General features: G+C 62.1%; 54 protein-coding genes and 1 pseudogene (1 of these 55 running past the window's edge). 29 read left to right on the plus strand and 26 right to left on the minus strand.

All coding sequences use genetic code 11. The features are described 5' to 3' along the window. Positions 1 to 663 precede the first annotated feature (663 nt). On the plus strand, positions 664 to 1,338 hold the full coding sequence (locus QRN36_RS13775) for an HAD family phosphatase (RefSeq protein WP_285424531.1): 675 nt from the start codon (positions 664 to 666) through the stop codon (positions 1,336 to 1,338). Positions 1,339 to 1,384: 46 nt separating this feature from the next. Here the strand turns inward: QRN36_RS13775 and QRN36_RS13780 are convergent, their stop codons facing one another. The 4 genes and pseudogenes from QRN36_RS13780 to QRN36_RS13790 all read right to left on the minus strand — a co-directional run bounded on the left by QRN36_RS13780 (position 1,385) and on the right by QRN36_RS13790 (position 4,067). Next, the gene (locus QRN36_RS13780; RefSeq protein ID WP_285424532.1) at positions 1,385 to 1,543 is read right to left on the minus strand and encodes a DUF2986 domain-containing protein; all 159 of its coding nucleotides are present in this window, start codon (positions 1,541 to 1,543) and stop codon (positions 1,385 to 1,387) included. A gap of 61 nt (positions 1,544 to 1,604) precedes the next feature. Next, positions 1,605 to 2,468 (minus strand): methyl-accepting chemotaxis protein, encoded by an 864-nt coding sequence (locus tag QRN36_RS27590; RefSeq protein ID WP_373568752.1) that lies wholly within the window; start codon positions 2,466 to 2,468, stop codon positions 1,605 to 1,607. After that, positions 2,463 to 3,248: pseudogene (locus QRN36_RS27595) on the minus strand (MCP four helix bundle domain-containing protein); the annotation flags it as partial. The gene QRN36_RS27590 and the pseudogene QRN36_RS27595, both read right to left, overlap by 6 nt. A gap of 288 nt (positions 3,249 to 3,536) precedes the next feature. Next, on the minus strand, positions 3,537 to 4,067 hold the full coding sequence (locus tag QRN36_RS13790) for a glyoxalase superfamily protein (RefSeq protein WP_285424534.1): 531 nt from the start codon (positions 4,065 to 4,067) through the stop codon (positions 3,537 to 3,539). 517 nt (positions 4,068 to 4,584) lie between these two features. On the opposite strand from QRN36_RS13790, the gene QRN36_RS13795 reads away from it, so the two are divergent. Genes QRN36_RS13795 through QRN36_RS13810 form a run of 4 tightly spaced genes read left to right on the plus strand, consistent with a single transcriptional unit; the run spans position 4,585 to position 9,717 of the window. After that, positions 4,585 to 5,049, plus strand: coding sequence for a (2Fe-2S)-binding protein (locus QRN36_RS13795; protein WP_093458033.1), 465 nt, complete (start codon positions 4,585 to 4,587; stop codon positions 5,047 to 5,049). After that, positions 5,049 to 7,298 (plus strand): xanthine dehydrogenase family protein molybdopterin-binding subunit, encoded by a 2,250-nt coding sequence (locus QRN36_RS13800; RefSeq protein ID WP_285424535.1) that lies wholly within the window; start codon positions 5,049 to 5,051, stop codon positions 7,296 to 7,298. Before QRN36_RS13795 ends, QRN36_RS13800 begins: the two co-directional genes overlap by 1 nt. 17 nt (positions 7,299 to 7,315) lie before the next feature. Beyond that, positions 7,316 to 8,668: a cytochrome c gene (locus QRN36_RS13805; protein ID WP_285424536.1), complete on the plus strand. Its 1,353-nt coding sequence runs from the start codon at positions 7,316 to 7,318 to the stop codon at positions 8,666 to 8,668. 11 nt (positions 8,669 to 8,679) lie between these two features. Next, positions 8,680 to 9,717 (plus strand): XdhC family protein, encoded by a 1,038-nt coding sequence (locus QRN36_RS13810; protein WP_285424537.1) that lies wholly within the window; start codon positions 8,680 to 8,682, stop codon positions 9,715 to 9,717. On the opposite strand, the gene QRN36_RS13815 is transcribed toward QRN36_RS13810, so the two are convergent. The 10 genes from QRN36_RS13815 to QRN36_RS13860 all read right to left on the minus strand — a co-directional run bounded on the left by QRN36_RS13815 (position 9,696) and on the right by QRN36_RS13860 (position 20,666). Continuing rightward, positions 9,696 to 11,435: an ABC transporter ATP-binding protein gene (locus QRN36_RS13815; protein WP_285424538.1), complete on the minus strand. Its 1,740-nt coding sequence runs from the start codon at positions 11,433 to 11,435 to the stop codon at positions 9,696 to 9,698. The genes QRN36_RS13810 and QRN36_RS13815 overlap by 22 nt on opposite strands. After that, positions 11,435 to 12,382 carry an acetamidase/formamidase family protein gene (locus QRN36_RS13820; protein ID WP_285424539.1) on the minus strand — a complete coding sequence of 316 codons (948 nt, stop codon included), beginning with the start codon at positions 12,380 to 12,382 and terminating at the stop codon, positions 11,435 to 11,437. Before QRN36_RS13820 ends, QRN36_RS13815 begins: the two co-directional genes overlap by 1 nt. Positions 12,383 to 12,451: 69 nt before the next feature. Next, positions 12,452 to 14,059, minus strand: coding sequence for an ABC transporter substrate-binding protein (locus QRN36_RS13825; RefSeq protein ID WP_285424540.1), 1,608 nt, complete (start codon positions 14,057 to 14,059; stop codon positions 12,452 to 12,454). A gap of 26 nt (positions 14,060 to 14,085) precedes the next feature. Beyond that, complete coding sequence (locus tag QRN36_RS13830) at positions 14,086 to 15,012, minus strand: ABC transporter permease (RefSeq protein WP_093458040.1); 927 nt, start codon at positions 15,010 to 15,012, stop codon at positions 14,086 to 14,088. Next, a complete protein-coding gene (locus QRN36_RS13835; protein WP_285424541.1) occupies positions 15,012 to 15,860 on the minus strand; it encodes an ABC transporter permease in 849 nt (282 codons plus the stop codon). The genes QRN36_RS13830 and QRN36_RS13835 overlap by 1 nt, the downstream gene beginning before the upstream one ends. Continuing rightward, positions 15,857 to 16,441 (minus strand): ANTAR domain-containing response regulator, encoded by a 585-nt coding sequence (locus QRN36_RS13840; RefSeq protein ID WP_285424542.1) that lies wholly within the window; start codon positions 16,439 to 16,441, stop codon positions 15,857 to 15,859. Before QRN36_RS13840 ends, QRN36_RS13835 begins: the two co-directional genes overlap by 4 nt. Beyond that, positions 16,438 to 17,583 (minus strand): transporter substrate-binding protein, encoded by a 1,146-nt coding sequence (locus QRN36_RS13845; protein WP_285424543.1) that lies wholly within the window; start codon positions 17,581 to 17,583, stop codon positions 16,438 to 16,440. Before QRN36_RS13845 ends, QRN36_RS13840 begins: the two co-directional genes overlap by 4 nt. A gap of 302 nt (positions 17,584 to 17,885) precedes the next feature. Further along, positions 17,886 to 18,887 carry an NAD(P)H-quinone oxidoreductase gene (locus QRN36_RS13850; protein WP_285424544.1) on the minus strand — a complete coding sequence of 334 codons (1,002 nt, stop codon included), beginning with the start codon at positions 18,885 to 18,887 and terminating at the stop codon, positions 17,886 to 17,888. Next, the gene (locus QRN36_RS13855) at positions 18,884 to 19,219 is read right to left on the minus strand and encodes a carboxymuconolactone decarboxylase family protein (protein ID WP_285424545.1); all 336 of its coding nucleotides are present in this window, start codon (positions 19,217 to 19,219) and stop codon (positions 18,884 to 18,886) included. Before QRN36_RS13855 ends, QRN36_RS13850 begins: the two co-directional genes overlap by 4 nt. Before the next feature lie 10 nt (positions 19,220 to 19,229). Continuing rightward, entirely contained in the window at positions 19,230 to 20,666 is a 1,437-nt protein-coding gene (locus tag QRN36_RS13860; protein ID WP_285424546.1) for an NAD-dependent succinate-semialdehyde dehydrogenase, read from the minus strand. Positions 20,667 to 20,982: 316 nt separating this feature from the next. Here QRN36_RS13860 and QRN36_RS13865 point away from each other — a divergent pair, with 316 nt between their 5' ends. The 3 genes from QRN36_RS13865 to QRN36_RS13875 all read left to right on the plus strand — a co-directional run bounded on the left by QRN36_RS13865 (position 20,983) and on the right by QRN36_RS13875 (position 24,099). Next, the gene (locus QRN36_RS13865; protein WP_285424547.1) at positions 20,983 to 21,912 is read left to right on the plus strand and encodes a LysR family transcriptional regulator; all 930 of its coding nucleotides are present in this window, start codon (positions 20,983 to 20,985) and stop codon (positions 21,910 to 21,912) included. 119 nt (positions 21,913 to 22,031) lie between these two features. Next, positions 22,032 to 23,381, plus strand: coding sequence for an MATE family efflux transporter (locus tag QRN36_RS13870; protein WP_285424548.1), 1,350 nt, complete (start codon positions 22,032 to 22,034; stop codon positions 23,379 to 23,381). A gap of 55 nt (positions 23,382 to 23,436) precedes the next feature. After that, positions 23,437 to 24,099, plus strand: coding sequence for a TetR/AcrR family transcriptional regulator (locus QRN36_RS13875; protein WP_373568748.1), 663 nt, complete (start codon positions 23,437 to 23,439; stop codon positions 24,097 to 24,099). Positions 24,100 to 24,111: 12 nt separating this feature from the next. On the opposite strand, the gene QRN36_RS13880 is transcribed toward QRN36_RS13875, so the two are convergent. Further along, positions 24,112 to 26,820 carry a glycoside hydrolase family 3 protein gene (locus QRN36_RS13880; protein ID WP_285424549.1) on the minus strand — a complete coding sequence of 903 codons (2,709 nt, stop codon included), beginning with the start codon at positions 26,818 to 26,820 and terminating at the stop codon, positions 24,112 to 24,114. Next, positions 26,817 to 27,071, minus strand: a complete 255-nt coding sequence (locus QRN36_RS13885) for a hypothetical protein (RefSeq protein WP_285424550.1) — start codon at positions 27,069 to 27,071, stop codon at positions 26,817 to 26,819. Before QRN36_RS13885 ends, QRN36_RS13880 begins: the two co-directional genes overlap by 4 nt. A 522-nt stretch (positions 27,072 to 27,593) precedes the next feature. Here QRN36_RS13885 and QRN36_RS13890 point away from each other — a divergent pair. Genes QRN36_RS13890 through gspD form a run of 11 tightly spaced genes read left to right on the plus strand, consistent with a single transcriptional unit; the run spans position 27,594 to position 37,457 of the window. Further along, a complete protein-coding gene (locus tag QRN36_RS13890; RefSeq protein ID WP_285424551.1) occupies positions 27,594 to 29,300 on the plus strand; it encodes a GspE/PulE family protein in 1,707 nt (568 codons plus the stop codon). A gap of 1 nt (position 29,301) precedes the next feature. Further along, positions 29,302 to 30,495, plus strand: coding sequence for a type II secretion system inner membrane protein GspF (gene gspF, locus QRN36_RS13895; RefSeq protein ID WP_285424804.1), 1,194 nt, complete (start codon positions 29,302 to 29,304; stop codon positions 30,493 to 30,495). A 20-nt stretch (positions 30,496 to 30,515) separates the two neighbouring features. Further along, positions 30,516 to 30,926: a type II secretion system major pseudopilin GspG gene (gene gspG, locus QRN36_RS13900; protein WP_285424805.1), complete on the plus strand. Its 411-nt coding sequence runs from the start codon at positions 30,516 to 30,518 to the stop codon at positions 30,924 to 30,926. An 8-nt stretch (positions 30,927 to 30,934) separates the two neighbouring features. Beyond that, positions 30,935 to 31,372: a GspH/FimT family pseudopilin gene (locus QRN36_RS13905; RefSeq protein ID WP_285424552.1), complete on the plus strand. Its 438-nt coding sequence runs from the start codon at positions 30,935 to 30,937 to the stop codon at positions 31,370 to 31,372. Continuing rightward, entirely contained in the window at positions 31,369 to 31,734 is a 366-nt protein-coding gene (locus QRN36_RS13910) for a prepilin-type N-terminal cleavage/methylation domain-containing protein (RefSeq protein WP_285424553.1), read from the plus strand. Before QRN36_RS13905 ends, QRN36_RS13910 begins: the two co-directional genes overlap by 4 nt. Next, positions 31,731 to 32,342 (plus strand): prepilin-type N-terminal cleavage/methylation domain-containing protein, encoded by a 612-nt coding sequence (locus QRN36_RS13915; RefSeq protein ID WP_285424554.1) that lies wholly within the window; start codon positions 31,731 to 31,733, stop codon positions 32,340 to 32,342. The genes QRN36_RS13910 and QRN36_RS13915 overlap by 4 nt, the downstream gene beginning before the upstream one ends. Beyond that, a complete protein-coding gene (locus QRN36_RS13920; RefSeq protein WP_285424555.1) occupies positions 32,339 to 33,058 on the plus strand; it encodes a general secretion pathway protein GspK in 720 nt (239 codons plus the stop codon). Before QRN36_RS13915 ends, QRN36_RS13920 begins: the two co-directional genes overlap by 4 nt. An 8-nt stretch (positions 33,059 to 33,066) precedes the next feature. Further along, positions 33,067 to 34,092 carry a type II secretion system protein GspL gene (locus tag QRN36_RS13925; protein WP_285424556.1) on the plus strand — a complete coding sequence of 342 codons (1,026 nt, stop codon included), beginning with the start codon at positions 33,067 to 33,069 and terminating at the stop codon, positions 34,090 to 34,092. Continuing rightward, on the plus strand, positions 34,076 to 34,684 hold the full coding sequence (gene gspM, locus QRN36_RS13930; protein ID WP_285424557.1) for a type II secretion system protein GspM: 609 nt from the start codon (positions 34,076 to 34,078) through the stop codon (positions 34,682 to 34,684). The genes QRN36_RS13925 and gspM overlap by 17 nt, the downstream gene beginning before the upstream one ends. Then, a complete protein-coding gene (locus QRN36_RS13935; RefSeq protein WP_285424558.1) occupies positions 34,681 to 35,199 on the plus strand; it encodes a hypothetical protein in 519 nt (172 codons plus the stop codon). Before gspM ends, QRN36_RS13935 begins: the two co-directional genes overlap by 4 nt. Further along, a complete protein-coding gene (gene gspD, locus QRN36_RS13940) occupies positions 35,196 to 37,457 on the plus strand; it encodes a type II secretion system secretin GspD (protein WP_373568749.1) in 2,262 nt (753 codons plus the stop codon). Before QRN36_RS13935 ends, gspD begins: the two co-directional genes overlap by 4 nt. 60 nt (positions 37,458 to 37,517) lie before the next feature. On the opposite strand, the gene QRN36_RS13945 is transcribed toward gspD, so the two are convergent. After that, positions 37,518 to 38,108, minus strand: a complete 591-nt coding sequence (locus QRN36_RS13945) for a TetR/AcrR family transcriptional regulator (protein ID WP_285424559.1) — start codon at positions 38,106 to 38,108, stop codon at positions 37,518 to 37,520. Positions 38,109 to 38,285: 177 nt separating this feature from the next. Between QRN36_RS13945 and QRN36_RS13950 the strand changes: the two genes are divergently transcribed. The 4 genes from QRN36_RS13950 (at position 38,286) to QRN36_RS13965 (ending at position 41,047) form a co-directional block, all read left to right on the plus strand. Then, positions 38,286 to 39,026 (plus strand): SDR family NAD(P)-dependent oxidoreductase, encoded by a 741-nt coding sequence (locus QRN36_RS13950; RefSeq protein WP_285424560.1) that lies wholly within the window; start codon positions 38,286 to 38,288, stop codon positions 39,024 to 39,026. Between the two features lie 137 nt (positions 39,027 to 39,163). Next, positions 39,164 to 39,658 (plus strand): nuclear transport factor 2 family protein, encoded by a 495-nt coding sequence (locus QRN36_RS13955; protein WP_285424561.1) that lies wholly within the window; start codon positions 39,164 to 39,166, stop codon positions 39,656 to 39,658. A gap of 123 nt (positions 39,659 to 39,781) precedes the next feature. Further along, positions 39,782 to 40,510 (plus strand): SDR family oxidoreductase, encoded by a 729-nt coding sequence (locus QRN36_RS13960; protein ID WP_285424562.1) that lies wholly within the window; start codon positions 39,782 to 39,784, stop codon positions 40,508 to 40,510. Between the two features lie 126 nt (positions 40,511 to 40,636). Beyond that, complete coding sequence (locus tag QRN36_RS13965) at positions 40,637 to 41,047, plus strand: ester cyclase (RefSeq protein WP_285424563.1); 411 nt, start codon at positions 40,637 to 40,639, stop codon at positions 41,045 to 41,047. Here the strand turns inward: QRN36_RS13965 and QRN36_RS13970 are convergent. The 4 genes from QRN36_RS13970 to QRN36_RS13985 form a co-directional block, all read right to left on the minus strand. Continuing rightward, the gene (locus QRN36_RS13970) at positions 41,039 to 41,524 is read right to left on the minus strand and encodes a MarR family winged helix-turn-helix transcriptional regulator (RefSeq protein WP_285424564.1); all 486 of its coding nucleotides are present in this window, start codon (positions 41,522 to 41,524) and stop codon (positions 41,039 to 41,041) included. The two genes, QRN36_RS13965 and QRN36_RS13970, sit on opposite strands and share 9 nt — an antisense overlap. Before the next feature lie 149 nt (positions 41,525 to 41,673). Continuing rightward, entirely contained in the window at positions 41,674 to 42,726 is a 1,053-nt protein-coding gene (locus tag QRN36_RS13975; protein WP_285424565.1) for an alpha/beta fold hydrolase, read from the minus strand. Between the two features lie 117 nt (positions 42,727 to 42,843). Continuing rightward, positions 42,844 to 43,275 (minus strand): nuclear transport factor 2 family protein, encoded by a 432-nt coding sequence (locus QRN36_RS13980; RefSeq protein ID WP_285424567.1) that lies wholly within the window; start codon positions 43,273 to 43,275, stop codon positions 42,844 to 42,846. An 88-nt stretch (positions 43,276 to 43,363) separates the two neighbouring features. After that, a complete protein-coding gene (locus tag QRN36_RS13985) occupies positions 43,364 to 44,773 on the minus strand; it encodes an MFS transporter (RefSeq protein ID WP_285424568.1) in 1,410 nt (469 codons plus the stop codon). Positions 44,774 to 45,204: 431 nt separating this feature from the next. Here QRN36_RS13985 and QRN36_RS13990 point away from each other — a divergent pair, with 431 nt between their 5' ends. Beyond that, the gene (locus QRN36_RS13990) at positions 45,205 to 45,642 is read left to right on the plus strand and encodes a MarR family winged helix-turn-helix transcriptional regulator (RefSeq protein WP_285424569.1); all 438 of its coding nucleotides are present in this window, start codon (positions 45,205 to 45,207) and stop codon (positions 45,640 to 45,642) included. A gap of 127 nt (positions 45,643 to 45,769) precedes the next feature. Here the strand turns inward: QRN36_RS13990 and QRN36_RS13995 are convergent, their stop codons facing one another. Beyond that, a complete protein-coding gene (locus QRN36_RS13995) occupies positions 45,770 to 46,405 on the minus strand; it encodes a TetR/AcrR family transcriptional regulator (RefSeq protein ID WP_285424570.1) in 636 nt (211 codons plus the stop codon). A gap of 108 nt (positions 46,406 to 46,513) precedes the next feature. Here QRN36_RS13995 and QRN36_RS14000 point away from each other — a divergent pair, with 108 nt between their 5' ends. After that, a complete protein-coding gene (locus tag QRN36_RS14000; protein WP_285424571.1) occupies positions 46,514 to 47,719 on the plus strand; it encodes an MFS transporter in 1,206 nt (401 codons plus the stop codon). A 34-nt stretch (positions 47,720 to 47,753) separates the two neighbouring features. Here the strand turns inward: QRN36_RS14000 and QRN36_RS14005 are convergent, their stop codons facing one another. Both QRN36_RS14005 and QRN36_RS14010 read right to left on the minus strand, forming a co-directional pair. Continuing rightward, positions 47,754 to 48,290, minus strand: coding sequence for a DinB family protein (locus QRN36_RS14005; RefSeq protein ID WP_285424572.1), 537 nt, complete (start codon positions 48,288 to 48,290; stop codon positions 47,754 to 47,756). 27 nt (positions 48,291 to 48,317) lie between these two features. Then, positions 48,318 to 48,635, minus strand: a complete 318-nt coding sequence (locus QRN36_RS14010) for a hypothetical protein (RefSeq protein ID WP_285424574.1) — start codon at positions 48,633 to 48,635, stop codon at positions 48,318 to 48,320. A gap of 273 nt (positions 48,636 to 48,908) precedes the next feature. On the opposite strand from QRN36_RS14010, the gene QRN36_RS14015 reads away from it, so the two are divergent. From QRN36_RS14015 to QRN36_RS14025, 3 genes are all read left to right on the plus strand, one after another. Next, on the plus strand, positions 48,909 to 49,049 hold the full coding sequence (locus tag QRN36_RS14015) for a DUF2256 domain-containing protein (protein WP_285424575.1): 141 nt from the start codon (positions 48,909 to 48,911) through the stop codon (positions 49,047 to 49,049). A 506-nt stretch (positions 49,050 to 49,555) separates the two neighbouring features. Continuing rightward, positions 49,556 to 51,115 carry a hypothetical protein gene (locus QRN36_RS14020; protein ID WP_285424576.1) on the plus strand — a complete coding sequence of 520 codons (1,560 nt, stop codon included), beginning with the start codon at positions 49,556 to 49,558 and terminating at the stop codon, positions 51,113 to 51,115. A gap of 206 nt (positions 51,116 to 51,321) precedes the next feature. Beyond that, a complete protein-coding gene (locus QRN36_RS14025; RefSeq protein WP_285424577.1) occupies positions 51,322 to 51,777 on the plus strand; it encodes a GNAT family N-acetyltransferase in 456 nt (151 codons plus the stop codon). 825 nt (positions 51,778 to 52,602) lie between these two features. Here QRN36_RS14025 and QRN36_RS14030 read toward each other — a convergent pair. Continuing rightward, on the minus strand, positions 52,603 to 53,223 hold the full coding sequence (locus QRN36_RS14030) for a DUF3885 domain-containing protein (RefSeq protein WP_285424578.1): 621 nt from the start codon (positions 53,221 to 53,223) through the stop codon (positions 52,603 to 52,605). A gap of 713 nt (positions 53,224 to 53,936) precedes the next feature. After that, complete coding sequence (locus tag QRN36_RS14035; protein WP_285424579.1) at positions 53,937 to 54,911, minus strand: hypothetical protein; 975 nt, start codon at positions 54,909 to 54,911, stop codon at positions 53,937 to 53,939. Positions 54,912 to 55,289: 378 nt separating this feature from the next. On the opposite strand from QRN36_RS14035, the gene QRN36_RS14040 reads away from it, so the two are divergent. Next, a protein-coding gene (locus QRN36_RS14040) for a hypothetical protein (protein ID WP_285424580.1) crosses the window boundary here: on the plus strand, positions 55,290 to 55,850 show its 5' end (the start). The gene runs 717 nt beyond the window's last position; only the first 561 of its 1,278 coding nucleotides appear in the window; it begins with the start codon at positions 55,290 to 55,292; its stop codon lies beyond the right edge, outside the window.

Raw genomic sequence — 55,850 nt, forward strand, 5'->3', positions numbered from 1 at the left:
TGCGGGACTTTCGGCGCCATCGGCCCGACTGCAGATCTCTCTGACTTTTGCGGCAGGTGTGGGAGCGTGGCTTGTCCCGCGATCGGCGGCGCAGTCGTCGTGATTTCGGTGGGTGCGGTGCATCTGAAAAACCGCGTTCGCCGGGTTTGCTGCCGCTTCGCGCCAGTTCGCGGGACAAGCCACGCTCCTACAGTTGCGGCCGAGGCGGATCAGCCAATTGATGGCGGATGTTTTCTTTTGGCGTTGCGGCAGGTGTGGGAGTGTGGCTTGTCCCGCGATCGGCGACGCAGTCGTCGTGATTCCGGTGGCTGCGGTGGTTCTGAAAAACCGCGTTCGCCACTTCGCGCCGCTTGCTCGGCAGCGCCTGCTGGCGGGTCTGGGCGAGCGCCGAGAAAGATCGAACGCCTGATGCCGTGCGCACTCGAATCAGGGCAGATGGTTTGATTGTCGCCCGACTGTTCTGGCTTGCCGGCCCCGATGCGGGTCGAGATGCAGCCTGACCAGGCCCCGAACGCATTTTCAAGCGCGTCGCCCGCAGGTCACTTGGCTGCGAACGTCGAGCGACAAAACCCGGACCTGCACATTCCTGACAGCCATGCCTGGCCAGGAACCCCTCATTTTTTGGCCTGTGTCCGACGGTCGATCGAAGCAGAAGAGAATCCCATGCGCCCACAGACCTCGTTCATTTTTGACCTGGACGGCACGCTGACTGACAGCGTTTACCAGAACGTAGCAGCCTGGAAAGAGGCGCTCGACGCCGAAGACATTCCGCTGGCGATGTGGCGCATCCACAGGAAAATCGGCATGAGCGGCGGGTTGATGCTCAAGTCGCTCTCCCGCGAGACGGGCCTGGACATCAGTGAAGATCAGGCCCAGCGCCTCAGTGACAGGCACGCTGAAGCCTACGAGCGGCTGCAGGGCCAGATTATCGCGCTGCCGGGCGCCAAAGCGTTGTTGCAGTCACTGGGCAACGACAATCTGAAGTGGTGCATCGCCACCAGCGGCGGCATGGACACCGCGAAAATCAACCTCAAGGCGCTCGGTCTGGAGATCGGCGACGTCGACCTGATCACCCGCGACGATGTGAACTACGGCAAGCCCGATCCGGACCTGTTCCTGGCGGCGGCGAAGCGCATGAACGTGGACATCGAAGAGTGCCTGGTCATCGGCGATGCGATCTGGGACATGCTTGCCGCCAGACGTTGCAAGGCGACCGGCATCGGCTTGCTCTCCGGTGGGTATGACATCGGCGAGCTTGAGCGGGCAGGGGCGTTGCGCGTGTATGAAGATCCGCAGGACTTGCTGGACCATCTGGACGAGATCGCGTCTCGCCCCTGACGGCCACGTGCCGGATAAGTGGCAGCGTACAAGCCCGTTGACAGTGTCAGCCTTCGGTTGAGTCGGCCGGGCTTTGACCGGCCTCTTCGGCGAGCTTGGCCCGGTCGGCCTTGCTGATGTATCTGGGCTTGCGCGGCGCCAATTTGGCGTTGGCCTTTTTGGCGTGCGCTTCCAGCAGTTGCTTGATCTTCTTGCGGCGATTCATGGCGTGTTCCCGGCTTGGCAGGAGGCGATGATATCAGCTGGCGCGCAGCCTCGAAAAACACCTACAACGTGAATCGGCTGGTCATGGTCTTGAGTTGCGATGCCAGCGTGGACAGATCATGGCTCGCCACGCTGGTTTGCTCGGCGCCCTTGGACGTCTGCTGCGACAGGTCGCGGATGCGCACCAGATTGCGATCGACCTCGCGAGCCACTTGCGCTTGCTGCTCGGCGGCGGTGGCGATGACGATATTGCGCTCATTGATGATGCCCACGGCGACGGTGATCTGATTCAGCGCTTCATCGGTACGGCCTGCGCGCTGCAGGGTGTCGGTGGTCTGCTCGGCGCTGGATTGCATGGCATCGACGGTCTCGCGGGTCGATTGCTCGACCTTGCCGATCAGTGCTTCGATTTCACGGGTTGACTGTCCTGTGCGATGGGCCAGGGCGCGAACCTCGTCGGCGACCACGGCGAATCCTCGGCCAGCGTCGCCCGCCCTCGCGGCTTCGATGGCAGCGTTGAGCGCCAGCAGGTTGGTCTGCTCCGCCACCGAGCGAATCACGTCCAGCACCTTGCTGATTTCAACCGTCTGCTGGGCCAGGCTCTGGACGCGTTCGGAGGTGGTGTTGACACGGGTCACCACCGTGTTCAGGGATTCGATGGTCTCGCTCAGTTCATTCTGGCCTTGCTGTGCGGTCTGCGAGGAGGCCTTCGATTCGTTCGATGTCGAGACCGCATTGCGCGCCACTTCGTCGATTGCCGCGCTCATCTGGTTGAACGCCGCTGCCGCCTGATCGATTTCCTGATTCTGCTGGCGCAGGCCTTCGCTGCTTTGCGCCATCACCTGACTCATTTCCTCGGCGGCGCTGGACAGCTGCTCGGTGGACTGGGTGATTTCGCCGATCGTGTTGCGCAGGTTGTTGCGCATCACGCTCAGAGACTGCAGCAGTTGCGCCGGCTCGTCAGAGCCGCTGTTGTCTATTTCGCCGCTCAAATCATTCGCCGCGATGCGCCGTGACGTCGCCAGTGCGACACTCAGTGGCCTGTTGATGCTCAGGCTGAAGCGCCAGCTCAGCACGAGCGAGGCAGCCACCGCCAGCCCGATCGCGATCAGCGCCACCAGCCGCGCCTGACTGTAGGCGTGCGCCGCCTCCAGTGCGGCGTCGTGGGCGTGCTCGCGTTCAAGCCGGTTCAGCAGTTCCGTCTGTTCATTGAAGGTGGTCCCGAACGCTGCCATCGAACGAAGCTGGGCCGCTGCGTCATCCGGGCGACCGGCCCCCATCATGCTCAGCTCTTGCGCCACGCCGCTTTTGTATCCTTCATAGGCTTGGGACAGCTTGCCCAGCGCCTCTTGCTTGGCGGGGGTATCGGCGCTGTTCCGGTAGGCGGCGAGATTCTGGTCGATCAGCTTCTCAAGACCCGCGATGGTGTTGGCCGCGGCAAGATGATCGGCCTTGGAGGTGAAGGTGTGTGACTGATAGGCCGTGATGCGCAAGCGCGAAACGTTGACCCCCAGCTCATTGCTCAGGTTGATGGCCGGAATGGAACGGGTTTCCATCTCTGTCACGGCCTGACGGATCGTGCTCATCTGGGCCACGCAGAACAGGCCAAGGGCGACGAGCATCAAAATGATTGCGATGAAGCACAGGAGGGTCCGGGCCTGGATTTTCAGTTTTCTCAGCATTGGGGCATTCTCGCCAGCAGGCATTACGGTGACACGCCCGAGAGGGCCCGCGGGTGGCGACCATCCATTGCATCTCGGAAGCGGAGTTGTACGGGAAATATTTTCTGTACAAGATTTGTAGAGCTTCGAGGCAAAGATGGCAGGTTGGTTCAGGGCTGTTGAGCGAAAAGCGGCGAATGGCCATCATTTGTCGCAAACGCGCATATGGACGTCGCATCTGGATTATTTTTTTGCGTTGAGTGCTTCAGTTCGGCGGGTTTGCCTCAAGAAATTGCCTTGAGGCAAAGCCGTGGAAGTGCTGTTGGAAGTCAATCAGCTCTGGCAGAACCGGATCCGGTTACCAAAAGGATCGTAGACCTCAAGCACCTGTCCCCAGTCTTGCTCAACGATGTCCGGACGCCCGTATCCGTAGCGCCGGGCCTGCAGCTCGTCGCGCAGGCCCTCGATATTGCGCATCGGTACGAAGATCGTCGCACCAGGGCTCGCGTCGCCATGATGCTCGGAAAGATGCAGGTGCAGAGCGCCCCGGCTTATCCCCAGATAAAGCGGCATGCCGGCTTCGAAACGATGCTCGAATTCGACGCTGAAACCGAGAAAATCCAGGTAGAACTCCCGTGCCTTGGCTTCATCGAACATGCGCAGTATCGGAATGGTTTTGTCGAACGTGATGGCCCCGGTTGAATCGTTGCCGGGTAGCATCGCCGATGCAGTGTTCCAGTCCTTGTAGCCCAGTTGATGCGCCACCGTTTCCAGCGCAGCCGCGTGAGTGAGCGTTTGCTCGCGCGCCGCCAGCGAGGCGCGCAGCCCTTTGGCCATTTGTTTGGCCTGTTCGATCGATACCATCGTAGCTCCCTGGGTCAAGGCATATGGGTGCTCGCGTTGCCAGACCTCGACGCTTGAGAGATGCGACAGGAATGGGAAGAACAACAATGCTTTCACCTTTGCGTACGCAGCGAGCGGCGGGCAGCATCGGCCCGTTGTGATCATACACAAAGCTACCCGGGAGGTGGGTTTGCGGGCTCTCTTGACGATCCTGCATAGCGTAATCCTCCTGAATCCTTGCCCAATCCTCTGACCTTGCAGGGGCGTGGATAGGAAACGCTTCGCGCGCGAGCTAGAGTTCGTTGATCAGGCGCCCATCACCACGAGCGCTGCCAGTCCTGACCAGCCGTCGCTTAATGCGTCGGGCATCGGCCGGCTCTTCGGCGCAGCGCCCAGGCGTGACATCGAACAACTGCGTAATGGGACTGTCGAGGCGATCGCGCCAGGATAAACGCACCTTGAGCCACCGGCGGTACGTCGCATGGCCGCCAGGAAAAAATTAAAAAAAGCACATCAACCGATGATCAGCGGGTGAGCCATGGAACTACGAATCAACCAGAAAACTTACCAGGTCGACGCCGACGCCGACACGCCCTTGCTGTGGGTGATCCGCGATGACCTGGGCATGACCGGCACCAAGTACGGTTGCGGGCTGGCGCAGTGCGGTGCGTGTTCCGTACTGGTGGATGGCAATGTCGTGCGCTCGTGTGTCACGCCGGTGGCCGGTGTCGTCGGACGCGAAGTCACCACCATCGAAGCCATCGAGTCCGACGAGGTCGGCAAACGCGTGGTGGCCACCTGGGTCGAGCATCAGGTCGCTCAATGCGGCTACTGCCAGTCCGGGCAGGTGATGGCGGCGACCGCCTTGCTCAAGCACACGCCGCAGCCCAGCGCCGCCGAGATCGATGCGGCGATGATCAATCTGTGCCGCTGCGGCACGTACAACGCCATTCACGCCGCTGTGCATGACCTTGCCGGTCACAGTGCGAAGGGGGATGCGTGATGAACGCGCCACTGGACGCCATCGAGCAGCTTATCGGCCAGAATCTCAACGATCCGGTCAACCTGTCCCGTCGTCGTTTCCTCAAGGGCAGCGCCGTGGGCGCGCTGGTGCTGGGCTTCGGTTTGCCGCTGGGCGCCACCCGGGTGCAAGCGGCCGCGGCGGCACCCGCCGAGCGCGGAACGCAGGTGCCTGCCTTCCTTGAAATTCGTCCGGACAACACCGTGCGCCTGCTGTCGCCGTTCATCGAAGGCGGGCAGGGCACCTTCACCGCGATGGCGCAGATTGTCGGTGAAGAGCTCGACGCCGATCCCGCCACCTTCCTCGTTGAGTGCGCGCCGCCGGGCGACGCCTATTACGTGATGGAGAACGGAATGCGCATCACCGGCGGCAGCATGTCGGTGCGGATGAGTTACCCGACCATGCGCCGGCTGGGCGCCCTGGCCCGGGCGATGCTGCTGCAGGCCGGCGCCCAGGCGCTGAGCGTGCCGGTCAGTGAACTCACCACCGAACCCGGCAAGGTGGTGCATGCCGCCTCCGGCCGTTCTATTGCCTACGGCGAGTTGTCGGAACGGGCGATGGATCTGCCGGTGCCTGATCCGGCCAGCGTGCAATTGCGCGATCCCTCCCGCTTTCGCTGGATCGGCAAACCGGTCAAGCGTCTGGACGCCTACGACAAGTCCACCGGCAAAGCGCTGTACAGCATCGATCTGAAGGTCGGCGGCATGCTGCATGCCGCCGTGCAACATGCGCCGCGCCTGGGCATGACGGTGGGAAGTCTGCGCAACGAAGAGCAGGTCAAAGCCATGAAGGGCGTGCATTCGGTGCATCGTCTGCCCGGCGCCGTTGCCGTGGTGGCTGAGCGCTGGTGGCATGCCAAGCGCGCCGTGGAAGCGGTGCAGGTCGACTGGCTGGAGGCTGCTGCCGATTCGACGGTGCGCGCCATGCCCGCGGACTTTTCCACCGAAGAGTACTTCAAGCGTCTGGCCGCGGAAAAAGGCCCTGCCCGTGACGATGAAAACGAAGGTGATGTCGCCGCGGCGCTGGCCAACGCCAAGACCCGCATCGAAGCCACGTACCACAACCAATATCTGCATCACGCCCAACTGGAGCCGCCATCGGCCCTTGCACGCTTTGACGCCAACGGTTCGCTGGAAATCTGGCTGCCCAATCAGGCGCCGGAAATGTACCGTGCCGACATCGCCAAACGCACCGGTCTGGACCCTTCGCAAATCACGCTGCATTCGCCGCTGTTGGGCGGGTTCTTTGGTCGGCATTTCCTCTATGACTCCGCCAATCCTTATCCTCAGGCCATCGCTCTGGCCAAGGCGGTCGGGCGCCCGGTCAAGCTGATCTGGAGCCGTGAGGAAGAGTTCCTGCGCGACGTGCTTCGTCCAGTCGCTGCGGTGAGTTTTCGCGGCGCGCTGGACAACGACGGCTGGCCGGTCGCGATCGAGGCGGTCAGTGCCACGGAAGGACCGACCGAGTCTCTGGCGGGCAAGCAAGGCGATAAGATCGACCCGACTGCGCTGGAGGGCCTGGCCGGCAAGTCATACGCCATTGCCAACAAGCGCATTGCCCAGATTTACGTCAAGGGGCCGGTGCCCCTGGGCTACTGGCGCTCGGTGGGCAACTCGTTGAATGACTTCTTCTACGAAGCCTTTCTCGATGAACTCGCCGACAAAGGCGGCAAGGACCCGTTCGAATTGCGCCTGCACTTGCTGCGCGACAACAAGCGTCTGACGACCTTGCTCAACGCGGTGGGCGACTTGTCGGGGGGCTGGAAGCGCGGGCCGTTTACCGCCGAAGACGGCAGCAAACGGGCGCGCGGAGTGGCCATGGCATCGCCGTTCGGCACTCAGACCGCGGTGATTGCCGAAGTGTCGATCGAGCAGGGCCAGGTCAAGGTGCATGACATCTGGCAGGCCATCGATCCGGGCAGCATCGTCAATCCGGCCATCGTCGAGGCGCAGGTTGCCGGCGCCGTGTCCCTTGGCCTGTCGCAGGTGCTGCTGGAAGAGGCGGTGTATATCGACGGCAAACCGCGTGCGCGCAACTACGACCTGTATCCGATTCTGCCGCCCTCGCGGATGGCGCGGGTGCATGTGCGGATTGTCGAGAGCGGGGAAAAGATGGGCGGCATCGGTGAACCGCCGTTGCCAGCGGTGGCACCGGCGGTCGCCAACGCCGTGGCGGCGCTGACCGGGCAGCGGATTCGCAGCATGCCCTTGAGCCGATACACCTTCACCTGACCTGCGCCGGAGTACTCATGAATAACAGCCGATTCGCAAGAACCGCTGGCTGGCTGGCGCTGCTGTGCCTGGTCGCGGCAGGCCTGCTGGCCTGGTACGTCACCCGCGAGCCTGCCTCGTCCCTGGAAAACGATCAGGTCGCGGCCGCCGACCTGGCTCCGGCGCTGGTTGCCCGGGGCGAATACGTGGCACGGCTCGGCGACTGCGTGGCCTGCCACAGCGTGCCGGGCGGCGCGCCATTCGCTGGTGGTCTGGAAATGGCCACGCCGCTGGGAGCGATTCACACCACCAACGTCACCCCGGACCGCGAGACCGGCATCGGCGCTTACAGCCTGGCCGACTTCGACCGCGCCGTGCGTCATGGCGTGGCACCGGGCGGACGACGCCTGTATCCGGCGATGCCGTACCCGTCTTATGCCAAGCTGAGTGACGATGACGTGCGAGCGCTGTATGCCTTCTTCATGAAGGGCGTGGCGCCGGTGCGGCAGGTAAACATCCAGAGCGATATCCCCTGGCCGTTGAACATGCGCTGGCCGATTGCTTTATGGAACGGTGTCTTCACCGAACCTGCGCCGTATGCGGCGAAGCCTGGCAAGGACGCGCTGTGGAATCGCGGTGCCTACATTGTTCAGGGGCCGGGCCACTGCGGCAGTTGCCACACGCCGCGCGGGCTGGCGTTCAACGAGAAAGCGCTGGATGAATCCGGCGCGCCGTTCCTCGCTGGTGCCTTGCTCGATGGCTGGTACGCGCCGAGCCTGCGCAACGACCACAACACCGGGCTGGGCCGCTGGAACGAGCCTGAGATCGTTCAGTTCCTCAAGGCCGGGCGCAATCAGCATGCGGTTGTTTTCGGCTCCATGACCGAAGCATTCAACAACTCCACGCAGTTCATGAGCGACGAGGACCTGACGGCGATTGCGCGTTACCTCAAGTCGCTGCCGGGTGACCCGGGGCGCGACGGCAGCCCCTGGCAGTACCAGGCAACCTCGGTTGCGGCGCGTCCGGATTCGCCCGGCGCGCACACCTACGTGACCCGCTGTGCGTCGTGTCACGGTGTCGACGGCAAGGGGCAGTCCGAATGGATGCCGCCATTGGCCGGCGCCACGTCGGCACTGGCCAAGGAAAACGCGTCTGCAATCAACATTACCCTCAACGGATCGCAGCGCATCGTCGCAGCCGGCGTACCCGACGCATACCGGATGCCGGCGTTTCGTGAGCAGCTGTCGGATCAGGAAATCGCCGATGTCCTGACCTTCGTGCGCGGCACATGGGGCAATCAGGGCGGGGCAGTGGACGCGCAGGCCGTCGGCAAGCTGCGCGAGCGGACCGACCCGGCCAGCAGCACGCCCATCATTTTGCAGATGCGATAAGGAGCCGCACCATGGAAAGCATCGATTTGCTGGTCCTGCGCACGGCCCGTGACTGGCTGCGGGCCGGGGAGCGCGTGCTGCTGGCGACGGTGGCGCGGACATGGGGATCCTCGCCGCGGCCGGTGGGTTCGATGATGGCCCTGCGCAGCGACGGCCGGGTCGCCGGCAGCGTTTCCGGGGGCTGCATCGAGGATGACCTGATTCATCGCTACACCACTGCCCACGGCGGTCCGGGCATGACTGACGGACCGCCGCAAGTGGCGCGCTACGGCGTCAGTGCCGACGAAGCCCACCGCTTCGGCTTGCCGTGCGGCGGAACGCTGGAATTGATTTTCGAATTCAGCCCGTCGTGGCAAGCGCTGGATGAACTGCTGGTTCACCTCGACGCCGGGCGCCTGGTGCGTCGCCGTCTGGACCTGGCGAGCAACGCAGTGACGCTTGAACACAGCGTCACGCCCGAGCAATTCGCCTTCGACGGCCAGGTGATGCTCAATACGCTGGGGCCCGGGTATCGCCTGCTGATGATCGGTGCCGGAGCGCTGGCTGAGTATCTGGCGACCATGGCCTTGTTCAACGGCTTCAAAGTGGCGGTCTGCGATCCTCGCCCCGAGTACGTGCAGACCTGGTCGGTCAGCGGCGTGGAGCAGATCGTCGGGATGCCCGATGACGTGGTGCGGGCGTTTTCCGCCGATCTGCGCACCTGCATCGTTGCGTTGAGCCACGATCCGAAACTCGATGATCTGGCCTTGCTCGAAGCGCTGCAAGGGCCGGCGTTCTACATCGGTGCCATCGGCTCGCGGCGCAACAGCCAGCAGCGACGCGAGCGCCTGATCGAGCACTTCGGCGAAACCGAGGCGTCGCTTCAGCGCCTGCGTGGCCCCATCGGCATTTACATCGGCAGCAAGACGCCGGCAGAGATCGCCGTCAGTGTCATGGCTGAAATCCTGGCGGCGAAAAACGGCGTCGAACTGCCCCACGATGTCAGCGTGAGTCAGGCGAAAGTCGCGCTGGAAACGCAGGAGCCGACTTACTCCAGCGCGACCCAGTGATCGGTCGCCACCGCCGTGAACCGCTGCGGTGGCGCCACGAAGCCTGCCTGCTTAATCGGGTCGGGCCGCTCCAGCTCCTTGAGCAGGCTTTTGAGGTCGCGGCGTCGACCCACTTCCGGCACTGGCACGGCCGCAAGCAGGCGCCGGGTGTAAGGATGCTGCGGGTTGTGCAGGACCTGATCGCGCGCGCCGATCTCGACGATACGACCGCCGTACATCACCGCGACCCGATGGCAGATCCGCTCGACCACGGCCATGTCGTGGGAAATGAACAGGTAACTCAGGCCATGCTCGGCGCGCAGTCGTTCGAGCAGGTCCAGCACCTGGGCCTGCACCGACACATCCAGCGCCGACACGGATTCGTCGGCGATGATGACTTTGGGGTTGAGCGCCAGGGCGCGGGCGATGCAGATGCGCTGCCGCTGCCCGCCGGAAAACTGATGTGGATAGCGGTCCATCGCCTCTGACGGCAGGTCGACCTGCTGCAGCAACTGGGCGACACGTTCGCGGCGCTGCGGCTCAGGCATGTGATCGTGGATCAGCAACGGCTCGCCCACCAGATCGAAGACGGTCTTGCGCGGGTTGAGCGCGGCGTAGGGGTCCTGGAACACCATCTGCACGTCGCGGCGCACCTTTTGCAGCGCCTCGCCCTTCAGCCCGTTGAGCTCCTGACCCATCAGCCTGACGCTGCCCTGGTAGCTCAGCATGTTCATCAACGCCTTGCCGGTGGTGGATTTTCCGCAGCCGCTTTCGCCCACCAGCCCCAGCGTTTCACCCTGGCGCAACTCGAAATTCACGCCTTCCACCGCGTGCACGGTGCGCGGCGTCTCGAACCAGCCATGACGCAGGGCGAAGCGCACGTTCAGGTCTTTCACCGCAAGCACCAGCGGCGACTCGCCCAGTTGCGCAGGTGGCGGGGCGCTGCCGAGCACGGGGACGGCCGCGAGCAGTTTGCGGGTGTAGGCTGCCTGCGGGGCGGTGAATACCTGATTCAGGGTGCCGCGCTCTTCCATGCGGCCCTGATTCATCACCACGACTTCGTCGGCCATCTCCGCGACCACGCCCATGTCGTGGGTGATCAGCAGCAGACTGGTCGCGAACTGCTGCTGCAGTTCGCGCATGAGTTCCAGAATCTGCGCCTGGATGGTCACGTCCAGCGCTGTGGTCGGCTCATCGGCGATCAACACCTTGGGCTGACAGAGCATGGCCATCGCGATCATGACCCGCTGGCGCATGCCGCCGGACAGCTCATGGGGATACTGGGTCAGGCGCTTGTCGACCTGCGGCATGCGCACCGCATCGAGCATCTCACGGCAGCGTCGATGCACATCGGCGCGGCTCATCGGCTCATGTCGACGCAAGGTTTCGGCCAGTTGCCGGCCCACGGTCAGCAGCGGATTGAGCGAGGTCATCGGCTCTTGAAAGATCATGCCGATCTGCTTGCCGCGCAAGCGCTGCATTTCGCGTTCCGACAGGCTCAGCAGGTCGCGGTCCTCGAACAGGATGGCGCCGCCCGGTACGCTGGCCGCTTTCGGCAACAGCCCCATGATCGCCAGCGACGACAGCGACTTGCCGCTGCCCGACTCGCCGGCGATGCACAGCGTACGGCCGGGGTAGAGCGCAAAGCTCAGCTCCTCGACCACTCGACGGCGCGAGGCACCGCCGCCGACGTCAATGCTCAGTCGCTCCACCGACAGGCTGGGCAGGTCGTTTGGCATCAGTTGAATACCACCTTTGGAAAGTAGAACGACACCACCCAGTTAGGCAGGTCGACGATCTCGCTGATGCGCAGGTCGCCGCATACCGAACAGAGCATGTAGGCCTGCTCGGCGGGCATCCCGTGCTCCCGGCACAGCCAGTCGATGGTGTTGGCGACGGCCTGGCGCGCGGCCTGCATCAGGTCCGGCCCTATGCCGGTGAAGGCCTCGTAGCCTGCGCTGTCCAGATGACCGGTGACCGGGCCGGGCGTGCTGAAACGCGGCGTGGCCAGCGGTGTCTGCTTGATCAGGTCGAGCTTGACCACCACGTCCATGGCGCTCTCGATGGCGGTGCCGCAGACTTCGCCGTCACCTTGGGCGGCATGGGTGTCGCCGATGGAAAACAGTGCGCCGGCCACTTCGACCGGCAGGTACAGCACGCTGCCCGCGGCCAGATCACGGATGTCCAGATTGCCGCCCACCCGACGTGGCGGCACGATGGAGTGCAAGCCTGGCTCGGCGGGCGCCACACCCACGGTGCCGGCAAACGGTTTGAGCGGCACCTTGGCGAATTCGCCGAAGGCGGCGGGCGCGAGGGTCTGGGTGTCGTAGTGCCAGAGCGCCAGGGCCGGCGTCGGGAACTGATCGGCGAGCAGGCCGAAGCCTGGAATGTTGGCGGTCCAGCCGAAGCCGCCTGGCTTGAAGCTGTCCAGGGTGATTTTCAGCACGTCGCCGGGCTCGGCCCCCTCGACATAGATCGGGCCGGTCACCGGGTTGATCTGGTCGAACGGCATCACGCTGACGTCGGCCACCTGCGATTGTGCGGTGAAGTAGCCGTTGGACGAATCCCTGCAGTTCATCTGCAGGGTCGTGCCGGGCGCCACCCGTTCGACGGGGGCGAAGCGATGGTCCCAGCCGAAGTGGCTGTTGACGCTGTGAATGGTCTTGACCAGGCAGTTCTGGCACATGTGTGCGTTCCTCATGGCAATGGGGCGATGGCCCGTTCCGCAGCGAAATGCGGGACAGGCCAAGGGCGATCATTTCACCCAGATGTAGTCGTAGTTGACCGGCACGTGCACCGGATCGACGTACAGCGCGTCGTCGCCGCCCATGCGCTTGGAACGCACGGTGAAGCGCTGCTCGTTGAAGATCGGCACCCAAGGGGCATCGGCCATCACATCGGTGAAGATCTTCTTCCACGCTTCGGTGCGCTCGGCCTGCTGTTCCGGACGCGCCATCGCATCGGCCTTGGCTGCGCGTTCATCCAGCGCCTTGTTGCAGTACAGCGCCCAGTTCCAGCCACCATCGACTGCGCCGCTGCAGCCCAGGATCGGTCCGTAGAAGTTCGAAGGATCCGGGAAGTCGGCGATCCAGGCCATGCCGCCGGACCACACCATCGGCGCCTGATCTTTCGAGCTGCCCGCGGCGATCACGTTGGCCTGGGCCAGCGATTTGATCTGCACGCGGATGCCGACCTTGGCCAGGTCCTGCTGGATGGACTGCGCGATGCGCGGCTGCGGATCGGTGTTCATCACGTAGAGTTCGGTGTCGAAACCCTTGGCGAGGCCTGCGTCGGCAAGCAGCTTCTTCGCGCCTTCGACGTCGTACGGCAGCCCCTTGTATTGCGTGTCATAACCGGGCATTGCCGGCGGCAGCGGCTGATTGGCGGGCACCGCGCGGCCGTTGATGATGCGCACGATCCGCTCTTTGCTGATCGCCATGTTGATCGCCTGCCTCACCTTGAGGTTGTCGAACGGCGGCAGCGTGGTTTTCAGCGTCACATAACCGGTCTGCAACTGATTGCCGGTGACCAGCAACGGCTTGGACGCGGGATCGTTCTTGAATTGCAGGAACTGCGCGGGCGGCACGCCGTCGCCGGCGATATCGACCTCGCCCTTGTTCAGGCGCAGCAGGGCGACGGTGGGGTCCTGGCCGATTTCGAAGGTGATCTTGTCGACGTACGGCAGGCCCTTCTGGAAGTAGTTCGGGTTTTTAATCAGCTCAAGCTTCTGCCCCAGTTTCCATTCGCCCAGGCTGAAGGCGCCGCTGCCCATCGGGTGCTTGCCAAAGTCGGCGCCCCATTGCTCGACCGCCTCTTTGGGGACGACCGAGGCGAAGTTGATCGCCATGATGTGCAGGAACGTCGCGTTCGGCGCGCTGAGTGTGATGGTCAGGTGCTGATCGTCGACGACCTTGACGCCGCTGAGCGTCTGACTCTTGCCGGCGGTCATGTCGTCGTAGCCGACGATCGAGCTGAAGAAACCGGCGCCAGGGCTCTGGGTCTTGGGATTGACGGTGCGTTCCAGTGAGTATTTGACGTCATTGGCAACCAGCTCACGGCCGTTCTGAAACTTCACGCCTTTGACCAGGGTGAAGCTGTAGACCAACCCGTCCGCCGACACGCTGTAGTCCTCGGCCAGGCTTTTGATCAGTTCGGTGGTGCCCGGTTTGTAGTCCATCAGGCGGCCGAACAGGCTTTTGATCATCGACCAGTTCTGCCAGTCATAGCCGATGGCCGGGTCCAGCGTCGCGACATCGTTCTGATACGTCACCACCAGATTGCCTCCGCTCTTGGGCGTTTCGGCCCACAGCGGCGTGGTGAACAGCGTGGCCGCCACGGCCAGGGTCAGCGCTTTGATTTTCATTCTTGTGCCCCGTTGTGTTGATGGATTCAGTGCTGCTTGATATCGATGCGCGGGTCCACCAGCGGGATCAGCAGATCCGCGAGCAGGTTGCCCAGAACGATGGCCACCGCAGAGAGCGTGGTCACCCCGACGATGACTGGAATGTCGACTTGCTGAATGGACTGCCAGGCCAGCTGACCGATGCCGGGCCAGCCGAAGACCGACTCCACCACGACCAGACCGCCCATGAACACGCCGATGTCGATGCCGATCATGGGAATCACCGGCACGATGGCGTTGGGCAGCACGTGCACGAAGATCACCCGCGCCCGGCTCAGGCCCTTGGCCCGGGCTGTGCGAATGAAGTCCTGATGCAGCACGTCGATCATCGAGGAGCGGACCATGCGCGAGTACCAACCGCTGCCCAACAGCCCCAGGGTCAGGGCCGGCAGCATCAGGTGGCTGGCCCCGCCGTAGCCGCCGAGCGGGAACCAGCCCAGTTGCACCGCGAAGAAATACAGGAACAGCATCGCGGCGATGAATTGCGGGGCCGAGACACCGACGAAGGAAAACGCCATCAACAGCTTGTCGGCGAAACTGTCCCGCTTGAGGGCAGCGAGCATGCCCAGGCTGATACCGATCAGCAGTTCGAAGCCGATACCGGCGGCCATCAGTTCCAGAGACGGTCGCAGGCGGGCACCGATCAACTCGCTGACGGCGGTGCGCTGGATATACGAGCGACCCAGATCGCCTTGAAGCAGATGCCCCAGATACCCGACATATTGCTGATAGAACGGCTGATCCAGACCCAGCTGCGCGCGGATGGCCGCCACGACTTCTGGCGTTGCGCTGCGCCCGGCGATCTGCCGCGCGGGGTCGGCGGGCAGGAGGAACAGCAACAGGTAGGTGATGAAGGTTACCCCCAACAGAATCAACAGCGCATAGCCGACCCGGCGGCAGATGAACGGCAGCATCAGCGGCGCCCCTTGAGTGTGGGGTCGAGTTCGTCGCGCAGGGCGTCTCCGACCAGGTTGAACGCCAGTGACAGCAGGATGATTGCCGCGCCCGGAATGAACACCAGCCAGGGTGCCGAGGTGAAGTAGGTCTGGCTTTCGAAAATGATGTTTCCCCAGCTCGGCGTGGGTGGCTGCACGCCCACGCCCAGATAAGAGAGCGTGGCTTCGAGCAGCACGGTGGTGGAAATCCCCAGCGTCGCCCATACCAGAATGGTCGGCAGCAAATGCGGCAACAGGTGGGAGAACAGGATGCGCAGCGAGCTGGCGCCCAGCGTGCGCTCGACGGCGACGAAATCCCGCGCGCTCAGCGCCACGGTCTCGGCATAAATGACGCGGGCAATCTGCACCCAGTTGACCATCGCGATCACCATCGCGACGATCCACACACTGGGTTGAAAAATGGCCGACAAGGCAATCGCCAACAGCAGGGCAGGGAAGGCCATCATCAGGTCGGTCAGGCGCATCAGTGCACTGCCCAGCCAGCCCCGTACGAAGCCTGCGGTCAGGCCCACCAGCGTGCCGATCAGCACCGCCAGACCGTTGGCCAACACGCCGATGAACAGCGAAGTCCGTGCGCCGAAGATCAGGCGCGACATCAGGTCCCGGCCAAGCAGGTCAGTGCCCATCCAGTACGGCGTGGCAGGGGCCAGCGGCGCCCCTTCCATCGACAGGCCCTCGACGAACTGCTCGTCCGGGTCGAAGGGGCTCAGCCACGGCGCAAGCACGGCCAGCACAATCACCGCCACGATGAACAGCAGCGACACCGCCACTGAAGGCCGGCGCAGCAACGCCTTGAGTGTGTTCATGCGCGGCCCTCGTCGCGAGTCGCCAGGACATCGACACACAGGGCCTCGATGGGGCGATTGAGCTGCATTGACAGGCTGCGCAGCCGTTCATAGGCGGTTGCCTCGTCGATGTGCTGAGTCACCATCAGGCGTGCAAGCGCCTGGCCGAGCAGCGGTCGCATCGCCAGACGCTCCTGCAGCACGGCAAGGTGTTCGGCATCGACCCGTTGCCGGTTGCGCAGTCCCACCGCCATCATCAGGGTCGTGTAGACCGAGCCCTGGCTGATGGGTTTGTTGAGCAACGCGGTGGCGCCCAGCTGCAGCGCCCGCTGTATCTGCGACTGGGTTTCGTGGGCGGTGAGGGCGACGATCGGAATACCGGCGGCATCCAGCGTCTTTACCGTCGCAGGACTGGCGAAGTGCTCGATCTCGATGATGGCGGCGAAGCAGCCCTGGGTGTCGCAAGGGGCATCGCGATGCAGCGCCTGCGCCTGAATGCCCAGCCGCTGCAGGCTTTTGCCCAGGCTGGCCTGACTGCGCTCGTCGCAGTCGATCAACAGCAAGTGCCCCTGATCGAGGGCAGGAAACGCTCGTGCTTTCATTTGACGATCCTCAGGCGCGCCGGCTTGCCGTTGTGTCGTTCGACCACGCTGGCGTGTAGATCGGTGACGGTCAGATAGGGGTCGGCCGCCAAGGGAGCGCAGGCCGAGTGCAGAAGCTGGAAGCGCCCGTCGCGCAGCTCCGCGATGTGACTGGCCAGGGCGCTGTGGTGATTGCGCGCCGACAGGCTCACGGTGCCGAGAACGCTGTCCATGGGATGGTTGAACAGGTGTTCGCAGATGGCCGCGGGCGAGGCGTCGGCACAGGCTTGCAGCGCCTGCGCGAACAGCCACAACGCCGAGTATGCGCTGGTGTAATAGTGCGAGCAGTGACGTGGCCCGTGGCGCTGTTGCCGAAGGCAGAAATCCGGGTTCAGGGTCTCGAAAAACGGGCCGCACGACAGCAGCCGCAAGGCGTGCATCGGGCCGACCGCATCGAGTTCGGCCTCGGTCAGGTTGCAGCTGAGCACCGGCAGGCGCAGCCCGTGTGCCTCGCAGGCCTGATCCAGCTGCTGAAGGAAGGCGTACGAGGACTCGCCCACCAGATTGTTGAGCACGAACGAGGGCCGTTCGCTCATCAGCGTGTCGATCAGCGTCTGGAACCCGGTCGCGCCCAGATGCCAGTATTTTTCACCCAGCACCTGAGCGCCGTTGGCTTCCAGCAGTTCCCGGGCGATGCGGTTGCTCTCCCAGCCCCACACGTAATTGGAGCCGAGCAGAAATGCCCGCGTGCCGAAATGGCTCAGGGCGTAATGCAGCAGCGGCAGCAGCGTCTGATTGGGGCAGCCGCCCAGATACAGCACGTTCTCGCTGCTTTCGTAGCCTTCGTACGGGCTTGAGTACCAGAGCAGCGCGTTATGCTGATCCAGGTCGGGAATGATCTCCTTGCGGCTCGCCGACAGGGTCGTGCCGAAGATGTGCCTCACGCCGGCGCCGAGCAGTTGCTCGACTCCGCTGCCGTATGCCGCCGGCTCGCCCAAAGGATCGGCGCAGATCGCCTCCAGCCTGAAACGGTGTTGCCCGTCGGCATTGATCTCCGCGAGCGCATCCTGCAGCCCGAGCAAGGCGCTGCGGCCCATGCGCCGATAGGTGCCTTCGGTGGACAGCAGAAAGCCGACGCAGACGGCGGGACGAGGATCGGACATGACGTTCATCCATAAAAAAAGCCTGATCGACCCGGCGAAAGGTTGATCAGGCTTCGATACCTGGCGCATTCGATGGCGCAAATGTGGGCGAGACTTAAGGAGCGGACTCCAGCTTGCCGATGTGGCAAGAACCATGAAATAAGCATGCCAACTGTCAAACGCGCCACGTCGCGCTACGTCGCGCAACCGGGGCAGCGATCCCTTGCGATGTGAGCGCTCCAGGTTGGGGCAATGCGTCTCGACGCGGCCTCAAAGCAGCGCAGCGACGCCAGGGATCGCTGCAAGGCTTCGCGGACTGCGATTCAAACGAGGTCTTCAGGCTGCAGGGTCAGGATGATCTTGCCGACGTTTTCCGATGACTCCATGCGGCGATGGGCGTCGGCGGCGCGGGACAGCGCAAAGGTGCTGTCGACGACCGGCTCAAGGCTGGCACCTCCTTCGAACCGATCGAGCCAGTGTTCGCGGAAGCGTTTGATCATGGCGTGCTTTTCAGGCTGGGTGCGCGATTTCATGACAGTGCCGATGATCTGCAGATGCCGGTAAAGAATCTGCTCCAGCGTGACTTTCACGCTGCCGCCACCGCCCAGGATGCCGACCTGAATCAGGCGGCCGCCCTTGGCCAGTGAGGCAATGTTGCGCTCGAAATACGGCTCGCCGACGAAGTCGATGATCACGTCGACACCCTGGCCCTCTGTTGCCTGCGCGATGACCTCGGCAAAATCCCGGGTCTTGTAGTCGATCGCGACATCGGCGCCCAAGTGCTCGACCCGCGACAGTTTGCTGCCCTCGGTGGTGGCGAACACCGTGGCGCCGGTGGCGTAGGCGAGCTGCACCGCAGCGGAACCGACCCCGCCCGCGGCGGCATGAATCAGCACGCGATCGCCGGCCTTGAGCCCTGCCAGGTGCATCATCGCCTCGTGGGCGGTGACGAACACTTCCGGAATGGCCGCTGCGTGGACGTAGTCCAGTCGCGCCGGAACAGGCATCGCCATGCGGTAGTCGATCCGCGCCAGTTCGGCATAGGCGCCGCCCCCCACGACGCCCATCACCCGATCCCCGACCTGGTAACCCGCGACGCCGCTGCCGGTCTCGACCACTTCGCCAGCGATTTCCAGGCCGATGATCGGTGAGTCGCCGAAGTCGGGGTGTCCGTAGCCGCCGGTGCGATGCGTCAGGTCTGCGCGGTTCACGCCCGCCGCATACACACGCACCAGCAGATCGGTCGGGCGCACCTCGGGCCTTGGCGCGTCGCGCAGTTTCAGCACGTCGGCATCGCCGAAGTCTTCGATGATGATGGCTCTCATGGCTGTTGCTCCGATTCGGTGAGGGTGGCGTTGGCGATGGCAGACGCGGTGATGGCTGCAGGAAATCCTGCGTAGAACGCCAGGTGCGTGATGACCGCAGACAACTCCCGTTGGGTGACACCGTTACTCAGCGCGCGGCGCAGGTGCGCCGGCAGCTCTTCGGCATGTCCCCCGGCAATCAGCGCCGCGACGGTGATCAGGCTTCGGTCACGCAAGGACAGCTCCGGGTCGCTCCATATCTGCGGGTACAGCGTCGCGTCGACGAACTGCGAGAGTTTCGGGGTGAACGCCCTGGCGGCTTCGCGGGGGCTGCTGAAATTGATGTTCGACATGTCCGCGTCCTCAGATCTGGCTGATGAATTTGTGGGTCAGGTAATGCTCGATGCCTTCGATACCGCCTTCCGAGCCGTGTCCGCTTTCCTTCACGCCGCCGAAGGGAAGTTCGGTGGCGACGATGCGGTACTGATTGATGCCGATCATGCCGGCCTCCAGGCCGTCCGCCACGTCGATGGCGGTGCGTGCGCTGGACGTGAATGCGTAGGCAGACAGGCCGTAGGGCAGGCGGTTGGCTTCCTCGAGACCGTCGGCCAGTTCGTCGAAGGGCATCAGGATTGCGATGGGACCGAAGGGCTCTTCATGCATTACCCGAGCGTTCATGGGCACGTCGGCGAGCACCGTCGGCTCGAAAAAGAAGCCTTGACCCGGCAGCCGTTCGCCGCCGGTCAACACGCGGGCGCCCTTGGCGACGGCATCGGCAATGAGCTCTTCCATCTTGGCCAGCTGGCGCGGGTTGGCGAGGGGGCCGACCTGAACGTGCGGGTGCAGGCCGTTGCCGATTCTCAGCGCTTGGGTGGCGGCCACGAAGTGCTCGACGAAACGCGCGTAAACGCTGCGCTGGATCAGAAAGCGCGTGGACGAGATGCACACCTGGCCGGTGCCGCGAAATCGGTTCGCGACACCCTCGACCGCTGCTTTTTCCACGTCGGCGTCGTCGAATACCAGCACCGGCCCATGTCCGCCGAGCTCCAGCGTGATCGGCTTGACGCCTTCCGCCGCCCGGGCGGAGAGCAGCCGGCCGATCGGCACCGAACCTGTGAAGGTGACCTTGCGGATGATCGGTGAAGCGATCAAATGGCGGGACACTTGATCCGGCACGCCGAAAACCACTTGCAGCACTCCTTTCGGCAACCCAGCGTCGTCCAGCGCGCGGGCCAGCGCCAGCGCGGTGGAAGGGCTCTCCTCGCCGGGCTTGAGGATGACGCTGCAGCCTGCGGCCAGCGCTGCGGATAACTTGCGCGACGGGGTAATGGCCGGAAAATTCCAGGGTGTGAACGCGGCCACCGGGCCGATCGGCTGACGTTTGACCATTTGCAGCACGCCCGGACGGTTAGCCGGCACGACGCGACCGTCGATGCGCCGCGCGCTCTCGGCGAACCACTCGAAGTACTCGGCGGCGCGGGTGACTTCATCCATGCTTTCGCCCAGCGGTTTGCCTTCCTCAAGCGTCATTTGTGAGGCAATGTGCGGCGCACGCTCCAGGATCAGATCGGCGGCGCGCTTGAGGATCTTCGCTCGCTGATCAGGCACCGTCCGGCGCCAGACCTGAAAGCTTGCCTGGGCAACCTGCAACGCACGGTCCAGGTCCTCGGTTGTGGCCAGCGGCACACGGCCGATCTCGGTTTCGGTGGCCGGGTTGACGACGGCGGCGGTTTCTCGGCCTTGGGCACCGATCCATTCACCCGCGATGAAAAGGTAGAGCGAGTCGTAAGGCGTATTCATGGGACTGGATTTCCTGTGTGGTCGAAAATTGGTGTCAGGTATCGCGCGCCGACGCAGGCGGGCTGTGTGATCCAGTCTAGGGAGAAGGCCGTGTCCGATTTAGCGGGCGGGAAGGGAATCACTGTTGTGCGCAGAGGTAATATCGAAGGCCGTCCGAGCGATTGCGCCGCGGATGACGGGTCGCCATCATGAGCGGACGTCGCCGGCGATCGGCCGCCCGGGCAGTGCCGGACGGGAAGTGCGGGCACGGGAACATCCGGATCAGATGAAGTGTTGCGTCGTCGCTTTGAGCGGCATCGGCAAAAGGAGGGCAGGAGTGGACAAGCTTTCAAACATGTCTGTGTACGTCAAAGTCGTGGAGATGGGCAGCTTTACCGCCGTGGCGAATCATCTCGATTCCACCGTCGGCAACGTCTCGCGCGCCGTCTCGGCGCTCGAAAACATGCTGGACGCCCGCTTGCTGCAACGGTCCACCCGGCGCTTGTCCGTGACCGACGCGGGCCGACGGTTTTATGAGCGTTGCACCGCGATCCTCGCCGATGTCGAGAACGCCGAAGCGGAAGCCAGCAATTCGCTGCTCAAACCCAAAGGCACGTTGCGGGTGCACTGCGTGCCGGGGCTGGCGCGTCAGTTGGTGACCGGCGCGATCCTGGAATACCGCCGCGAATACCCGGAAGTGGCGGTGGATCTGCTGCTCTCCCAGCGGATGCCCAATCTGCTTGAAGACCAGCTCGATGTGTCGATTCTGATCGCCCGGGCACTGCCGGATTCGGCCTATGTCAGTCAGAAGATCGGGGTCAGCCACTGCGTGCTGGTGGCGTCGCCCGACTACCTGGCCAGACACCCGGCCCCGGTGGTGCCGGACGATCTTGCCGCACATCAGTGCCTGCTGCTGGGCACCGTGGATTATGTGCGGGACCAATGGCAGCTCAAGAGCAAGGCCGGCACCGCGACGTTCACGCCTGCCGGACCCAGCTTGAGCGTGAACGACATGGACGCCATGGCGGTCGCGGTTCGCGAGGGCGCGGGAATCGGTCTGCTCGCCGGATTTTCGGCGATCGACGACCTGCGTTCCGGAAGGCTCGTGCGGGTGTTGCCCGATTACCACACCTACGAGCGCAACGTGTATGCGGTCTACACCTCCCGGCAGTTCGTGGACGCCAAAATCACTCGCTTCATCGAAACCCTGAAAGCACGGGTAGGCAGCCAACTGGCGGCGACTGCACACGCGTTGGTCGGCGAATGAAGCGGCGGTCAGTGCGCACCTGAATACCTGGCGTCTGCGCACGTTAGGTCCGGCGTCGATACTGCTTTATGCTGGCGGCCCAGATTCGTCTCCTTCACTTTCTGCCATCGAGAGCGCCAATGCCGGAGCCCTGTGCGACGTTCACCCAAGGCTCCATTGCGCGGCACGTGCTGACCCTGGTCAGTACCAGCGCGCTGAGTCTGCTCGCCGTGTTTCTGGTGGATATTCTGACCCTGGCCTACGTTGCACGGCTTGGCGATCAGCGCTTGCTGGCTGCGGTGGGGATGGCCAAAACCCTCATGTTCCTCAACGGCGCGTTCGTGTCCGGGGTGATCATCGCCGCCGGTGCCTTGTTGTCCGAACGGATCGGCAAGCATGCACGTAAGCGACTGGCGCGGCTGGTCACCCATCTGTTGCTCATGGCCGTGCTGGCGTCGGCGCTGATCGCGGGCGTGGAATACGTCTGTCTGGGGGCGCTGGGCCGATGGTTCGGCGCGGTGGGTGAGGTCGATCAGGCGTCCCGATCGTTCATCGCGATGAGCCTGACGTCCTGTGTGCCGATGGCGCTGGCGCAGATGTCCGCGCAACTGCTCACGTCCCAAGGGCACCCACGCACCGCGCTGGCGGTATTGCTGTCCGGAGCGCTGACGCTGGCGATGGCCGATCCTCTGTTCATCTTCGCACTGGGCATGGGTATTCAAGGGGCGGGCCTGTCCTGTCTGGTTGCCGCGACGCTGTCTGCGCTGGTCGGGCTGGTCTGCGTGCGGCGGTATCTGGGGGTGTCCACGAGGGTGCGGTACAGGTTGTTCAGCCTGCACACACGTCGCACGGCGCGCGTCGCGATTCCGGCCATGCTCGCCAATCTGGCGATGCCGCTGGGGATTACCTACCTGATGGTGACCCTCGCGACGCTGGGCACTTCGGTGCTGGCGGGGATGGCGGTCATCGACCGGTTTCTGCAGCTGGGTTACTGCCTTTACTTCGCCTTGCCCACCGCCCTGGTGCCGGTGCTGGCACAGAATCTGGGGGCCGGGCGCGATGACCGGGCCGCGCGGGCGGTCGGCTTTACACGCCGGTTAGTGGTCCTCTATGGTGTGGCGCTGTGGCTGATCCTGGCGGCGTCGGGGCCGATGATCGCAGATTATTTTCAACTGGCCGATGCCGGCCGCGAGATGTTTCTGGCCTTCTCCCGCTATGGCGCCGGGCTGTGGATTTTGTTTGGTCTGGACTTCGTCGCTCAGTCGACATTTCTGACCATGGGCGGCGCGTGGTGGGTGCCGGTGTTTGGCTGGTTGCGCGGCACCGCAGGCACGCTGCCCTTCGTTTATTTCGGCGCACAGTGGGCCGGCGGTGTCGGTGCTTTGAGCGGCATGTGGCTGGGCAATGCGTCGGTGGCGTTGCTGGCGATCATCACAGCGTGGCTGCTCACCCGGCGGTTCTCGCGCCTGCGCGCCAACAGTCTGAATTGAATCACTGCGTCTGCCGGCAGGGCAGGTGGCAACACTTACAGGTCATGGAGTCGTTATGTCGGTAATGGATGAGCAGCACGAACCGGTCGAGCCGCCTGCGCCCCGGCGTCGCCGCGCGCCCAAGGGAGAAATGCGCCGAATGGCCCTGCTGGATGCGGCCACGCAAGTCTTTGCCAGAGACGGCTATCTCAATGCGTCGATGCGCGATGTCGCAGACCTCGCCGGCATCACCACGGTCGGCCTGCTGCATCACTTTCCCAACAAGACCGCGCTATTGCAGGCCTTGCTCGACCGGCGCGAGCAGCGCGTGGTGGAGCGCTTCAGCGAACTGGAAACCGAGCCGACGCTGGACGGATTTCTGCGCTTTCTGCGCATGAGCATGGGGTTCAGCGTGGAAGATGCCCAGGAGTGTCAGGCTGCGCTGATGATCAACGTCGAGAGCCTGTCCGAGAAGCATCCGGCGTTCAGTCGCCATCAGGAGAATTTCGACAAAGTCCATCAGCACGCCCAGGCGCATCTGGAGTCATTGAAGAACGGCGGGGAAATACGCGGGGATGTGGACGTTGCGGCCCTGGCCCAGGAACTGTTCTCGCTCATGGACGGTTTGCAGATCCAGTGGCTGCGCGGTCGGGCGTCCGTGGATGTGATGGGTGTCTTCGACAATTACCTGCGCCGTCTGGCGCAGGACATCAGGCCGGGGAAACAGGCTCATCCCTGAGCCTGCGAATCGTCAGTAAGCCTGCGCCGCCGAAACCTGCACGGCCTTGCGCAGCGGGGCGGGCAGCGGGTTGCTGTCGCGGGTGGTCAGTTGCTCAGGATAAAGCGTGGTCAGCGTCTGGCTCAGCGCCAGGTCACCGGAGTGGGTACCCACGCGAATCTTGAACTTGCCGGCATCGACGTTCCAGCTGTCGGTGCTGTCCACGTAATAGGCAAGCGAACGTGAATCGAGCGGGATGCTGACCGTCTTGCTCTCTCCCGGCTTGAGGTACACCTTGGTGAAACCCTTGAGCTCTTTCTCCGGACGATCGACCGTCGGCTTGACCGGCTGCACGTACAGCTGCGCCACTTCGTAGCCCGCCTTGTCGCCGGTGTTGGTCACGGTGAACTTGACGTTCACGGTCGCGCCCGGCGTAAGCACGTTGCTCGACAGCTTCAGGTCGCTATAGCTGTAAGTGGTGTACGACAGACCGAAGCCGAACGGGTACAGCGGCTTGGTGTGATTCTTGTCGTAGGCGCGGTAGCCCAGGTACAGGCCTTCCTTGTACGTCATCTCGGTCAGCGCGTTGTCGCCACGGTACTGGCTTGGATCCGGGTACGAGGCATAGCTGGCGTTGTCTTCGATCTGCTTGTCGATGGTGACCGGCAGCTTGCCCGACGGGTTGACCTTGCCATACAGAATCTCGGCCAGCGCCTGACCGCCTTGCTGGCCGGGGAACCAGGCTTGCAGGGTCGCGCCGACTTTTTTCGCCCACGGCTGCATGTTGGCAATCCCGCCGCCGTGCATGACCACGATGGTGTTGGGGTTGACCTTGGCCACGGCGCTGATCAGGTCCGCCTGTTGGTCGGGCAGATCGAAGCCATGGTCAGAGCCTTCGCCTTCGTTCTCCGACGTGCTGCCGGTGGCGATCACTACAGCGTCATAGTTGGCAAGGTCCGCCGGTGGCTTGAGCGCCGCCCAGCTCATCTGCACGCCTGTCAGGCCGCCCAGCGCAGGGATGAAGTTGCCCTGAATGCGTTGGTATTCCAGTTTCACGGAATAGGCTTTGCCGGCTTTGAGCGATGACGTCTTGCCCGAGGTCACCAGCGCGTTCACGACGTCGGAGGAGTACGGCACGCCGTCGCTTTGCAGCACCAGTTCATCGTTCACCCACAGTTTGTACGGGCCATCGGCGCGCACTTTGAACACCTGCGGACCGGACACGGTGGGTTTGATGGTCGAGGTAAAGCGCGCCGAGAACGCGCCCGCCGTCGGGTTGAAACCGGACACAGTGGTGGTGCCTGCATCGGTGACGTTGGTGCTGGTGGTCCAGTTCAGGTTGATGCCCGGCTCGACGCGGGTCAGCGCCGGATCACCGGAAAAGCCGGTGTTGGCGAAGTACTCGGCTTTCACGCCGGCGTTGTTGATGTCGTTGCGGCCAGTGGACGGCTGATACCACACCGAGCTCTTCGGATCGAGGCTCAGCGCAGGCAGGTAGGTGACATTGGCGCTGCTCGATGCCAGTTGCTGCAGGCCGCTGAGTTCGGTCACGTAGCTGTCGGGCGGCGAGTTGGCGGTGCCGAACGGGGACGCCGGGGCTTCATGGGCCCAGTCACCGATTACGGCGATTTTCGCCGAACGCGCCAGTGGCAGCAGGGGCTTGCCGGCGGAAGTGTTTTCGTTGCGCAGCAGCACCATCGCTTCGCGCGCGGTATTCAGTGCCGCCTGGGCGCCGTATTCGGTGTGCTCCAGGGTCTGGGCGGTGTTGAGGTGTTCCTGCAGATCGTAGCTGACGATGCCGCGCAGGTTGCGCTTGACCTTGTCATCGATGACGTTTTGCGTCAGCTGGCCACTCCACAGGTAAGGCATCAGGTTGGCTTCGGTGAATTGCAGCCCCGACGGCATGTCGATGTCAGTCCCGGCCCATGCACCCTTGAACGCGTCATGAATGGCGTTGAAGTCGCTGATGACCATCCCCTGATAGCCCCATTCGCCCTTGAGCACGTCGGTGATCAGGTGATGGTTTTCGCAGGCGTAGTCGCCGTTGATCTTGTTGAAACCGCACATGATCGAGGCGACGTTGGCGTTCTTCACCATCGACTCGAACCCAGGCAGGTACATCTCGCGCAGGGTGCGTTCGTCGACCTTGACATTGACGGCCTGGCGATTGGCTTCCTGCTCGTTGGCCACGTAATGCTTGCCGCTGGCCTGGATGCCTTGTGCCTGAATGCCGTTGACCACGGCAGGTGCGAGCACCGCGCCGAGGAACGGGTCTTCACCGCTCATGTACTCGGCGGCGCGACCGCCAAACGGCGTGCGGTAAAGGTTGACGCCCGGCGAGAGCATCTGCTGGCCGCCGGAGATGCGGGTTTCGTAGGCGATGGCCAGGCCGAATTCCTTGGCGCGGTTGATGCTCCAGGTCGCCGCCAGTGCCGACTGCGAAGGGTATTGAGCGCCAAAGGTGGCGTTGTTGACGTGCACGCCCATCGAGGAGTCGTAGGCGACCGTGCCTTTGATGCCCCACTTGAGCAACGGCGGGATCATGTGGCCGTCGTTCACGCGGGTGAAATTGATCTTCTCCGAGGTGCTCATGTTGTCGAGGATCGAGCTGACGCGCGCCTCGACTTCGTTGCCGGTGGCAGGCGTCACGGCCGCCAGCGCAAGGTTGGCCTGGGCGACACCGAAGGCCAGCAGGCTCAGGTTCAGGGTGTGGCGAAAGACGGCGAGGGCAGGGGATTTCATGGTTGCTGCTCCTGCGCCGGGGCGTCATCGGTGGCAACCGGGGTATCGATGACAGCAGCGGTGCCTGCGTCGGTGCGCTTGCTCAGTTGAGCAACGCCGCTGATCTGATCGCGTTTCGCTTCGATCTGTTCACGCTGGTGTTGCAGGGAAGCAGCGTCCGTCGCGGCGGAAGTTGAATCCGCGGCCAACACAGAGAAACTCTGGGCGCACAAAAACAGTGTGCCCATGACAGGCAACAGGAGTCGATTCATCTTTATATCTTCTCGATAAAGGGCGGAATAGCTAGCCGATCGCTCGTCGATAAAACAAGCGTGCATGGGCGACCGGATACTAAGTCCGGATGATGCCTTTAAAAGTTCACTGCCGGCAAAGTTATTTTTGTGAAAGCCGATCAATGTGGAATAACCGACCGTTGGTGCCGTTAAAAGCGTTGGGTGCTCTTCGCGTTTCCAAGAGAAATATCTGAATTATTGGTTGATGATTGCTGTAATTGACAAGCTTTTGGGTTTTTATTGCTTAACAAAAATGTTTAACGGTTTTAAATTGCTAATTAGTAAACCTAATTGCAGTTAGGTTTTGTGACCTGATAAGCTATGTCGGCGTTAAGAAGGATTACTTAAAGCGTCTCTTTTAATTAGCTATTTATCCGACGTTAGTTGCTGCCGCTTTGAATAAAAGTGTCCGGCACGGTTGTCGTCGACTTTATTTTTCTTGAACGTGCTCGCGCTGTTTGATCAGAGCGTTCATTAGTGGCTTATTGCCCCGAATACCCAATGTCGAAACAGTGCGTGCATATCCCGTTGCAGGCCAGTGTCTGTGACTGGCTGGCGGAACATACTGGCATCAAAGTGGCTGATATCAGCCGCGCGAGAAAGTTGTGCCTGGCCGAAAGCGGCACCGACGACGATATCCTGAGCACCTTGATTCGCCTGGGGGCGGTGCGGGACGAAGAGGTTGCACAGGCATATGCGACGCTGATGGCGGTGCCGCGCCTGTCGCTGGAGCAACCGATCGAGCCGTTGCCTGAGCGGGCCTGCAGCGAGCGGTTTCTGCGTCATTACGGCGTGGTGATGTTCGAGTCTGACTCCTCACAGGTCTGCGTCGCCGCCGCTGCCCCGGTCTCGGGCTATGCGCTGGACGCGCTGCGCTACCGGGCCGGGCAGCCGCTGTCGCTGATGATCGCCACGACGGCTGAGGTCAACGCTCTGATCGAGCGCTTCCATGGCGAGGGGCGGACGGCGATGGATGCCCTGATCGAGTCGCTGGACGTCGACGGCGAGGCACTGGAGGACATCGAGCATTTGAAGGACCTGGCGTCGGAAGCGCCGGTCATCCGTCTGGTCAATCTGATTCTGCACAAAGCGGTGCAAGCGCGGGCTTCAGACGTTCACGTCGAGCCTTTCGAAGACCGCCTGCAAGTGCGCTATCGCATCGACGGCGTCCTGGTGCAGGGTGAAGCGCCGCCGTCCAGCCATGCGGCGGCGGTGATCTCGCGGCTCAAGATCATGGCCCGGCTGGACATCGCCGAGCGTCGTCTGCCTCAGGACGGCCGCATCATGCTGCGCATGCAGGGCAAGGAGCTGGACTTGCGGGTGTCCACCGTGCCCACCCGTTTCGGTGAGTCGGTGGTCATGCGCCTGCTCGACCGCGAAACCGTCGGTTTTGATTTTCCGACGCTGGGCATCGAGGGGCCACGGCTGGACACGTTGCTCGATCTGCTGGAGCGTCCCCACGGCATTGTGCTGGTAACGGGGCCGACCGGCTCGGGCAAGACCACCACGCTGTACACCGCACTGTCTCGGCTCAACACCGCCGAACGCAAGATCATTACCGTCGAAGACCCGGTGGAATATCAGTTGCCGGGGATCAACCAGATTCAGGTGAAGCCGGCCATCGGCCTGGATTTTCCCGGCGCGCTGCGCTCCATCGTGCGTCAGGATCCCGACGTGATCATGATCGGCGAAATGCGCGATCTGGAGACCTGCCGCATCGCCATTCAGTCGTCGCTGACCGGCCATCTGGTGCTGTCGACCCTGCACACCAACAGCGCCGCGGCGAGCATCACGCGCTTGCTCGACATGGGTGTGGAGCATTACCTGATCGCCTCGACCTTGCAGGGCATCCTCGCCCAGCGACTGGTGCGCCGACTGGATCCGCAGACCCGCGTTGCTTTCGAAGCACCGCCGGAACTGATCGCCCGCCACCGGCTGGACCAGTACACCGATCAGCGCCCGATCCTGCTGTATCGCCCGGACGCCAACAGCGTCGGCGGCGGTTATCACGGGCGCAGCGCGATCACCGAGTTGCTGGTGATGAATGACGAGCTGCGTGGCCTGCTCATGCGTCAGGCCGATGCCGCGACGCTGGAACAGGCGGCGCGACGTAACGGTCTGGTCACGCTGTTCGAAGAGGGCCTGCGGCAGGCGCTGGCCGGCACCACGTCGCTGGAAGAAGTGCTGCGCGTGGCCCGCGATGAGTGATCTGCGCAGCTTTCGTTACCGAGCATTGGACGCCGATGGTGCTGCCCACAGCGGCACACTTGAGGCCGCCACTGAGCAGAGCGCCGTCAGCCAGTTGCAGGCCCGTGGATGGCTGGTGCTGAACATCGAAGCCGGCAGCCAGCGCCAGGTGCGGGTCACTCACGCGCTGAACGGCGCTGCGCTGGTCGCCTTTACCCAGCAGCTGGCGACGCTGCTGAGCGCGGGCCAGCCGCTGGAGCGCTCGTTGGACATCCTCATTCGCCAGACTCAGGCCCCGCAGACGCGGGCGCTGTTCGAGCGCATTCGCGAGCAGGTCAAGGCCGGCAAACCCTTTTCACAGGCGCTCGAAGAAGAGGGCGGGCAGTTCTCCACGCTCTACGTGAGCATGGTGCGCGCCGGTGAAGCGGGCGGGGCGCTGGAGAATACGCTCAGTCAGCTCAGCGACTATCTGGAACGCAGTCAGATGCTGCGTGGCGAGGTCATCAACGCCCTGATTTATCCGGCTTTTCTCATCGTCGGCGTACTGGGTTCGCTGGCTTTGCTGCTGGCGTATGTGGTGCCGCAGTTCGTGCCGATCTTCCGCGATCTGGGCGTGCCGATTCCGCTGATCACCCAGGCGATTCTCGCGCTGGGCGAATTCCTCAGCGCGTGGGGGCTGGCGCTGTTGGCCGCAATCATCGCCGTGATCTGGAGCAGCGCCGTTGCCCTGCGCAGCCCGGCCCGACGTCAGCGCCACGACCGTCGCCTGCTGGGCCTGAAGATCATCGGCCCCCTGCTGCAACGCGTCGAAGCCGCCCGTCTGGCGCGCACTCTCGGCACCTTGCTCGGTAACGGCGTGGCGTTGCTGCAAGCATTGCAGGTGGTGCGTCAGGTGTGCAGCAACCGTGCGCTGGTCGCCCAGGTCGAGCAGGCCACCGAATGGGTCAAGGGCGGCGGCACCCTCGCCAGCGCCTTTGGCCAGCAGCCGCTGCTGCCGGAGCTGGCGATTCAGATGATCGAGGTCGGCGAACAGTCCGGCGAGCTCGACCGCATGCTGCTCAAGGTGGCGCAGGTATTCGACGTAGAAGCCAGACGCGGCATCGACCGTATGCTGGCTGCGCTGGTCCCGACCCTCACCGTGGTCATGGCCGTAATGGTCGCCGTGATCATGCTCGCCATCATGCTGCCGCTGATGAGCCTCACCAGTAACATTTGAAGGAAGTCACCATGAAAACCATGAAATCGACCCGTCGTCAGGGTGGTTTTACCTTGCTGGAAATGCTCGCGGTGATCGTGCTGCTTGGCATCGTGGCGACCATCGTTGTGCGTCAGGTGGGCGGCAACGTCGACAAGGGGAAGTACGGCGCGGGCAAGGCGCAACTTGCCAGCCTGAACATGAAAATCGAGAGCTACGGCCTGGATGTCGGCTCGCCGCCCGCCAATCTGCAGGCGCTGCTGACCAAACCGGCGAATGCGACCGGCTGGGCCGGCCCGTACGCCAAGGCCTCGGACCTCAAAGACCCGTTCGGCCATCCGTTCGGCTATCGCTTTCCGGGCGAGCACGGCAGTTTCGACCTGATCTTTTTCGGCCAGGACGGGCAGCCGGGCGGCGACGGCTACAAGGCCGACCTGGGCAACTGGGAATAACCGCGCCCATGCAAAACCCGACGCGTGCCCGTGGCTTCACCTTGCTTGAGATGCTGGTGGTGATCGTGCTCATCGGCGTGGCCGCGGGGCTGGCGGGATACGGCCTGCAACGCGGGCTGCACAGCGCCGACGAGCGCCAGGCGCTGGGGCAAGTGGTCAATGCCCTGCGTGCGGCTCGCGTGCAGGCGATCGTCACCGGGCAACCCGCCCGCGCGCGTTTCGACTTGCGCCTGCGGACCGTACAGGCCCCAGGCAAACCCGTCAGACACTGGCCGCAAGACTGGACGGTGCAGGTACAGACCGCTGAAGGCCTGGGCGCCGCCTTCGAGTTTTACACGGACGGCGGGGCCAGCGGCGGCCACGTGTCGATTGCCCGGGACCAGCGCCGGTGGCGGGTGGACATCAACTGGCTGACGGGCGCTGTGACCCTGCGCGACGTGCCATGACCTCAACTCAGCGCGGTTTCACATTGCTGGAAATGCTCGCGGCGCTGGCGGTCCTGGCGCTCTGCGCAAGCGTGCTGCTCGCGGCGTTCGGTCAGAGCGCGCGCGCCTTACAGCAAAGTGCCCGCAGCGATCGGTTGAGTCAGGCGGCGCGTTCGTTGATGGATGAACTGGACAGCTCACCGCTTGTGCCAGGCCGTCGTCAGGGCCGTTGGGATGAGGTGCAGTGGACGCTGGAGGTCAGCCCGGAGCCGTCGCTGGCCGGCGCCGCGCGACTGTTGCGGGTCGATGTGCTGTTGAAGTCCGACGGCCGCGAAACCCGCTTCAGCACCCAGCGTGTTCAGGCTGCGAGTGCGCTGCCATGAGACGCAAGGGCATGAGTCAGAAGGGCTTCACGCTGCTGGAAATCCTGGTGGTGCTGAGCCTGCTCGGCCTGCTGATGGGATTGATCGGCACCGCGCTGGTCGGCGCCAATCGCGCATCCGCCAAGGCCGGACGTTTCGCAACCCGACTGGATGAGGTACGCGCCGCGCAGGCTTTCCTGCGGCGTTCCATTGGCCAGGCATTGCCGCTCACCGAAGGCGACGCTGCGGCGAAACCGGAGCGGTTCATCGGCCATCGGCAGTCGATGAGTTTCTACGCGCCGCTTCCGGACTCGGTGGGCGGCGGCATTTATCGGCAGCGGCTGAGCCTGGAACGCCAACGTCTGCGCGTGGATCTGGCACGCCTGGACGGGGCTGCGCTGCATCGGTTGGGTGAGCCGCAGCTGTTGTTGTCCGGGGTCGAGGCGCTGGCGTTCAGTTACCGAGGGCTTGCACCGCTGGGCAAGGACAGCGGCTGGCTGAGCGAGTGGCCGTGGCCCGAGCGCTTGCCGCGGACGGTGCGCATTGAAGCGCGGTTAGCCGGCGGCGCGTCGTGGGTCACTGAGCAAGTGAGATTACGGCTGGACCTGGCAAGCGAGCCATCGCCATGACCGTTCAGCGCGGCGTTGCATTGCTGATGGTGTTGTGGGTACTGGCGGTGCTCAGCACGCTGCTGGGCGCGCTGGCCGCCACGGTGCAATTGCAGAACCGGCAGGCGCAATGGCAGGTGGCGCACACGCGCGCGATGTTCGCGGCCGAGGCCGGTTTGAGCCAGGCCGTCATGGCCTTGCAGGCCCGTGATCCCAAGGCGCGCTGGCCGGCCGATGGCGTCCCCCATGGGCTGCGTTTCGATGAGGCTCAGCTGTCAGTCAGCGTGTACAGCGAACGCGGCAAGCTGGACCTCAACGCAGCCTCGACCCAAGACGTCGGCCGCCTGCTGACGTTCTGCGGCGCCGATCCACAGGCCCTCGCGTCGTCGCTGGAAGCCCTGACGCGCCAGCGGCTGGATCCCGTGCCGCTGCGCACCCTCGAGGAGTTTCGCCAGATGCCGGGCATGAGTTACGCATTATTTCGCTGCATGGCGCCCTGGATCACGGTCTGTTCCGGGCAGGCGCAACCGGATCCGGGTTTCGCCCCCGTGCCGCTGGCCAAGGCATTGGGCCTGCCCGTGGTGCGTTCGCCGGGTGCCGATCCCGGCCAGATGTTCACCGTCGTCAGTCAAGCGCTTCTGCCAAACGGCGATCGCGCGACCTTGCAGGCGACCCTGATGTTGACCTCGGTAAAGGAGGGCGCCAGGCCGTTTCGCGTCCTGCGCTGGCAAGAATGAAAGCAGTGTTGAATACCCCGCTGAAGCGGCTGGCCGAGTGGGCGAGCCGCCTGGAACATCATTGGCACGTCAGCCGCTTTCGTGGCTGGCTGTGTGCGTGGCTTGACGAGCTGCACGACTTGCTGCCGGCGTCCGTGCGCAGTCGTCTGGCCTCGGGCGCAGCGATTCAACGCATCGGCTGGCCCTTGCCTTCAGTGGGGGCGACGGGGCGTGCGGTGCTGGTGCTGCCCTTCGCCGACGTCATGGCGCAGCGCATCAGCCTGCCTGCGGCGGCAACGGTCGATCTGCAGCGCGTCATGGCCTTCGAAATCGATCGCTACACGCCGTTTAGCGCCGAGCAGGTGCATTTCAGCGCTCGGGTCATTCAGCGCACGGTGGACCGGGCTTCGGTGCTGCTGGTGGCGGTCGATCGCGAGCGGCTCATGTCGCTGATCGAGGCGTGCCAGCGGACGGGCCTGGAATTGCACGCCATCGATGCCGAAGACGCGCGCGGCGAAGCGCTGGGCGTCGACCTTCTCCCGACGCCGATGCGGCCTGCGCCCTCACGCAGGGCGCGAACCCATCGCGTGTTGTTGCTGAGCGGCGTGCTGCTGATCGTCGGCCTGATGCTGACTGCGCTCGACCGCCGCCAGACGCTGGTCGAACGCATGAGCCAGGAAGTCGCCGGGCAACGTCAGCAGATGGCCGGGCTCGAGGCGTCGCGTCGCGAGCTTACTGACACTCTGGGCGCGTCCGGTTATCTGGCCCGCTTGAAGACGGCGCGGCCGAGCCTGACGGTGCTGCTGACCGAGCTCAGCCAGTGCCTGGGCGACGACACCTGGCTGGAACAACTGGAAGTTCGCGACAGTGGGGACATCAGCCTGAGCGGGCAGAGCCCTCAGGCCAGCGCGCTGATCAATCGGGCGCGCGACTGCCACAGCGTGCAGGAGGCGCACTTTCAAGGGGTGATCCAGCCGGATACTCAATCGGGCAAGGATCGATTTTCCCTCGCTGCCCGGCTTCGACAGGAGGCCGCCGATGCGCCGACCCCTTGATCGTAACGCACGCCGGATCGCCGCCCTGAGCGTGCTCGCGCTGTTGTTGTGGGCCGGATGGTCGGTGCTGATCGACAGCTGGTTCGCGACGCCCATGGCCGACCTCGATCAGCAACTGCAGGTGTTGCAGACCCAGCATCAACGGTACGCGGCGGCGCTCGCCCAGGCGCCCGCGGTGCATGCCGAGCTTGAGCGCGCACGTCAGGACCCGGCCAGTCGCCGCAGCCTATTGCCCGGCGATGACCCGAGTGCAGTCGCCGCCGACCTGATGCAGATCGCCGTAGACCGGATCAAGCGCGTGGCCGCGTTGGGGCCGGGATGCGACGTCACCCAGCGCGTGCCGATCATTCCCGAGCAGGACAGCACTCAGGCCTATCGACAGGTCAAGGTCAGCCTGACGCTGGAGTGCGGCACCGAACCGCTGATGCAACTGCTGCACAGCTTCGAATATGGCCAGCCGTCGCTGTTCGTCGAAGCCCTGAATGTCAGTCGTGCCATCAATGCGCAACCCGCGGGCGCGGCGGGCCGACTGAAGGTCCAGCTGCTGTTGCGCGGCTATCTGACGGCAGCGTCCGGGAGGCCGACGGCATGAGCCTCGATCGCAACACATGGGCGCTGCTCGTGCTGAACGGCCTGTTGGCCGGCGCGCTGGCCTGGTTGTGGCTCGGCGGCGAACCTGACCTGCAGTGGGCGCAGCCCGATGCGCCGCCGCCTGCACCGATCAGGTCCGCCAGCGTCCCGCCGTTGACCGATCTGTCGCCCGGCGCGCGCGAGGTCGCATGGCAACACCCGCTGTTCAGTCCCGATCGACAAGCGGACGTCAGCAAAGCCGGCCCGGACGCCGAGCAGTTGAGCGGGGTTCGCCTCACCGGCGTGGTGGTCGACGGCCAGACGCGCTGGGCACTGCTGCGCCTGGCCGGTCAACACAATCTGAAACTCAAGCAGGGTGAAGCGCTGGACAGTGGCTGGGTGTTGCACCAGGTCGACGCCGGCAGTGCCACCTTCCAGCGCCAGGGACAGGCGTACACCTTGAATCTGCCAGTGCCGCGCCTTCCTGCGCCCGGCGCGGCCTCCCTGATGACCCTTCCACACGTAACGGCACCATGACTGATATGTTTCGCTGCACTCCGATGACCGCGCGCTTGCGCCCCCCGACCCTGGGACTGACCGCTGCGTTGCTGCTTGCAGGTTGCGCCGTGCCTTCGCGCGACCCTGGCAACGACCCTGATCTGCTGCTCGAAGCCCTGAACGGCACAGGCTCGCAGCGCAGCGAATTGCCTGTGGCAGCGCCTGCCCAGGTCACGTCGGACCCGCCTGGACCGGACACAACCACCAGCGCGCGGCGCCAGATCATCGTCGGCAATCAGCGGTTCATTCATCCGCAGAACTCGGGGCCATCAGCAGCAAGCGAGACGCCAGGCGAGATCGTTTTCAACTTCACCGATCAGCCCATCGAAGCGGTGATCAACACCGTGATGGGTGACCTGATGCACGCCAACTACAGCATCGCCCAGGGCGTGAAGGGCAACGTCAGCTTCTCCACCTCCCGGCCGGTCAACCCGCAGCAGGCGTTGTCGATTCTGGAAACCCTGCTGTCGTGGACCAACAACGCGATGATTCGCCAGGGCGACCGCTATGTGATCCTGCCCGCAGCGCAAGCGGTCGCGGGCAAGCTGGTGCCGCAAATGCCGGTCGCCGAGCCCGCGCCGGGCATGTCGGCGCGGCTGTACCCGCTGCGCTTCATCGCCGCGACAGAGATGCAGAAATTGCTCAAGCCATTCGTGCGGGAAAATGCGTTCCTGCTAGTCGATCCGGGCCGCAACGTCCTGAGCCTGGCGGGCACGCCGGAGGAACTGGCCAACTATCAAGACACCATCGACACCTTTGATGTGGACTGGCTCAAGGGCATGTCCATCGGCGTTTATGGCCTGCAACACGCGTCTGTGTCCGAGCTGATGCCGCAGTTGCTGAAGCTGTTCGGTCCTGACAGCGGCACGCCGCTGGCCGGGATGATCAAGTTCATGCCTAACGAGCGGACCAAATCGGTGGTGGCGATCTCGGGCCAGCCTGCGTACCTGCAGGAGGTGGGCAACTGGATCAAGACCATTGACGATGGCGGCGGCAACGAGCCGCAGATGTACGTGTACGACGTGCGCAACATGAAGGCGTCGGACCTGGCCAGGTACCTGCGGCAGATCTACGGCAACGGTGCGATCAAGGACGACGCCGCTGCCAAAGTCGCGCCGGGCCTGCGCACCACATCGCTGTCCTCGCTCAACGGCACCCGCGGCGGCGCGGGCAGCAATCAGGTGCTCGGCGGCCTGAGCACCACCACCCGTGACAATGCGACCCGGCAGGATCCGGCCGATGCCGAGGCCGAGCCGACTGACGACGCTGATAATGAGCAGAGCGGTGACGACGCCGCCGACGCCAGCAGCGCTGGAAGCGGCCAGAAAACCCTGGAAGAGAGCGTGCGTATCACGGCGCAGAAGAGCACCAATCAGTTGCTGGTGCGCACCCGTCCGGCGCAGTGGAAGGAGATCGAGTCGGCCATCAAGCGCCTCGATAATCTGCCGCTGCAGGTGCAGATCGAGACACGCATCCTCGAAGTCCGATTGAGCGGCGAACTGGACCTCGGCGTGCAATGGTACCTGGGTAAACTGGCGGGCAATTCATCCAGCACGACAGTGGCGAACACCGCCGGCAGTCAGGGTGCACTGGGCAGTGGTGGGGCCGGCCTGGGCGCCACCGATTCGCTGTTTTACTCCTTCGTCAGCAACAACCTGCAAGTGGCGCTGCATGCCCTGGAAACCAATGGCCGCACACAAGTGCTGTCGGCTCCGTCGCTGGTGGTGATGAATAACCAGCAGGCGCAGATTCAGGTGGGCGACAACATCCCCATCAGCCAGACCACGGTCAACACCAGCAACTCCGACACCACGCTGAGCAGCGTCGAGTACGTGCAGACCGGCGTCATCCTCGACGTCACTCCACGCATCAATCCGGGTGGTCTGGTGTACATGGACATTCAGCAGCAGGTCAGCAATGCCGACACCAGCGGCGTGACCACGGCGCAGCCCAATCCGAGCATCTCCACGCGTTCGGTCTCCACTCAGGTTGCGGTACAGAGCGGCCAGACGGTGCTGCTGGGCGGGCTGATCAAGCAGGACAACGCCGAATCGACCTCCAGCGTTCCGGGCCTGGGCAATATTCCCGGTCTGCGCTGGCTGTTCGGCAGCACCAGCAAATCGAAAGATCGCACCGAGCTGATCGTCCTGATCACCCCACGCGTGGTGGCCGGCGCCCAACAGGCACGTCAGGTCACTGACGATTATCGCCAGCAAATGCAGCTGATAAGGCCTTGAGCCGAGCGTCTGGAAGGGGAGCCTCGTTCGCGCGCGTGCCGGGCAAGCGAGCGGCTGACGCTAGCTGGGCGGGCTGCCCAGCTCGTGGGCGATGAATCTTCCGGCAGTCTGCGCCACCTCGATCAGACGCTTGCGCGGCATGCCGGTGCAGGCGGCTGCCGATAACCCGCGAAGGGTGATGGTCAGGTAGTCGCTGAGGCATTGGGCTTTGTCGGGCAGCGCCTGATCCAGGTACTCGCGGATCACCTTGATCCCTTCGTTGGCCAGGGCCTGGGCCATTTCGCGGGCTACCTCATCATCTGCGCGCAGGCCTTCGGTGATCATGCAGCCGCGCAGAACGCTGTCCTTTGCGTACTGTTTCGCCGCCGCGACCAACAAGCCTGCCAAGGCGTCAGGCACCGTTCTGTCCGGGGCGAGCAGTTTGTCCAGGGGCAGCGCGTTCTGGCTGGCATAGCGCAACATCGCTTTCTCGAACAACTGCGCCTTGCTGCCATAAGCGGCGTAGAAACTGGGCGGCTTGATGTCCATGGCCTCGATCAGATCCGACAGACTGACCGCGTCAAAACCGTGCTCATGGAACATCGCCTGAGCGATGGCGACCCCGGCTTCCCTATCGAAAGCAGGGCGGCGTTGGCGGATTTTGTCAGTCATGGTGGCCTCATCGGTAATGCCGGCAGTGTAACGAGCGCTATATCCAAGGGCAATCAGCGTGCCGATGCATGACGATCTATGTAGCGACCATTAAATAAGTTGCGTCCTTTTGCCGATCTATGTAGTGTCCGCTATATAAATCGAATTCGTCAGCGATACTCAAAGGGGCACACTGCAATGCAATTTCAGGACAAAGTCGTACTCGTCACCGGTGGTTCTTCCGGCCTGGGCCTGGCCATCGCGCAGGAGCTGGCAGGGCAGGGTGCCGTGCTGGTGATTACCGGACGCCGGCAAGAGCAGCTCGATGCAGCCCTTGCCAGTCTTGGGGATCGGGCGACGGCGATCCCCGCGGATGTCGCGAATGCGGCGGATCTCGCTGAGTTGTTCAAGCAGATCGAGTCGCGCCATGGCCGCATCGATGTGCTGGTCGCCAACGCGGGCATGGGCGAGCTGGCCCCTCTGGGCAGCATCACCGAGGCGCATTTCGACCGCGTCTTCAACACCAATGTGCGAGGCGTCACCTTCACCGTTCAGGGCGCGCTTGCGCTCATGGGCAAAGGCGCGAGCATCGTGATCATCGGTTCCACCGCGTCGATCAATCCCGGTCCCGGCCTGAGCGTGTATGGCGCGACCAAAGCGGCGCTCAGGGCGCTGGTCCGCAGCTGGATCGTCGACATCAAGGGCTCGGGCGTGCGTATCAACCTGCTCAGTCCAGGTCCTGTCGACACCGAATCGTTGCGCAACATGCTCGCTGAACACGCCGACAGCGTGATCGAGTCGCTGAGCGAGAAGAGCACGATCGGCCGCATCGGTCAGGCACGCGAAATCGGCTCGGCAGTGGCCTTTCTGGCGAGCGATTCCGCCAGCTACATCAACGGTGTGGAGCTGTTCGCCGACGGCGGGGCTTCGCAGATCTAGCGTTTGATCAGGTCCCGCTGCGTCGACCGCACGGCCTGAACCCATCTCATCGATCACCCCTTTTTCGGCGCGTTATGCGATCGCCCGGCGTCCTGCTGCGTGCCGAATTCATGAAACGACAGACCTGGAGTCTCTGCATGACCGATACCATCCACAGTCCCGACCTCCTCAAACGCCTGGCGGCCGAAAGCGCGATCCATCGTCTTCAGGCCCGCTACATCCACCACCTGGACAACGGCGATTTCACTGGCGTCGCCAAGGTGCTAGAGCATGCCGTGCTCCACGTGCTGGGGAACGAGGCTTCCACCGTGGAGGGGCTGCTCGCGTTTTTCCAGGCCGGTCTTCAGGTTCACGGCGACGGGACGCCCGCCACCTGGCATTCGATCACCAACGTGCTGATCGACGTCGAGCCGTCCGGCGAACGCGCGAGTTCGGCGAGCTATTACACCGTGCATCAGCAGGTTGACGGTTTTCCCTTGCAGCCCATCTGCGCGGGCAAATACCTCGACCAGTTCGAGCTGCATGAAGGGGAATGGCGGTTCACCCGCCGTGAAGTGACGCTGCGCTTTGCCGGCGACCTGCAGCACCACGTCAAGGGTGCGCAAAGCGAGGCAGTGGCGCAGCACCCCTGAGCCGACGGGATTGAGCCCGGCCCGCACGATGGGCCGGCATCAATGCTCCACGTCGCATTCGCCCGGCCGCCACGAGCGTTCGCCGGGTACGAGTGCCCTGAATCAGCATCGAGGAATCACAGCGTGAATCAACAACGACAGGCGCTCGTCACCGGCGCCAACAAGGGCATCGGTCTGGCCATCGCCAAGGGGCTCGCCGAAGCCGGCTTTTTTGTATGGATCGGCGCGCGGGATCGGGCTCGGGGCGAGCAGGCCGTCGCACAGTTGCGCGACGCAGGGCTGAATGCTGCGCTGCTTGAACTGGATGTCGCGAACGCGTCGAGCGTGCATCGCGCCGCAGCGACGCTGGCCGCAGACATCTGCGCTCTGGACATCCTCATCAACAACGCCGGCATCGTGATCGACATGAGCAAAGCGCCCAGCGAGGTGCGCATGGAAGACATGAAAGCGGTTTACGAGGTCAATCTGTTCGGCGCCGTTCGGGTCACCCAGGCCTTTCTGCCGCTGTTGAAGGCGGCCGATCAAGCCCGGATCGTGATGATGAGCAGCGGTGTGGGTTCCCTGGCCCTGATCACCGACCCCACTTCGATTTACTCCAGCGTGAATCTCCTCGATTACACCTCGTCGAAGGTTGCGCTCAATGCCGTCACAGTCTCCTTTGCCAAAGAGCTGGAACCGTTGGGTATCAAGGTCAATGCGGTCGAGCCTGGGCATGTGCGCACCGACCTGAATGCCAACTCGGGTTTCCTGACGCCAGAGCAGGGCGCCGAGACCGCGATCAGGATGGCATTGATCGGCGCTGACGGTCCGACCGGCGGATTTTTCGGGGCTCACGGGCGCCAGCCCTGGTAATCACGGCCTGCGTTGAGACAGCGGATGCCTGACTTTCGTCGGTCGGGCTGAACATGGGAAATTCTGGATATGTACAGTCTAACTGTATATATTCTTCGCCAGACAGTGTTAAGGCGGGAGAAGCCCATGTCAGCAGTGAATAAAGCGGTCGTTCGTGCGTTCAATCGTCAGGTCATCGAGCAGTGCGATCGTGAGGCTTTCGAAGCGTTGGTCGCGGAAGATTTCGTGAATCACTCGGCTGCCGCTGGCCAGCCCAATGGCCGGGAAGGGCTCTGGCACACTTTCGCCAACGTGCTTCATCCCGGCCTGTCTGAATTGCAGGTCGAGGTGCTCGACCAGGTCGCCGAGCAGGACAAGGTCACGACGCGCAAGCGCATCACCGGGCGGCACAGTGGAGGGCTTCTCGGTGTGCCGGCGACCGGTCGAACCGTGTCCATCGATGTCATCGACATCGTGCGGATAGAGGAGGGGCGATACGTCGAGCACTGGGGGATCAACTCGCTGCCCGGCGTACTGGCGGGACTGCGCTCAGCGTGATTCGTCGCTTTGATTCGCCGTGATCAATTGCTCGAGAATCCTGACAGCCTCGTCGAGTGTGTGCAGCTGCGCGGCGCTGGCCTTTTCCTTGAGCTGACGAGCGAGCCAGTCGCTGCGCTGGTGGCGACTGCGTTGCAGCGTATCTCGCCCCTGATCGGTCAACTGTATCAGCTGCTTTCGGGCGTCCAGCGGATCCGGCGCACGGGAAACCTGGTGCTGGAGTTCAAGCTGCGCCACCACCAGGCGCATGCTCTGATGTTTGACGTGACGCTGCGCGGCCATCGCGCTGATGCTGCTTGGACCAAGACGGTCGAGCAGTCCCAGCGTCTCTGCTTGCGCCGATGAGGGCGTGTTGGCTGCGCTGCGCACCTCGCGAACCAGGTTGCCAATGACGCGTCTGAGTGCTTCGGCGACATGATCGGCATCTGGCGCAGCGACGTGAGGGTCGCATGAGGGTGGCGCAGTCGAAGAGGGCAAAGCGGTATCTCGTGGGTGACGGGTGCGCACGAGCATACCTCAGTGCGCGTGCTCTGCAGTACGCCCGCGATGAGCGCTGTCAGGACAATGGCGCCATGGCTTGCCCGTCAGCGGGCAGTCCATCGGCGGCTCGCTGGCAGCGCCGAACGCTATTTTGCGTGCGGCAGTGACTCGATGAATGCTTTGAGCGGTTCAGCATAAAACTTCGCGTACCCGGTCGTACTGTGGCCGCGGGTTTCCGGGCTTTCCGGAATCAGCAACAGGCGCGCGTGCGGCAGTTGCTTCAGCGCAAGGTCCAGGGTTCTGGTCTGTGGCGGATTGCGCTCGTCATCGGCACTGTTGATCAACAGCAAGGGCGCCTTGATCCTGTTCAGGTACGGGGCGGGGTTGTAATCGGCGGACGATTGCCACTGGTAGATGAAGTCGTTGGCGTCGCCGGGAGGCGGCTGTCTGAGCCTTTCTTCGGCCTGTTTCTCGGCGAGGGCGTGGGTGGGAGCCACGGCATACCAGCCCAGATCGCCGCCGCTGGTGCCGACACTGAACAGGGCGTTGGCCAGACGCAGGGAAGGTGGCTGCGTGGTGTAGTTGCCGTTGTCCCAGGCGGGGTCCTGCTTGATCGACTCGACCAGCAGCTTGCGCATGATCCAGTTGCGCGACGCCATTTCCGAAGGCTGTGAGGCCATCGGCACGAGGCCGTCCATCATGGTGGGATACTCCGTGCCCCACAGCCAGGTCTGCATGCCGCCCATGGAGCTTCCGATGACCAGGCGCAGGTGCTTGATGCCCAGGCCTTCGGTGATCAGCCGGTATTGGGCGTTGACCAGATCGGTGTAGTTGTAGGCGGGGAACTTCATGCGCAAACCATCCGAGGGTTTGCTCGATTGCCCGATGCCAATGCCGTCAGGCGAGATGATGTAGTACCGCGTGGCGTCCAGCGGCTGTCCCGGGCCGAACAGCTCACCGGCAAAGTCTTGCTTCAACACGTCGCTGCCGGGTCGATTGGTCCCGTGCAGGTACAACACCGCCGGATTCTTCGGGTCGCCAACGGTGACGTAGTGCATTTTAAGGTTGGGGAGCGTTTCCCCGGTGTGGAAGGTGAAACTCTGCGCGACCCAATCGCCCTGATTGCCCGGAAAATCGGCGGCACTTGCCAGCGAACAGGCGAGAGCGAGGGGAAGAAGCGCGAACGGATGCAATGACATTGGCCCGACCTTTATTGTTGTGTGCCGGTAGTTTAGTCGGCGGCCGGCAGTCGTGGAGGCGGTAGCCTGTGCGTGTCGACAGGGCGATCACGGATCGCCCTGTCGACAGCAAGCGGGTCAGAAGCGGAATGCCTGACGGCCGATCAGCAGCCAGTGGCCTTTCTGTTTCTGCCAGATCTGGAAGTTTTCGATCTCGGTCGGCACTTCCACGCCGCTGTTCACGGCCTGAGCGGAGAAGTGGTTACGCACCAGTGCGACGTCGCCGTTCAGCTTGATCGTCTGGTTGAGCATCTGCAGGGTTTTGAAGCCGCTGCGACCGGTTTCGATATCGGCGATGAATTCCTGCTTGTTCTGAATCTTGCCGCTCGAGTGCCCGTAGGTCACGTTGTCCGAAGTCAGCGCGTTCAGCGCCTTGATGTCTTTGTGCAGCATGGCTTGAGTCATGTTGTCGACGGCCTTGGCCACATCCTGCTCGTCGGCTGCGGGGGCTGCCATGGCAGAACCCGAGAGCAGACATAGAAACGCCACCACCAATTTGAACTGAGTCATCGATACTTCCTTTTTATTGTAAGCGGACGCGTGACGCGTCCGGTCTGTGTCCACGGCGAGTCCGTGAAACGGGGTCAAGCTCGACCGATCAAAGATCAGTGATCTCTTTATGGCGCGGCACCAGGGCCTTCATCACACACCACGCCACCAGGTAAGCCAGGGCGCAAATGGCGAACATGATCATGTAGCCGGTGTGAATGTCGTTGATCGACTTGTAGTAGTCGAACACCCAGCCGCCGATCTTGGTCATGACCACACCGCCGAGTCCGCCGGCCATGCCGCCGATGCCGACCACAGAGGCCACGGTCTTCTGCGGGAACATGTCGGACACGGTGGTGAAGATGTTGCAGGACCACGCCTGGTGCGCGGACGCGCCGATGCCGATCAGCAGCACCGGCACCCAGAAACTGATGTAGCCCAGGGGTTGCGCCAGCAGCACCAGCAGCGGGAACAGGGCGATCACCAGCATCGCTTTCATCCGACCGTCATAAGGTTTGTCGCCGCGGGCCATGAAGTAGCTCGGGAACCAGCCGCCGCCGATGCTGCCTACCATGGTCATGCTGTACAGCACGAACAGCGGGATCACGATGGCCTGGCCTTTCATGCCGTACTGCGCCGACAGATACGTCGGCAACCAGAACAGGAAAAACCACCACACGCCGTCAGTCATGAACTTGCCGAAGGCGAACGCCCAGGTCTGGCGGTAGGTCAGCAGCTTGAACCACGACACTTTTCTGGCCGGCGTACCTGGCGCAGCCTTGACCTGCTCGCTCTCGTCACTGCGGATGTAGGCCAGTTCTTCGGCAGTCAGTCGCTTTTGCTGATCAGGCTTCTCGTACAGCGCCATCCACACGCCCAGCCAGACAAAACCCAGCAGGCCGATGACGATGAACGCCGATTCCCAGCCCCACATCGCAGCGATCAACGGCACACAGATGGGTGCTGCGATTGCGCCGACGTTGGCGCCGGAGTTGAAGATGCCGGTGGCGAAAGAGCGCTCTTTCTTCGGGAAGTATTCGGCGGTGGCCTTGATCGCGATCGGGAAGTTACCCGCCTCACCGATTGCAAGGATCGCCCGGGACAGCATGAAGCCGGCGATGGACACCGGAATCGCCGCGAAACCCAGCGCCGTGGTAATCGCACCGATGCCCTGGCCCAGCGGCACTGCGAAAGCGTGCATCACCGCGCCCGTGGACCATACGCCGATGGCGACGATGTAGGCGGTCTTGGTGCCGATCTTGTCGACGACGCGACCGGCGAAAACCATCGCGATCGCGTAGACGAACTGGAACACCGAGGCGATGTTGGCGTAGTCGGTGTTGCTCCAGCCAAATTGCGTGGACAGGTCAGGGGCCAGCAGGCTGAGCACCTGCCGATCCAGGTAATTGACCGTGGTTGCGAAAAACAGCAACGCGCAAATCGTCCAGCGGTATTTGCCGACCGTGCGGGTGGCCGCCTGGGTGATGCTTTGCGGATGTGTGGACTCGTTCAGGTTCATGGCATCACTTTTATTCTTGGAGGGGTGATGCTCTCTCGGCCGGTCTGGCGAGAGCGCACGCGTACGTCTCCGAGGCGCAGGGCCTGGAGTCAGACGTCTAACAAGTACTGAATCGTGCAGAGAGGGAGCGTTGGGGCGGGCCGGACGTACCGTGGCTGAATAGAATCAGCGACGTGCCGAGAGGCCGGGTATTGGAGAATGTGAGTGAGCAAGTCGAATTCATGATGGTGACCGACATTTTTATTTTTAGAGGTGACCCGACGTTAAATCGTCTGTCGTCGTACAACGCTATAGTTATAGCGAGCGTTTGATCTGCCTGTCAATCTCTAAAAAGGGCGCTCAGACGCCTGCAACGTCCAGGCGCACGCCCGACGTTTCGGACCCTGCAACACGTCGCGCAAAGATCAGTTGACTAATGTGCATATGCACATATGATGGTCGACATGAAAGAAATCACTGGCCCGGATCTCTGCCACTGCCTCGCCGCTCGGCGCAATGCGAGATACCTCACACGACTCTATGACCGACACCTGGCTGCGGCGGATTTGTCGGTGTCGCAATTTTCGCTGCTGGCGATGCTGGCGGAACACCCGGAAATTTCGGTATCGGATCTCACCGAATTGATGGTGATGGAACGCACGACCCTGGTGAGGGCCCTCAAACCCCTGCAGCTGGCAGGATTCGTTCATAGCCGCGCCGAGGGGCCACGCGCTGCGTTACGTCTGTCTCTCTCTTCGGACGGGCAGTCGAAGCTGCGCGAAGCCGAGCATTATTGGCAATCGGCTCAGACAGAGCTTGAGCAACAGGTCGGGACGGATCGCGCGGCGTCCGTGAGAGCCTCGCTGCTGGCGGTGGTACCGGGCATTTGATGTGCCGGAGCCGGGATACGATTACCGGAACCCGTGACCTGGCCTCCGGAGCCAGGCATCCAGTTCCACGCGCAGAATCCGCTGCGTCGTCCTGATGTGACCGGTAATCAAATCAATCTGGCTGCCTTCAAATCTCGCTTTGCTGACCCTCTTGAGTCCGCAGGCTGTCCCACAGGCCCATCATCTGCGTGACGGCGGCGTCCAGCGCGGCGTGTGGAATGCCGTCGCGGGCCAGTGTCGACAGGCCCAGCAGAAAGCTGTCGAACGCGGTGGCGAGCGTCTGGGGCGTCACGGTCGCAGGCAACTCGCCTATGGCGATGGCGCGCTCGACGCACTTCACGATACCCGCGCGGTTCTTGTTCCTCGCCTGGGCGAGCGGCTCGGAGATCGCTTTGCTCTCGTCAGAGCACGCGCTCATCAGGCCCAGTGACACCAGACAGCCGCTGGGATGATCCGGCTCACACTGCATGGTCGCTGAGCGGCGCAGGGTGAGTTCGATCGCGTCGCGTGGCGGCAGGGTCTCATCGAACAGGCTGTCGGTGACCCGGCCGTGAGTGGTCAAGTATCGCGCCATCACCTCACTGAACAGGGCCTGCTTGGAGCCGAAAGCGGCGTAAAAGCTGGGCGCGGTGATGCCTCCGCCCATGTGCGACTTGAGCAGGCTGAGTGAGGTCGCATCGTATCCATGCTCCCAGAACAGGTGCATGGCCTGAGTGATTGCCAGGTCGCGGTCAAAGGTGCGGGGACGTCCCATCTGCGCCATGTCGGGTCTCCTTCAGTAGTACTTAAATACTAATCGATACATAAGTCGTTGACCAGACGAACGACGATCCCTATATTTATACCGATCAGTATATTAGTGGGTGATCGAATGACACACGATGAGAAACAGAGCGCCAAGCTTCCCTTGGGCGCGTTGCTGGCACTGGCGATGACGGGGTTCATCTGCATTTTGACCGAGACATTGCCTGCCGGTTTATTGCCGGAGATCGGGCGCGGGCTGGAAGTCTCCGCCTCGCTGACCGGGCAGTTGGTCACCGTGTATGCGCTCGGCTCTTTGCTGGCGGCCATTCCGCTGACCATCGCCACCCAACGCTGGCGTCGCAGAACGGTGCTGCTGCTGACGATTGTCGGCTTTCTGATCTTCAATTCCGTCACGGCGCTGTCTTCCAGCTATTGGCTGACACTGGTCGCACGATTTTTCGCCGGTGTCTCTTCGGGACTGGCCTGGAGCCTGATTGCCGGTTACGCGCGGCGCATGGTGACGGTGCAACTGCAGGGCCGCGCGCTGGCCGTGGCCATGGTGGGAACACCCATTGCCCTGTCGCTGGGTGTGCCGATGGGCACCTGGCTGGGCGGATTGATCGGCTGGCGCATGGCGTTCGGCCTGATGTCCGGACTGACCCTCTTGCTGATCGTCTGGGTGCTGGTCAAAGTGCCCGATTACCCTGGCCAGTCCTCATCTCAGCGCATGGCGTTGCGACAGGTTTTCCTCACGCCCGGCGTGCGCTCGGTGCTGGGTGTCGTCTTCACCTGGATGCTGGCTCACAACATTCTCTATACCTACATCGCTCCCTTCATTTCCGGGGCAGGGCTGGCGGATGACGTGGATCGGGTATTGCTGGCATTCGGTGTCGCGGCGCTGGCGGGTATCTGGATTACCGGGCGGCTGGTTGACCGTCATCTGCGATCGACCGTGCTGGCCAGTCTCGCCGCGTTCGCAGCGGTCGCAGTGTTTCTGGGGCTGTTCTCAAGCGATGCCCTGGCCGTCTACGTGGGCGTCTTCATCTGGGGCCTGACCTTTGGCGGCGCCGCCACCCTGTTGCAGACCGCCCTTGCCGACTCAGCCGGCAAGGGCGCTGATGTGGCGCTTTCCATGAACGTGGTGGTCTGGAACAGCGCGATCGCAAGCGGCGGGTTGCTGGGTGGCGTGTTGCTCGGTCAGTGGGGAATCAGCTCGGTTCCCTGGGTCTTGCTGATCTTGTTGCTGCTCAGTCTGACCATCGCAACGCGAGCGCGCGTCCATGGCTTTGCCGCGGGGGAAAGGCAGTCCGGCGAAATGGTCGTCGGTCATTGACCTGAAGCGACGCCCGCCATGCAGGCGGGCGGCACTAGCGTGAAGCCACGGGAGGAACGGTTAGCCGTTCCTCATCCATCGCCCGTCTCGGCAGGTCTGCATCCAGATAGAACTCGTCCAGCTGCGGAGGCGCGACCTGGGTACCAGAGAGCATGGCGTGGACTTGTCCGCGGTGATGAATCTGGTGCTGAAACAGGTGCAGCAACAGCCGATCGACCCGCTCCAGCACGATCCCCTCGGGTCGGACCACTTCTGCGCTGCGGGCCAATGATTGCTCATCCAGCCGCTCGCAATACGCCACCAAGCGCGAATCGGTGGCGAACTGAAGTTGCGCGGTCTGAGGGAGCGTCAGCCCAGCAGGAAGATCCCTGCGCTGACCCTCCAGATCAAATTCCAGCGCAGCCAGATAGAACAGGTCCACCTCCACGATATGCAGCAAGGTTTTTTCGATTGAGGGAAAGAAACTGGTGCGCCTGCCCACATATTCCTCGTGGCTCAACCGCAGACACGCCGACAACAGCCGCCGGTTCGACCACTGATTGTTTTGCGCCTGGGCGAGGAAGGTGTTCATGGCTAAACGCCTGCATCCTGCCGCGGATCAGCCTTTGACAACTTTGAGCAATTGTTCGCTCGCCTGCGCTGCAACGGCGCCTGCTTGCATGTCTGCCCAATCTGCAAAGTCTGTATGGGCGGCAACGAACGCATCCCACTGTTCGTCTGCTACAGATTCGAAGTCTTCGATGGTATGCACGTCATAGCCGGCCGACTCGCAAAAGGTGATGAAATCCGGACTTTGGGAATGTCTGGACATGAATGCCGGGTTGAGCAAATCCAGCAGCAAGGAACGTCGGGTTTCTGCAAGTCGCTTGGCGGCTTCCGTCAAGCTTTCATAATGAACGGTGTCTTTGGTTTCCATGGTTCACTCCTGCTATAGCCGTAGGACATTTCTGATCTGCAGGGTTGACCTCGCGACTTCTGGATTGGTTCGAGGGGGCGGACAGGACGCACGATGTCTGGCAAGAGGGAGGGGCTTCACTGAGCTTATGAACGTCTTGAAGGCTGGACGTATGGGCTGTGTACGTTGATCGATGAAGCTGACATCGAGGATTGGGAAGATCAAGATTTCTGAGAAACGGCCGATCAGTCAGCGGTGTGCCTTATGGTCCGGCTCGGAAAGTGGAGGCAAACGGTGAAAAAGAGTGAGCTCCCCACCAAGACCTGCGCCTGCTGCCAGCTGCCGTTCACCTGGCGCAAAAAATGGGCGCGGTGCTGGGACGAGGTCAGGTATTGCTCGGAGCGCTGCCGACGTGCAGGAAGACATCACAGGTAAATGACGGATGAAAGCGGAATCAAGCGACGCACCGGAACGCATTACTCGAAAAAACCGCAGGCGCGGCATGCCGAATCTGCTTGCGTGTCTGGCAGTGGGAAGCGTTGTCGTGGTCAGCGCGTTTCTGTGGGCAAGCCGATCAGAGCCTCATCGCCGCATCACTTCAACAGAGCCCGAAGTCCGAGCAGTTGTGACCGACGGGCTGAGCGGGAACGAGTCATCATTCTGAAACGCAACCGTCAAATACCGCCTTTGCATCAGGAACCGGAACGACGCGGTCGACCACATACCTCTTTGAAAAGCATCGCCGGTAGCAGCGATGCATCCGTATAACCAGAGAGGACTTCACCATGCGCGTGTCTGGCCAGCAAACCTCCGGTTCCTCGCACTCCATGGAACTTCAAGAGCGGTCAGGTTCGACCGCTGCGACCGACCACGCTCGCGTGGGGCAAGGTCATCCCCAACCCGGGCAGGTTGCTGCGGCAGGTGTGAATGAAACCCGTGAAATGAGGCATCTGCTCACGGACTACATGAGCCGCCAGTTCGCGCCCTATCGAGAGCGTCTGGATGCAGAATCGCCCCATCGGGTAGAAATCGATCGGATCATCGAGAGCCGAGTCAACAAATTGATGGAAGAGAACATCTCGTTCGAGGAGCTTCGAACGGTGATGGACAAGGCGAAGAAGATGGACCGCAACGCCTCGGTCATATCGGGCACGGTTGGCGGCTTGCCGTTTGCCCTGGCGTCGACGCTGCAGGCCGCCATTCCCGCCATCACCGGCATCGGTGCAAACATCCAGAATCCGGTGGCGAAAGCGGCAGCTCAAGGGGCGATCGGACTCGCAACGGCGTCGGTGATGGATCAGGTCGGCGGCGCTTCCATGAAGAAACTTCGAGAAGATGCGTATTACCTGCAAGCGCCCGGGGACAAACTGCATGAGTCGTTGAACGCCGCGCTGGAGACAATCGACACCAAAGCGAACCTGGCCATCAAAAACGGATTGGAGGCGCAGACCTTCACGTTGCGAAATGCGGGCAGGTGGATCGCAGGTCCGGTGGCGGCCGCTTCGAATCCTGCGGCCGAACCCATTGTGGATACCGTCCTGGCCATTACGGGAGGATTGGCCGCTGGCGCCGGTACCGGTTATGCCGCACATACGCGTCGCAGCGAGCAATTCACCAGTGGCCCGGCGCTGCTGTTGGGGCGCAGAGATGTCGAGCCCAAAGAGGACCTGAATCAGGAAACCGAGTGGTTCGACACGTTGCAAGCATTGCGGCGCGCAAACACCACGACTACGCCTCTCATCAATGCCGGAGGGCGTCTGGCCGATGCGGGCCGCACACTGTTCACCGATCCGCTCGGGGCGGTGTCGAGAACGGCGAAAGGCACGTTCACCGCGTCTGGTGCAGCCAACGTCAGCACGTTGACCGGTGGCTTCGCCGCGCTGGAAGCCGCCAAAGGCGCTGCGGTAAACGCGTTGAGCGAACACCCTGTCTTGGGTTCGGCTGCAAAACACGCCATCAACACAATAGGAGGCGCCGCAGTTTTTGGTGCCAATGCTGCAAGCGTCGCTGTCGCAGACAAGCTGGTTGAGGATCTGATGTCGCCCGGTGTAGCAACAACCGAACCGGCGGCGGGCGAGACTCAGACCGCCCAGTCAGTGCGAGAGGAAACAGGCGAGACACCAGACGACGCTTCAGGCCGTCTCAGCAGGCGGTCCACGCAGCCATCCCGGCAAGCGGGATCTGAAGCGAATTCGCTGGCACGCACCAGCCTCACCGGCAACCGGATCATGAACGCCGAGAACTCGGCACCTCACTCGATCAAGTCTTCAGCAGGCAGTGTGCGAGCAAGTCTCGACGGCGAGCACGCGCAACCCGCGATCACCGGCGGCCCTTCAAGCCAGGCAGAGCGGCCGGGCTCGCCGCCTTCGAGGCCATCCGCACCTTCAGTGCAGACAGAAAATCTGTCGGACGACGACACCTCCAGCTATCACACCGCGGCAGGGGATTCATCCGATGACGACGAATCCGTCTACTTCACTCCGCCACAAAGCCCGGTTTGATCGGGCCGGATGATCAGATTCGACACCGTGGCCGCAGTCGTCCGGAACGGGCTGCGGCCATGATTCGCATCGCTCACGAAATGCACATTGTTATCTCGCAAGATTGTTAAGTGTGGGCCTCGTGCCATTTTCCCTGTCAATCTCCTAGCCTTGCATATTATTTCGCAAGCCATACGATGTCTCACGTTCAAGCAGAGACTAACGGAATGGCACTTCAACTTCGGCAAGCACGTATCACCGATCTTCCGGCCATCTACCGAGGAGAGGAGAGCTATATCCGCTGTTGGGAGCCCGAGCATGAATCTTCATGGCGCGCACAACTGGAACGGCACCTGACGCGCTGGGTAGAGAATTTTGAGCGTCTTACAGTTGCGACTATGGGCGATCAGTTCGCAGGATACTCACTCTGGGAGGGAAAGCAGCATTGTGCGGAACTTTGTACCATTCACGTTGGGCTCAAGTACCGGCGTATCGGCATTGGACTGACTCTCCTGGAAGCTTTTGCGATGGATGCGGCACGGGAAGGGTTCCGGCAACTGCGGTTGAATGTGCGCCCCGACAACCCAGCGAAGAGAATGTACGAGAAAGCGGGGTTTCATTGCACGGGTACTGGAGCACATGATTACCTGAGCTACGAGCGCTACTTGGATGGGGACGTCTAATGTATGGGTCCTGCGGCATTCTTTCGAGAGCTGCCAACCTGTTGCCACTGTGATGCGGGAGTCAATACACACGCCGCAGCCTTCCAGTAGGAGCATTCGTGAACGGATCAACGCATAGACCCTCTTCGGAGTACAAAGGGCGGCGCGCCCTCGCTAAATGGGCATCCCTGTGCCATCCAAAAAAAGGTGGAGATAAGACCGGCGCATGACCAGTCTTATTTAAGCCCACAGCAGTGAGGGGGCTTCTCTGTTAATACAGCGGTACCTGACGGGTGGGTAACGTAAACTCTCACGAAATCCGATCCTGCTCCTCCTTGAACATACACTTTGTACACCGTATATCCGGGGAGCGTGCTGGAGGGAGCAACTGAGGTCACTCCTGTTACCGATATCTACTCTATGGTCCCGAAGCGCGAACGATCTGGGTCACTGGCCCGAATGTAGGCTTCGACTCCGGGCATATCTTGGTTCTTCTGTAGGACAAGCCGAAAAGCCTGAGGAGCGAGCATCGCGAGTACGCAAACGGCAATAGCGAGTTTAAGTGCCTTCCCTTTCAAAGGATGTAGTCCCTGAGTCGATATGCGCAAAGCATGGCACATTTAGATTTGGTGAAGACGAGTGTCCGCCTTGGCCGATAGCGGTCAGTCCGTGCGCGTCGCTAGAGGGGCATGCCTTACCCTTTGGCGCTTTCGCAAAGCGATCCACCCCTGTTGAACCCGCTACGCGGAATGAATCGAGAGATTGCCGTTGGCCGATCTCTGCCATTTCCGAACCGAGAACTGTCGAAGTCCCACCGTATTCACATCCCACGAGGTATCAGTTCGCTCAGGGAGAGTTGAAGCTGATCTCCATCGCGTGTCGGTCGTAATCCAGCAGATATGACTGATGCTTCTTGTAGAGGACCGCCAGCAGTTCACGGTTAGGACCAACAACGTCCATACCTCTGTCGTCGTAGGGGAAAACCACGACCTTTTTCTGCAAGTTGAACAGATAAACGTCGCAGCCAGGGTTGGGTTGAATCATGTGAAAATCCTTCGCCAGCGCGCACCACAGCAGCGTTTCAAGCAGCGATGCAGGAACCTCAAATGACAGGTAAAGCCAACACTCGGGCGATCTCTCGTGCAGCCACTCTTCTGGATCTATCTCCTCGCTCCAGATGGATCGCTGATTCGGGATTGAAACGCCGGCCGACGCCAAGGATTGGAGCGTTCTTCGATGCTCAAAATGGCCCGTGCCAGAGTGCTTTCGTAGACAAGCGACGATAGGATCATCAGCGAATATGTCCTTGCAGATCAGTGTCGCCCTGCGCAACGCCAAGAGAAACAGTTCAAGTGCATTTCCTGACTCTGAGAGCCGGAATCGCAGCCCTGCTGGATAGGAGTAAAACAGAGGTCTCTGGAAAACAGACGAGCCGAAATCTTGCAGGATCTGCTGATCAAGTTTCATTGGCGAGTCACCTTTGGAATTCAGGGAGCATCACGGATCGATGACGTGAACCGGAATCGTAACCTAAAGGAGGAGGTGTCTGCCGCCCATCGCGACTATCTCTTTATGGCGGGCAGCAGACGTATTGCCCCCGTTCACAACCATTGCGGGTGCGTATGAAAAGAATTTTCACGCAATGAATTTTCCTATAGCGCGTCATATCGTGTAGCTCAGGACCACGCTGCCGGTCCGCTGAAGGTTGATGGCTATCAGCAGACAGTGGAACTGTGCGGTTGTGCGCCGGTGGTTGATTATTTCGCTACAAAATCCAGTGCAGTTCGGACATCCCTGTGCATGAGCAAGAACCGTTCGCTGGTGCTGCGGGTTGATTTGTAGCTGACGATGGTGCAGTGCGGGATCTATCGGGGCCGATTTTTAGGGATATGTCTTGCACGCTGGCGTAGCCCCTATGTCCGCGCCCGGCTGTAGTGGTCTGTCTCCAGAGACTGCTTTCGACCCAAAGCTGACATTCGGATGCCCTCACTAGCCATCGCCACTCGCGTGTCCACTCTTGACCGTAAGCCACCCTGTAGGAAGGGCTCCTATGGGTTTATGATTTTATATCGCCGCAATACAAAACGTAGCTGTCACGGAAACTAGATCATAATTTTTCGATAGCTACCATGCCACGAACTTTTCCTTAATCGTGATTGTGGTCTTGGAGACGAGAATCTTTATTGCTTATCTCCGTCGGCTGAAAGCTTATTCATTTTTTTCTCCAGCATAGTTTTAGCCAACGGACCGAGGGCCTCACCAAGGGCTTTCATTTCTGCCTGTGCATGATCTTGTCCCGATAAGGTGCCATTTTCCGTTATTGCAAACTTGATGAAAACATTATCGGAGTCATTTCCTACGTACGAGACAGGCTTGGTGGCGGAAGGTGAAGATGTGAGCGCGTTGTTGATCGTCCAATTATTCACTGGTACGTAGTGCAAAATTCCCTTTTCATTCACTGGGACGGCGCCGATAGTGAGGGTAGTGCTTTCACCATCGGCGATTTCGCCGCTGGTTTTCTGATAGGTCTGGGCCAAAGCTATAGATAGAGAGACATAGCCACTTGCGTTAGTCAGGCAATCAGATTCGCACTTGGTGAGCGATACACTTTTACGCGATAACACATAAATTGGGCTCAACTGAAATGCGTTGTTGCCAAAAGGCATAACTCGCAGAAGGATCGCCATTTGGACGTCTTCTTGGGAGATAGTAGGGGCACTGCCGTTTGTGGAGTCTTTAGCCGTATAGCGTACCAAAGCAATGCAATCCGTTCGTTTCATATTCTCCACGGTAGTGATCCAGTCGCCGGTCCAGGACTTGCTGGCGCGTTGTTGAATCTCTTTGATCTTGTCGTTGGCTGCTTGAACGGCCATGTCGATAACCACGCCACCAACAGCATTTAGAACGGCAGCGGTTGCTGCGGGCATGCCTAACGCTCCTTGTGATGCGCCCTCTGTTGAAGACGTAAGCTTGCCGCAAAGCCTCTTATCGTACCCGGATCCAAAAAGCTCAGGCGCTTCATGCTCTAAGGGAAGCGCTACGGTTTTCTCGGATACCTGTACAAACGGCTCAACCTTGGGCCCGAAAATTATCCCCATCGAGTTACACCCATGAAGTGCAAATACCGCAATACCTACCAACACTGAATTTCGCATGATCAGCCCTCCTGATCGTCTTTAAGTCCAGCGCGAAAATTGCGCATTTCAAAATAGAAAACATTCTTATGTTGCGGTCGTTAAGACGGTGAGCTGCGGCGTTCACTTCGTCTGCATTGAATGGCAGCATAGACTAAGCCCGCAACGGCTTATCTTCTGCCTGCAAAAGATATTTCACGTCTGAAGCAGTATGGCGTTTTAGCTTCAGAATAAGCTATTTAAGCAACGTAGTTATTCCAAATAATTATAAGCGAGCTGGAAAAGCCCTTGAAATTTTAGCCGGCTTGGCTACCGTTACGCTTGCGAGATATGAAGTCGTACCCCGATAAGTCGAACTTACTAATCCAATACTGAGAGGTCACTATGGTGACGCGAAAGGTGACTGGCCTGGTTATTTTTGCCTTTTTTGGGGGGGCATATAACAGTCATGCCGCTGATGAAAGCGAGGGTGTAATGGAAAGCTTGCCCGAGCACCTTATTTACCTATACACAGAAGTGCCTAAAGGCGACGGTCCGTCGGTTGGTGAGTCCCAATTAGTGGTCCGAGATCGACGTTGGGAGCCAAATCGGCTGTTGAGGGTATGCACGTTCGGCGGAAACAAAAGTGTCGTGGCCTTGATTCGCAAGGTTGCGAGCGAGTGGAATGCAGTTTCCAGCGTAAAACTTGACTTCGGACCCGCTCCGGATGGGTATAACTGCCTAGTTTCCAATGCCGGTTTTTACCAGATCAGAATTGGCTTTTCTGAACGTGGATATTGGTCTGTTTTAGGTAAGGACAGCGAGTCTAGGTTGGATCCACTGGTGCCCTCCATGAATCTGGAAAGCTTTAACCGGATCTATTCCGAAGCAAGGTATCCCGCAGCTGATATCACAACCAAGGCGGCACCCTATGACAAAGCAGTTATTCGCCATGAGTTCGGGCACGCTCTGGGTTTGCTT

Origin of the sequence: Pseudomonas sp. efr-133-TYG-103a, from assembly GCF_030209235.1 — a bacterium.
In the GTDB taxonomy this organism is placed as follows: Bacteria; Pseudomonadota; Gammaproteobacteria; order Pseudomonadales; family Pseudomonadaceae; genus Aquipseudomonas.

Excerpts from the sequence above, each read along its gene's own strand:
- QRN36_RS13850 (WP_285424544.1), bottom strand. The coding sequence starts at position 18,887 with ATGAGAGCCATCATCATCGAAGACTTCGGCGATGCCGACGTGCTGAAA.
- QRN36_RS14030 (WP_285424578.1), bottom strand. The coding sequence starts at position 53,223 with ATGAAACTTGATCAGCAGATCCTGCAAGATTTCGGCTCGTCTGTTTTC.
- QRN36_RS13835 (WP_285424541.1), bottom strand. The coding sequence starts at position 15,860 with ATGAACACACTCAAGGCGTTGCTGCGCCGGCCTTCAGTGGCGGTGTCG.
- QRN36_RS13985 (WP_285424568.1), bottom strand. The coding sequence starts at position 44,773 with ATGAACCTGAACGAGTCCACACATCCGCAAAGCATCACCCAGGCGGCC.
- QRN36_RS13830 (WP_093458040.1), bottom strand. The coding sequence starts at position 15,012 with ATGCTGCCGTTCATCTGCCGCCGGGTCGGCTATGCGCTGTTGATTCTG.
- QRN36_RS13955 (WP_285424561.1), top strand. The coding sequence starts at position 39,164 with ATGACCGATACCATCCACAGTCCCGACCTCCTCAAACGCCTGGCGGCC.
- QRN36_RS14010 (WP_285424574.1), bottom strand. The coding sequence starts at position 48,635 with ATGGAAACCAAAGACACCGTTCATTATGAAAGCTTGACGGAAGCCGCC.
- QRN36_RS13870 (WP_285424548.1), top strand. The coding sequence starts at position 22,032 with ATGCCGGAGCCCTGTGCGACGTTCACCCAAGGCTCCATTGCGCGGCAC.
- gspG (WP_285424805.1), top strand. The coding sequence starts at position 30,516 with ATGAAATCGACCCGTCGTCAGGGTGGTTTTACCTTGCTGGAAATGCTC.
- QRN36_RS13855 (WP_285424545.1), bottom strand. The coding sequence starts at position 19,219 with ATGTCGAACATCAATTTCAGCAGCCCCCGCGAAGCCGCCAGGGCGTTC.
- QRN36_RS13990 (WP_285424569.1), top strand. The coding sequence starts at position 45,205 with ATGATGGTCGACATGAAAGAAATCACTGGCCCGGATCTCTGCCACTGC.
- QRN36_RS14005 (WP_285424572.1), bottom strand. The coding sequence starts at position 48,290 with ATGAACACCTTCCTCGCCCAGGCGCAAAACAATCAGTGGTCGAACCGG.
- QRN36_RS13800 (WP_285424535.1), top strand. The coding sequence starts at position 5,049 with ATGAACGCGCCACTGGACGCCATCGAGCAGCTTATCGGCCAGAATCTC.
- QRN36_RS13905 (WP_285424552.1), top strand. The coding sequence starts at position 30,935 with ATGCAAAACCCGACGCGTGCCCGTGGCTTCACCTTGCTTGAGATGCTG.
- QRN36_RS13995 (WP_285424570.1), bottom strand. The coding sequence starts at position 46,405 with ATGGCGCAGATGGGACGTCCCCGCACCTTTGACCGCGACCTGGCAATC.
- QRN36_RS13780 (WP_285424532.1), bottom strand. The coding sequence starts at position 1,543 with ATGAATCGCCGCAAGAAGATCAAGCAACTGCTGGAAGCGCACGCCAAA.
- QRN36_RS13775 (WP_285424531.1), top strand. The coding sequence starts at position 664 with ATGCGCCCACAGACCTCGTTCATTTTTGACCTGGACGGCACGCTGACT.
- QRN36_RS13885 (WP_285424550.1), bottom strand. The coding sequence starts at position 27,071 with ATGAATCGACTCCTGTTGCCTGTCATGGGCACACTGTTTTTGTGCGCC.
- QRN36_RS13820 (WP_285424539.1), bottom strand. The coding sequence starts at position 12,382 with ATGTGCCAGAACTGCCTGGTCAAGACCATTCACAGCGTCAACAGCCAC.
- gspD (WP_373568749.1), top strand. The coding sequence starts at position 35,196 with ATGACTGATATGTTTCGCTGCACTCCGATGACCGCGCGCTTGCGCCCC.
- QRN36_RS14000 (WP_285424571.1), top strand. The coding sequence starts at position 46,514 with ATGACACACGATGAGAAACAGAGCGCCAAGCTTCCCTTGGGCGCGTTG.
- QRN36_RS13840 (WP_285424542.1), bottom strand. The coding sequence starts at position 16,441 with ATGAAAGCACGAGCGTTTCCTGCCCTCGATCAGGGGCACTTGCTGTTG.
- QRN36_RS14020 (WP_285424576.1), top strand. The coding sequence starts at position 49,556 with ATGAGGCATCTGCTCACGGACTACATGAGCCGCCAGTTCGCGCCCTAT.
- QRN36_RS13795 (WP_093458033.1), top strand. The coding sequence starts at position 4,585 with ATGGAACTACGAATCAACCAGAAAACTTACCAGGTCGACGCCGACGCC.
- QRN36_RS13910 (WP_285424553.1), top strand. The coding sequence starts at position 31,369 with ATGACCTCAACTCAGCGCGGTTTCACATTGCTGGAAATGCTCGCGGCG.
- QRN36_RS14035 (WP_285424579.1), bottom strand. The coding sequence starts at position 54,911 with ATGCGAAATTCAGTGTTGGTAGGTATTGCGGTATTTGCACTTCATGGG.
- QRN36_RS13965 (WP_285424563.1), top strand. The coding sequence starts at position 40,637 with ATGTCAGCAGTGAATAAAGCGGTCGTTCGTGCGTTCAATCGTCAGGTC.
- QRN36_RS27590 (WP_373568752.1), bottom strand. The coding sequence starts at position 2,468 with ATGCGCAACAACCTGCGCAACACGATCGGCGAAATCACCCAGTCCACC.
- QRN36_RS13890 (WP_285424551.1), top strand. The coding sequence starts at position 27,594 with ATGTCGAAACAGTGCGTGCATATCCCGTTGCAGGCCAGTGTCTGTGAC.
- gspM (WP_285424557.1), top strand. The coding sequence starts at position 34,076 with ATGCGCCGACCCCTTGATCGTAACGCACGCCGGATCGCCGCCCTGAGC.
- QRN36_RS13810 (WP_285424537.1), top strand. The coding sequence starts at position 8,680 with ATGGAAAGCATCGATTTGCTGGTCCTGCGCACGGCCCGTGACTGGCTG.
- QRN36_RS13950 (WP_285424560.1), top strand. The coding sequence starts at position 38,286 with ATGCAATTTCAGGACAAAGTCGTACTCGTCACCGGTGGTTCTTCCGGC.
- QRN36_RS13805 (WP_285424536.1), top strand. The coding sequence starts at position 7,316 with ATGAATAACAGCCGATTCGCAAGAACCGCTGGCTGGCTGGCGCTGCTG.
- QRN36_RS13875 (WP_373568748.1), top strand. The coding sequence starts at position 23,437 with ATGTCGGTAATGGATGAGCAGCACGAACCGGTCGAGCCGCCTGCGCCC.
- QRN36_RS13920 (WP_285424555.1), top strand. The coding sequence starts at position 32,339 with ATGACCGTTCAGCGCGGCGTTGCATTGCTGATGGTGTTGTGGGTACTG.
- QRN36_RS13935 (WP_285424558.1), top strand. The coding sequence starts at position 34,681 with ATGAGCCTCGATCGCAACACATGGGCGCTGCTCGTGCTGAACGGCCTG.
- QRN36_RS13825 (WP_285424540.1), bottom strand. The coding sequence starts at position 14,059 with ATGAAAATCAAAGCGCTGACCCTGGCCGTGGCGGCCACGCTGTTCACC.
- QRN36_RS13915 (WP_285424554.1), top strand. The coding sequence starts at position 31,731 with ATGAGACGCAAGGGCATGAGTCAGAAGGGCTTCACGCTGCTGGAAATC.
- QRN36_RS14025 (WP_285424577.1), top strand. The coding sequence starts at position 51,322 with ATGGCACTTCAACTTCGGCAAGCACGTATCACCGATCTTCCGGCCATC.
- QRN36_RS13845 (WP_285424543.1), bottom strand. The coding sequence starts at position 17,583 with ATGTCCGATCCTCGTCCCGCCGTCTGCGTCGGCTTTCTGCTGTCCACC.
- QRN36_RS13975 (WP_285424565.1), bottom strand. The coding sequence starts at position 42,726 with ATGTCATTGCATCCGTTCGCGCTTCTTCCCCTCGCTCTCGCCTGTTCG.
- QRN36_RS13815 (WP_285424538.1), bottom strand. The coding sequence starts at position 11,435 with ATGCCAAACGACCTGCCCAGCCTGTCGGTGGAGCGACTGAGCATTGAC.
- QRN36_RS13945 (WP_285424559.1), bottom strand. The coding sequence starts at position 38,108 with ATGACTGACAAAATCCGCCAACGCCGCCCTGCTTTCGATAGGGAAGCC.
- QRN36_RS13980 (WP_285424567.1), bottom strand. The coding sequence starts at position 43,275 with ATGACTCAGTTCAAATTGGTGGTGGCGTTTCTATGTCTGCTCTCGGGT.
- QRN36_RS13860 (WP_285424546.1), bottom strand. The coding sequence starts at position 20,666 with ATGAATACGCCTTACGACTCGCTCTACCTTTTCATCGCGGGTGAATGG.
- QRN36_RS13790 (WP_285424534.1), bottom strand. The coding sequence starts at position 4,067 with ATGGTATCGATCGAACAGGCCAAACAAATGGCCAAAGGGCTGCGCGCC.
- QRN36_RS13880 (WP_285424549.1), bottom strand. The coding sequence starts at position 26,820 with ATGAAATCCCCTGCCCTCGCCGTCTTTCGCCACACCCTGAACCTGAGC.